The 57,671-nt window shown below is 72.5% G+C and carries 51 protein-coding genes (2 of these 51 cut by a window edge); 15 read left to right on the forward strand and 36 right to left on the reverse strand.

Features of this window, described 5'->3' with window-relative positions:
• A protein-coding gene (locus ACIQE0_RS19505) for a succinate dehydrogenase/fumarate reductase iron-sulfur subunit (RefSeq protein ID WP_366331780.1) crosses the window boundary here: on the forward strand, window positions 1-284 show its end. It extends 460 nt beyond the left edge of the window; the window shows 284 of its 744 coding nt (coding positions 461-744); its start codon lies beyond the left edge, outside the window; the stop codon is at window positions 282-284.
• Between the two features lie 82 nt (window positions 285-366).
• Here the strand turns inward: ACIQE0_RS19505 and hisF are convergent, their stop codons facing one another.
• Genes hisF through hisD form a run of 8 tightly spaced genes read right to left on the reverse strand, consistent with a single transcriptional unit; the run spans window position 367 to window position 6,202 of the window.
• Complete coding sequence (hisF, locus tag ACIQE0_RS19510; RefSeq protein WP_366331779.1) at window positions 367-1,122, reverse strand: imidazole glycerol phosphate synthase subunit HisF; 756 nt, start codon at window positions 1,120-1,122, stop codon at window positions 367-369.
• A 7-nt stretch (window positions 1,123-1,129) separates the two neighbouring features.
• Window positions 1,130-1,540: a Rid family hydrolase gene (locus ACIQE0_RS19515; RefSeq protein WP_366331778.1), complete on the reverse strand. Its 411-nt coding sequence runs from the start codon at window positions 1,538-1,540 to the stop codon at window positions 1,130-1,132.
• 38 nt (window positions 1,541-1,578) lie between these two features.
• On the reverse strand, window positions 1,579-2,301 hold the full coding sequence (gene priA / locus ACIQE0_RS19520; RefSeq protein ID WP_366331777.1) for a bifunctional 1-(5-phosphoribosyl)-5-((5-phosphoribosylamino)methylideneamino)imidazole-4-carboxamide isomerase/phosphoribosylanthranilate isomerase PriA: 723 nt from the start codon (window positions 2,299-2,301) through the stop codon (window positions 1,579-1,581).
• A gap of 5 nt (window positions 2,302-2,306) precedes the next feature.
• Window positions 2,307-2,960, reverse strand: coding sequence for an imidazole glycerol phosphate synthase subunit HisH (gene hisH / locus ACIQE0_RS19525; protein WP_384098903.1), 654 nt, complete (start codon window positions 2,958-2,960; stop codon window positions 2,307-2,309).
• Window positions 2,951-3,115 carry a hypothetical protein gene (locus ACIQE0_RS19530; protein ID WP_366331775.1) on the reverse strand — a complete coding sequence of 55 codons (165 nt, stop codon included), beginning with the start codon at window positions 3,113-3,115 and terminating at the stop codon, window positions 2,951-2,953. The genes hisH and ACIQE0_RS19530 overlap by 10 nt, the downstream gene beginning before the upstream one ends.
• Window positions 3,115-3,720 carry an imidazoleglycerol-phosphate dehydratase HisB gene (hisB, locus tag ACIQE0_RS19535; RefSeq protein WP_366331774.1) on the reverse strand — a complete coding sequence of 202 codons (606 nt, stop codon included), beginning with the start codon at window positions 3,718-3,720 and terminating at the stop codon, window positions 3,115-3,117. Before hisB ends, ACIQE0_RS19530 begins: the two co-directional genes overlap by 1 nt.
• Complete coding sequence (locus ACIQE0_RS19540; RefSeq protein WP_402333667.1) at window positions 3,717-4,841, reverse strand: histidinol-phosphate transaminase; 1,125 nt, start codon at window positions 4,839-4,841, stop codon at window positions 3,717-3,719. The genes hisB and ACIQE0_RS19540 overlap by 4 nt, the downstream gene beginning before the upstream one ends.
• A 35-nt stretch (window positions 4,842-4,876) precedes the next feature.
• Window positions 4,877-6,202 (reverse strand): histidinol dehydrogenase, encoded by a 1,326-nt coding sequence (gene hisD, locus ACIQE0_RS19545; RefSeq protein ID WP_402333670.1) that lies wholly within the window; start codon window positions 6,200-6,202, stop codon window positions 4,877-4,879.
• 385 nt (window positions 6,203-6,587) lie between these two features.
• Here hisD and ACIQE0_RS19550 point away from each other — a divergent pair, with 385 nt between their 5' ends.
• The 3 genes from ACIQE0_RS19550 (at window position 6,588) to ybaK (ending at window position 9,596) form a co-directional block, all read left to right on the forward strand.
• Window positions 6,588-8,189 (forward strand): oxidoreductase, encoded by a 1,602-nt coding sequence (locus ACIQE0_RS19550; RefSeq protein WP_366331772.1) that lies wholly within the window; start codon window positions 6,588-6,590, stop codon window positions 8,187-8,189.
• Window positions 8,190-8,271: 82 nt separating this feature from the next.
• Window positions 8,272-9,009, forward strand: coding sequence for an LON peptidase substrate-binding domain-containing protein (locus tag ACIQE0_RS19555; protein WP_402333674.1), 738 nt, complete (start codon window positions 8,272-8,274; stop codon window positions 9,007-9,009).
• A gap of 71 nt (window positions 9,010-9,080) precedes the next feature.
• Window positions 9,081-9,596, forward strand: a complete 516-nt coding sequence (ybaK, locus tag ACIQE0_RS19560) for a Cys-tRNA(Pro) deacylase (RefSeq protein WP_366331770.1) — start codon at window positions 9,081-9,083, stop codon at window positions 9,594-9,596.
• A gap of 273 nt (window positions 9,597-9,869) precedes the next feature.
• Here the strand turns inward: ybaK and ACIQE0_RS19565 are convergent, their stop codons facing one another.
• The 4 genes from ACIQE0_RS19565 to ACIQE0_RS19580 all read right to left on the reverse strand — a co-directional run bounded on the left by ACIQE0_RS19565 (window position 9,870) and on the right by ACIQE0_RS19580 (window position 13,896).
• Window positions 9,870-10,502: an ABC transporter permease gene (locus ACIQE0_RS19565; protein WP_402333678.1), complete on the reverse strand. Its 633-nt coding sequence runs from the start codon at window positions 10,500-10,502 to the stop codon at window positions 9,870-9,872.
• Window positions 10,503-10,567: 65 nt separating this feature from the next.
• Window positions 10,568-11,383, reverse strand: a complete 816-nt coding sequence (locus ACIQE0_RS19570; protein WP_402333681.1) for an ABC transporter permease — start codon at window positions 11,381-11,383, stop codon at window positions 10,568-10,570.
• A gap of 88 nt (window positions 11,384-11,471) precedes the next feature.
• Complete coding sequence (locus ACIQE0_RS19575) at window positions 11,472-12,461, reverse strand: ABC transporter ATP-binding protein (RefSeq protein ID WP_366331850.1); 990 nt, start codon at window positions 12,459-12,461, stop codon at window positions 11,472-11,474.
• A gap of 163 nt (window positions 12,462-12,624) precedes the next feature.
• Window positions 12,625-13,896 (reverse strand): NYN domain-containing protein, encoded by a 1,272-nt coding sequence (locus ACIQE0_RS19580; protein ID WP_402333684.1) that lies wholly within the window; start codon window positions 13,894-13,896, stop codon window positions 12,625-12,627.
• A 271-nt stretch (window positions 13,897-14,167) separates the two neighbouring features.
• Between ACIQE0_RS19580 and ACIQE0_RS19585 the strand changes: the two genes are divergently transcribed.
• Window positions 14,168-14,332 (forward strand): hypothetical protein, encoded by a 165-nt coding sequence (locus tag ACIQE0_RS19585; protein WP_366331767.1) that lies wholly within the window; start codon window positions 14,168-14,170, stop codon window positions 14,330-14,332.
• Between the two features lie 137 nt (window positions 14,333-14,469).
• On the opposite strand, the gene dnaE is transcribed toward ACIQE0_RS19585, so the two are convergent.
• Window positions 14,470-18,021, reverse strand: a complete 3,552-nt coding sequence (gene dnaE / locus ACIQE0_RS19590; protein ID WP_366331766.1) for a DNA polymerase III subunit alpha — start codon at window positions 18,019-18,021, stop codon at window positions 14,470-14,472.
• 395 nt (window positions 18,022-18,416) lie between these two features.
• On the opposite strand from dnaE, the gene ACIQE0_RS19595 reads away from it, so the two are divergent.
• The 4 genes from ACIQE0_RS19595 (at window position 18,417) to ACIQE0_RS19610 (ending at window position 21,830) form a co-directional block, all read left to right on the forward strand.
• The gene (locus ACIQE0_RS19595) at window positions 18,417-19,073 is read left to right on the forward strand and encodes a hypothetical protein (RefSeq protein WP_366331849.1); all 657 of its coding nucleotides are present in this window, start codon (window positions 18,417-18,419) and stop codon (window positions 19,071-19,073) included.
• 104 nt (window positions 19,074-19,177) lie between these two features.
• Entirely contained in the window at window positions 19,178-20,026 is an 849-nt protein-coding gene (locus tag ACIQE0_RS19600) for a thioredoxin domain-containing protein (RefSeq protein ID WP_402333687.1), read from the forward strand.
• Between the two features lie 122 nt (window positions 20,027-20,148).
• Window positions 20,149-20,856, forward strand: coding sequence for a hypothetical protein (locus ACIQE0_RS19605; protein ID WP_366331764.1), 708 nt, complete (start codon window positions 20,149-20,151; stop codon window positions 20,854-20,856).
• A gap of 59 nt (window positions 20,857-20,915) precedes the next feature.
• Window positions 20,916-21,830 (forward strand): thioredoxin domain-containing protein, encoded by a 915-nt coding sequence (locus tag ACIQE0_RS19610; protein WP_402333690.1) that lies wholly within the window; start codon window positions 20,916-20,918, stop codon window positions 21,828-21,830.
• Between the two features lie 57 nt (window positions 21,831-21,887).
• On the opposite strand, the gene ACIQE0_RS19615 is transcribed toward ACIQE0_RS19610, so the two are convergent.
• Window positions 21,888-22,505, reverse strand: coding sequence for a dienelactone hydrolase family protein (locus ACIQE0_RS19615; protein WP_402333693.1), 618 nt, complete (start codon window positions 22,503-22,505; stop codon window positions 21,888-21,890).
• 102 nt (window positions 22,506-22,607) lie between these two features.
• On the opposite strand from ACIQE0_RS19615, the gene ACIQE0_RS19620 reads away from it, so the two are divergent.
• Complete coding sequence (locus ACIQE0_RS19620) at window positions 22,608-23,705, forward strand: mechanosensitive ion channel domain-containing protein (RefSeq protein ID WP_366331848.1); 1,098 nt, start codon at window positions 22,608-22,610, stop codon at window positions 23,703-23,705.
• Between the two features lie 40 nt (window positions 23,706-23,745).
• Here ACIQE0_RS19620 and ACIQE0_RS19625 read toward each other — a convergent pair whose 3' ends face one another.
• From ACIQE0_RS19625 to ACIQE0_RS19640, 4 genes are all read right to left on the reverse strand, one after another.
• The gene (locus tag ACIQE0_RS19625; protein ID WP_402333696.1) at window positions 23,746-25,341 is read right to left on the reverse strand and encodes a Na+/H+ antiporter; all 1,596 of its coding nucleotides are present in this window, start codon (window positions 25,339-25,341) and stop codon (window positions 23,746-23,748) included.
• A gap of 126 nt (window positions 25,342-25,467) precedes the next feature.
• Window positions 25,468-26,409, reverse strand: coding sequence for an RluA family pseudouridine synthase (locus tag ACIQE0_RS19630; protein WP_402333699.1), 942 nt, complete (start codon window positions 26,407-26,409; stop codon window positions 25,468-25,470).
• Window positions 26,410-26,494: 85 nt separating this feature from the next.
• Window positions 26,495-27,097, reverse strand: coding sequence for a signal peptidase II (lspA, locus tag ACIQE0_RS19635; RefSeq protein ID WP_366331759.1), 603 nt, complete (start codon window positions 27,095-27,097; stop codon window positions 26,495-26,497).
• 124 nt (window positions 27,098-27,221) lie between these two features.
• On the reverse strand, window positions 27,222-28,025 hold the full coding sequence (locus tag ACIQE0_RS19640) for a TraR/DksA family transcriptional regulator (RefSeq protein ID WP_402333702.1): 804 nt from the start codon (window positions 28,023-28,025) through the stop codon (window positions 27,222-27,224).
• A gap of 654 nt (window positions 28,026-28,679) precedes the next feature.
• Here ACIQE0_RS19640 and ileS point away from each other — a divergent pair.
• Window positions 28,680-31,823, forward strand: coding sequence for an isoleucine--tRNA ligase (ileS, locus tag ACIQE0_RS19645; RefSeq protein WP_402333704.1), 3,144 nt, complete (start codon window positions 28,680-28,682; stop codon window positions 31,821-31,823).
• A 230-nt stretch (window positions 31,824-32,053) separates the two neighbouring features.
• Here ileS and ACIQE0_RS19650 read toward each other — a convergent pair whose 3' ends face one another.
• From ACIQE0_RS19650 to rsmH, 16 genes are all read right to left on the reverse strand, one after another.
• The gene (locus ACIQE0_RS19650) at window positions 32,054-33,154 is read right to left on the reverse strand and encodes a DivIVA domain-containing protein (RefSeq protein WP_366331756.1); all 1,101 of its coding nucleotides are present in this window, start codon (window positions 33,152-33,154) and stop codon (window positions 32,054-32,056) included.
• A gap of 49 nt (window positions 33,155-33,203) precedes the next feature.
• Window positions 33,204-33,497: a YggT family protein gene (locus ACIQE0_RS19655; RefSeq protein WP_039637383.1), complete on the reverse strand. Its 294-nt coding sequence runs from the start codon at window positions 33,495-33,497 to the stop codon at window positions 33,204-33,206.
• Between the two features lie 70 nt (window positions 33,498-33,567).
• Window positions 33,568-34,188, reverse strand: a complete 621-nt coding sequence (locus ACIQE0_RS19660; protein ID WP_366331755.1) for a cell division protein SepF — start codon at window positions 34,186-34,188, stop codon at window positions 33,568-33,570.
• A 124-nt stretch (window positions 34,189-34,312) separates the two neighbouring features.
• The gene (locus ACIQE0_RS19665) at window positions 34,313-35,047 is read right to left on the reverse strand and encodes a YggS family pyridoxal phosphate-dependent enzyme (protein WP_402333707.1); all 735 of its coding nucleotides are present in this window, start codon (window positions 35,045-35,047) and stop codon (window positions 34,313-34,315) included.
• Entirely contained in the window at window positions 35,044-35,796 is a 753-nt protein-coding gene (gene pgeF, locus ACIQE0_RS19670; protein ID WP_402333710.1) for a peptidoglycan editing factor PgeF, read from the reverse strand. Before pgeF ends, ACIQE0_RS19665 begins: the two co-directional genes overlap by 4 nt.
• Window positions 35,797-35,810: 14 nt before the next feature.
• Window positions 35,811-37,043: a cell division protein FtsZ gene (gene ftsZ, locus ACIQE0_RS19675; protein ID WP_366331752.1), complete on the reverse strand. Its 1,233-nt coding sequence runs from the start codon at window positions 37,041-37,043 to the stop codon at window positions 35,811-35,813.
• Between the two features lie 281 nt (window positions 37,044-37,324).
• On the reverse strand, window positions 37,325-38,140 hold the full coding sequence (locus ACIQE0_RS19680) for a cell division protein FtsQ/DivIB (protein WP_402333713.1): 816 nt from the start codon (window positions 38,138-38,140) through the stop codon (window positions 37,325-37,327).
• Between the two features lie 22 nt (window positions 38,141-38,162).
• The gene (gene murG, locus ACIQE0_RS19685; protein ID WP_366331750.1) at window positions 38,163-39,254 is read right to left on the reverse strand and encodes an undecaprenyldiphospho-muramoylpentapeptide beta-N-acetylglucosaminyltransferase; all 1,092 of its coding nucleotides are present in this window, start codon (window positions 39,252-39,254) and stop codon (window positions 38,163-38,165) included.
• A 6-nt stretch (window positions 39,255-39,260) separates the two neighbouring features.
• Window positions 39,261-40,613, reverse strand: a complete 1,353-nt coding sequence (gene ftsW / locus ACIQE0_RS19690; RefSeq protein ID WP_366331749.1) for a putative lipid II flippase FtsW — start codon at window positions 40,611-40,613, stop codon at window positions 39,261-39,263.
• A gap of 59 nt (window positions 40,614-40,672) precedes the next feature.
• Window positions 40,673-42,124, reverse strand: coding sequence for a UDP-N-acetylmuramoyl-L-alanine--D-glutamate ligase (gene murD, locus ACIQE0_RS19695; RefSeq protein WP_366331748.1), 1,452 nt, complete (start codon window positions 42,122-42,124; stop codon window positions 40,673-40,675).
• Window positions 42,121-43,185, reverse strand: a complete 1,065-nt coding sequence (gene mraY / locus ACIQE0_RS19700; RefSeq protein ID WP_351467362.1) for a phospho-N-acetylmuramoyl-pentapeptide-transferase — start codon at window positions 43,183-43,185, stop codon at window positions 42,121-42,123. Before mraY ends, murD begins: the two co-directional genes overlap by 4 nt.
• Before the next feature lie 5 nt (window positions 43,186-43,190).
• Window positions 43,191-44,681, reverse strand: a complete 1,491-nt coding sequence (murF, locus tag ACIQE0_RS19705) for a Mur ligase family protein (RefSeq protein WP_366331747.1) — start codon at window positions 44,679-44,681, stop codon at window positions 43,191-43,193.
• Between the two features lie 62 nt (window positions 44,682-44,743).
• Window positions 44,744-46,483 carry a UDP-N-acetylmuramoyl-L-alanyl-D-glutamate--2,6-diaminopimelate ligase gene (locus ACIQE0_RS19710; protein WP_402333719.1) on the reverse strand — a complete coding sequence of 580 codons (1,740 nt, stop codon included), beginning with the start codon at window positions 46,481-46,483 and terminating at the stop codon, window positions 44,744-44,746.
• 18 nt (window positions 46,484-46,501) lie between these two features.
• Complete coding sequence (locus ACIQE0_RS19715) at window positions 46,502-48,475, reverse strand: peptidoglycan D,D-transpeptidase FtsI family protein (RefSeq protein ID WP_402333722.1); 1,974 nt, start codon at window positions 48,473-48,475, stop codon at window positions 46,502-46,504.
• A gap of 114 nt (window positions 48,476-48,589) precedes the next feature.
• Window positions 48,590-49,255, reverse strand: coding sequence for a septum formation initiator family protein (locus tag ACIQE0_RS19720; RefSeq protein ID WP_402333725.1), 666 nt, complete (start codon window positions 49,253-49,255; stop codon window positions 48,590-48,592).
• Window positions 49,252-50,211, reverse strand: a complete 960-nt coding sequence (gene rsmH, locus ACIQE0_RS19725) for a 16S rRNA (cytosine(1402)-N(4))-methyltransferase RsmH (protein ID WP_366331743.1) — start codon at window positions 50,209-50,211, stop codon at window positions 49,252-49,254. Before rsmH ends, ACIQE0_RS19720 begins: the two co-directional genes overlap by 4 nt.
• Before the next feature lie 410 nt (window positions 50,212-50,621).
• Between rsmH and ACIQE0_RS19730 the strand changes: the two genes are divergently transcribed.
• The 4 genes from ACIQE0_RS19730 to ACIQE0_RS19745 all read left to right on the forward strand — a co-directional run bounded on the left by ACIQE0_RS19730 (window position 50,622) and on the right by ACIQE0_RS19745 (window position 56,236).
• Window positions 50,622-51,179 (forward strand): beta-class carbonic anhydrase, encoded by a 558-nt coding sequence (locus ACIQE0_RS19730; protein WP_384104853.1) that lies wholly within the window; start codon window positions 50,622-50,624, stop codon window positions 51,177-51,179.
• Between the two features lie 253 nt (window positions 51,180-51,432).
• Window positions 51,433-52,458 carry a MoxR family ATPase gene (locus ACIQE0_RS19735; RefSeq protein ID WP_366331741.1) on the forward strand — a complete coding sequence of 342 codons (1,026 nt, stop codon included), beginning with the start codon at window positions 51,433-51,435 and terminating at the stop codon, window positions 52,456-52,458.
• On the forward strand, window positions 52,458-53,822 hold the full coding sequence (locus tag ACIQE0_RS19740) for a DUF58 domain-containing protein (RefSeq protein WP_402333728.1): 1,365 nt from the start codon (window positions 52,458-52,460) through the stop codon (window positions 53,820-53,822). Before ACIQE0_RS19735 ends, ACIQE0_RS19740 begins: the two co-directional genes overlap by 1 nt.
• Window positions 53,819-56,236, forward strand: coding sequence for a transglutaminaseTgpA domain-containing protein (locus ACIQE0_RS19745; protein WP_402333731.1), 2,418 nt, complete (start codon window positions 53,819-53,821; stop codon window positions 56,234-56,236). Before ACIQE0_RS19740 ends, ACIQE0_RS19745 begins: the two co-directional genes overlap by 4 nt.
• A 301-nt stretch (window positions 56,237-56,537) precedes the next feature.
• Here ACIQE0_RS19745 and ACIQE0_RS19750 read toward each other — a convergent pair whose 3' ends face one another.
• Both ACIQE0_RS19750 and ACIQE0_RS19755 read right to left on the reverse strand, forming a co-directional pair.
• A complete protein-coding gene (locus ACIQE0_RS19750) occupies window positions 56,538-56,936 on the reverse strand; it encodes a DUF3040 domain-containing protein (RefSeq protein WP_402333734.1) in 399 nt (132 codons plus the stop codon).
• 461 nt (window positions 56,937-57,397) lie between these two features.
• On the reverse strand, window positions 57,398-57,671 hold the final stretch of the coding sequence (locus tag ACIQE0_RS19755; RefSeq protein WP_402333737.1) for a methyltransferase. Its footprint extends 482 nt past the window's final position; only the last 274 of its 756 coding nucleotides appear in the window; the start codon falls outside the window, past its right edge; it ends in the stop codon at window positions 57,398-57,400.

A 57,671-nucleotide genomic window follows, 5' to 3' on the forward strand; every position in this document is an offset into this window, starting at 1 on the left:
AGCACGCCGAGTGCATCGGCTGCGGCGCCTGCGTCGCGGCCTGCCCCAACGGCGCGGCGATGCTGTTCACTTCGGCGAAGGTCAACCACCTGGGCGTGCTGCCGCAGGGCGCCCCGGAGCGCGCGTCCCGGGTGCTGGACATGGTGGCCCAGATGGACGAGGAGGGCTTCGGCGGCTGCACCCTGGCCGGCGAGTGCGCCACCGCCTGCCCCAAGGGCATCCCGCTGTTCAGCATCACGCGGATGAACCGGGAGTTCGTCCGGGCGGCGCGCAAGCGGCGCTGAGCCGAGGGCCACTGGCACCCGACGGGGCCCCCTCCGCAGACCGCGGAGGGGGCCCCTGCCGTACGGGCGCGGGCCGCGCCGGTCACCGCACCGGGTGGCCGGCCTCCCGCAGCGCGTCCTTGACCTGGCCGATGCGCAGGTCGCCGAAGTGGAAGACGGAGGCGGCCAGCACCGCGTCGGCGCCGGCGGCCACCGCGGGCGCGAAGTCGGCGAGCTTGCCGGCGCCGCCGGAGGCGATGACCGGGACGCTCACGTGCTTGCGGACCGCCTCGATCATCTCGACGTCGTAGCCGTCCTTGGTGCCGTCGGCGTCCATGGAGTTGAGCAGGATCTCGCCGGCCCCCAACTCGGCGGCCCGGTGCGCCCATTCGACGGCGTCGACACCGGCCGAGCGGCGGCCGCCGTGCGTGGTGACCTCGAACGATCCGCTCGCGGTGCGGCGGGCGTCGACGGAGAGGACCAGCACCTGGCGGCCGAACCGCTCGGCGATCTCCTTGATCAGCTCCGGGCGGGCGAGCGCCGCGGTGTTGACCCCGACCTTGTCGGCACCGGCCCGCAGCAGCTTGTCGACGTCCTCGGCGGTGCGCACCCCGCCGCCGACGGTCAGCGGGATGAAGACCTGCTCGGCGGTGCGGCGCACCACGTCGTAGGTGGTCTCGCGGTTGCCGGAGGAGGCGGTGATGTCGAGGAAGGTCAGCTCGTCGGCGCCCTCCTCGCCGTAGACCTTCGCCATCTCGACCGGGTCCCCGGCGTCGCGGAGGTTCTGGAAGTTGACGCCCTTGACGACGCGGCCGCCTTCGACGTCCAGGCAGGGAATGACGCGGACCGCCAGGGTCATGTCGTCTTCAGCCCTCTCGCTCGGTGTTCCGGGACGGGTCCCGGAACGCTTCTAGTTCTACTTCCACCAGGACCCGGGAGTCGACGAAACCGGAGACCACGACCAGGGTCGCGGCGGGCGGGGCGGCTTCGAACAGTTCGCGGTGGGCGCGGGCGGCGGCGTCCGCGTCCCGCAGGTGGGTCAGGTACATCCGGGTGCGCACCACCTCGGCGGCGCCCAGCCCGAAGGGCTTCAGCGCCGCCAGCGCGTTCCCGAAGGCGACCTGGGTCTGGACGTAGGGATCACCCTCGCCCTGGAGGACGCCGCCGACCAGCGGCATGGTGCCGGCGACCAGGACCCGGTCACCGGCCGCCACCGCACGTGCGAAGCCAATGGTCTCTTCCCAGGGACTGTCGGTCCGTACGCGCTCGATGCTCATCACGCCGCCTCCCTATGGCCGGTTGCGGCACCCGCGGCCTACGAAACGGCCGCCAGCGCCTCTTCGAGGGTGAACGCCTTCGCGTAGAGCGCCTTGCCGACGATGGAGCCCTCCACACCCGCCGGCACCAGCGCGGCGATCGCCCGCAGGTCGTCGAGCGAGGAGACGCCGCCGGAGGCGACGACCGGGCGGTCGGTGGCCGCGCAGACGTTCTTGAGCAGTTCCAGGTTGGGGCCCTGGAGCGTGCCGTCCTTGTTGATGTCGGTGACGACGTAGCGGGCGCAGCCCTCGGAGTCCAGGCGGGCCAGCGTCTCGTAGAGGTCGCCGCCGTCGCGGGTCCAGCCGCGGCCGCGCAGGGTGGTGCCGCGGACGTCCAGGCCGACCGCGATCTTGTCGCCGTGCTCGGCGATGATCTTGGCGACCCACTCCGGGTCCTCCAGCGCGGCGGTGCCGATGTTGACCCGGGTGCAGCCGGTGGCCAGCGCGGCGGCCAGCGAGTCGTCGTCGCGGATGCCGCCGGACAGCTCGACCTTGATGTCCATGGAGCGGGCGACCTCGGCGATCTGCGCGCGGTTGTCGCCGGTGCCGAAGGCGGCGTCCAGGTCGACCAGGTGCAGCCACTCGGCGCCGGCCGTCTGCCAGGCCAGGGCGGCCTGCAACGGGTCGCCGTAGGAGGTCTCCGAGCCGGACTCGCCGTGCACCAGGCGGACGGCCTGGCCGTCGCGGACGTCGACGGCGGGCAGCAGTTCAAGCTTCTTCACAGCGTTCACAGCGTCTCGATCCAGTTGGTCAGGAGCTGGGCACCGGCATCGCCGGACTTCTCGGGGTGGAACTGGGTGGCCCACAGCGGACCGTTCTCGACCGCGGCGACGAACGGCTCGCCGTGCGTGGCCCAGGTGACCTTCGGCGGGGCGAGCGCGGCGTTGCCGAGCTCCAACTCCCAGTCGTGGACCGCGTAGGAGTGCACGAAGTAGTAGCGGGCGTCGGCGGGCAGCCCGGCGAACAGGCGCGAGCCGTCGGCGGCGCGGACGGTGTTCCAGCCCATGTGCGGGACCACCTCGGCCTTGAGCGGGCCGACCGTGCCGGGCCACTCGTCGAGGCCGTCGGTCTCCACACCGTGCTCGATACCGCGGCCGAAGAGGATCTGCATGCCGACGCAGATGCCCATCACCGGGCGGCCGCCGGACAGCCGGCGGCCGATGATCCAGTCGCCGCGGGCCTCCTTCAGGCCGCGCATGCACGCGGCGAACGCGCCGACGCCGGGCACCAGCAGCCCGTCCGCGTTCATCGCGGTGTCGTAGTCGCGGGTGATCTCCACGTCCGCGCCGACGTGCGCCAGCGCACGCTCGGCGGACCGGACGTTGCCGAAGCCGTAGTCGAAGACGACGACCTTCTTGGCCTGCGCGGTGCTCAACTCCACACCTCCAGGCGCATCACGCCGGCCACCAGGCACATCGCCGAGGCGATGGCGAGCAGGGTGATCACGGACTTGGGGAGCTTCTGCTTCCAGAACGAGTAGACGCCGCCGAGCAGGAACAGGCCGACGAGGATGAAGACCGTGGACAGACCGTTCATCACAGAGCACCCTTCGTGGACGGGAGGATGCCGGCGGCCCGCGGGTCGTGCTCGCTGGCGTAGCGCAGGGCCCGGGCCAGCGCCTTGAACTGGCACTCCACGATGTGGTGCGCGTTGCGCCCGTAGGGCACGTGGACGTGCAGCGCGATCTGGGCCTGGGCGACGAACGACTCCAGGATGTGCCGGGTCATCGTGGTGTCGTAGGTGCCGATCATCGGCGCCATGTTCTCCGGCTCGGTGTGCACCAGGTACGGGCGGCCGGAGAGGTCGACGGTCACCTGGGCCAGCGACTCGTCCAGCGGGACGGTGCAGTTGCCGAAGCGGTAGATGCCGACCTTGTCGCCGAGCGCCTGCCTGAAGGCGGCACCCAGCGCGAGGGCGGTGTCCTCGATGGTGTGGTGGGTGTCGATGTGCAGGTCGCCGTCGGTCTTGACCTTCAGGTCGAAGAGGCCGTGCCGGCCGAGCTGGTCGAGCATGTGGTCGTAGAAGCCGACGCCGGTCGAGACGTCGACCTGGCCGGTGCCGTCGAGATCGATCTCGACCAGCACCGTGGTCTCCTTGGTGGTGCGCTCCACGCGCCCCACGCGGGCGGTCGCCCCGCTCATCGCTTGTTCTCCTTCAGGCTGCGTTCTTTGAGCACCGCGCGCACCGCGTCGAGGAACGCGTCGTTCTCGGCCGGCGTGCCGGCGGTGACCCGCAGCCAGCCCGGTACGCCGTTGTCGCGGACCAGCACGCCGTGGTCGAGGATCGCCTGCCAGGTGGCGTGCGCGTCGTCGAAGAGGCCGAACTGGACGAAGTTGGCGTCCGAGGCGACGACCTGGCAGCCCAGCGCGCGCAGTTCGGTGACCAGGCGGTCCCGCTCGTCCTTGAGCTGCTCGACATACGCCAGGAGCGTGTCGGTGTGCTCCAGGGCTGCGAGCGCGGTGGCCTGGGTGACGGACGAGAGGTGGTACGGCAGCCGGACCAGCTGGACGGCGTCGACCACGGCCGGGTCGGCGGCGAGGTAGCCCAGCCGCAGGCCGGCGGCGCCGAACGCCTTGGACATGGTGCGGGAGAGCACCAGGTTGGGCCGGCCCTCGATCAGCGGCAGCAGCGAGGGGTGGTGGCTGAACTCGCCGTACGCCTCGTCGACCACCACCAGCGCCCCGGCGGTGCCGGCCCTGGCGGCCTGCGCCGCGTCGTGGAGCGCGAGGACGGTGTCGGCGTCGACGGCGGTGCCGGTGGGGTTGTTCGGCGAGCAGACGAAGACCACGTCGGGGCGGTGCTCGGCGATGGCCGCCGTGGCCGCCTCGACGTCGAGGCGGAAGTCGTCGCCCCGCGGGCCGGAGATCCAGCCGGTGCCGGTGCCGCGCGAGATCAGCGCGTGCATGGAGTACGACGGCTCGAAGCCGAGCGCGGTGCGGCCGGGGCCGCCGAAGGTCTGGAGCAGCTGCTGGATGATCTCGTTGGAGCCGTTGGCGGCCCAGACCTGGGCGGCGGTGACGTCATGGCCGGCGGTGCGGGTGAGGTAGCCGGCCAGCGCGGTGCGCAGCTCGACCGCGTCCCGGTCGGGGTAGCGGTTGAGGTGGCGGGCGGCCTCGGTGACCCGCTCGGCGATCCGCTGCACCAGCGGCTCGGGCAGCGGGTAGGGGTTCTCGTTGGTGTTCAGACGCACCGGGACGTCCAACTGCGGCGCGCCGTAAGGGGACTTGCCGCGCAGCTCGTCCCGAATGGGAAGCTCGTCCATACGGGACACAGGAGTGTTCTTGGTCACGTGCGTGCTCACTTGCTCTGGGGGACCGTCCAACCGAAGCGCGCCTCGATCGCCGCGCCGTGGGCCGGGAGGTCCTCGGCCTCGGCGAGCGTCACCACATGGTGGGCGACCTCGGCCAGCGCGTCCCGGGAGTAGTCCACGACGTGGATGCCGCGCAGGAACGACTGGACGGACAGACCGGAGGAGTGGCAGGCGCAGCCGCCGGTGGGCAGGACGTGGTTGGAACCGGCGCAGTAGTCGCCCAGGGAGACCGGGGCGTAGGGGCCGACGAAGATCGCGCCGGCGTTGCGCACCCGGGCGGCGACCGCGGCGGCGTCGGCGGTCTGGACCTCCAGGTGCTCGGCACCGTAGGCGTCCACCACCGTCAGGCCCTCGTCCAGACCGTCGACCAGGACGATCGCGGACTGCCGGCCGGACAGCGCCGGGACGATGCGGTCCTCGACGTGCCTGGTGGCCCCGATCTGCGCGGCCAGCTCCTTCTCGGTGCGGTCGGCCAGCTCCGCGGAGTCGGTGACCAGGACGGCGGCGGCCATCGGGTCGTGCTCGGCCTGGCTGATCAGGTCGGCGGCGACGTGCACCGGGTCGGCGGTCGCGTCGGCGAGGATCGCGATCTCGGTGGGACCGGCCTCGGAGTCGATGCCGATCCGGCCCCGCAGGAGGCGCTTGGCGGCGGCGACGTAGATGTTGCCGGGGCCGGTGACGAGGTCGACCGGGGCGCACTCGTCGGTGCCGTACGCGAACATCGCGATGGCCTGGGCGCCGCCGGCGGCGTAGACCTCGTCGACGCCGAGCAGGGCGCAGGCGGCCAGGATGGTGGGGTGCGGCAGCCCGCCGAAGTCGGCCTGCGGCGGGGAGGCGACGGCCAGCGAGCCGACGCCGGCCTCCTGGGCGGGGACGACGTTCATGACGACGGAGGACGGGTAGACCGACCGGCCGCCGGGGACGTAGAGGCCGACCCGCTCGACCGGGACCCAGCGCTCGGTGACCGTGCCGCCGGGCACGACCTTGGTGGTGACGTCGGTGCGGCGCTGCTCGCGGTGGACGGTCCGGGCGCGCCGGACGGACTCCTCCAGGGCGGCGCGGACCGCCGGGTCCAGCGCGTCGAGGGCCTCGGTGAGCGCCTTCGCCGGCACCCGGACCCGCTCGATCTCGACCCCGTCGAACCGCCGCGCGTACTCGATCAGCGCCGCGGTGCCGCGATGATGCACGTCCTCGCAGATGGGCCGCACCGTCTCCAGGGCGGCTTCCACGTCGAACTCGGCACGGGGCAGCAGGTCGCGCAGGGCGCCACCCTCGGGGAGGGCGTCGCCACGCAGATCGATTCGGGAGATCACTCCCCCAGTGTCTCAGACCCGCCGCCGGGCCCGAGCGGCCGTATCACTCAGTGATACGTACGGACGCGCGGGCCGGACGGCGGCCGGTCCGGTCGGCGAAGTTGACCGGACTTGGCCCTGACCACGCGTGTTCAACCGGTCACCGGGCGGGCAAGGGGTCGGTGCGGGCGTCATCGGGACGCCCGCGGGCGGATGCGAAGAGGGCCCGCCGGGATGCGCCCGAACAGGTAGCGCGGCCGGATGCCGGGCCGCCCGGGCACCGGTACCGGCCACCGAAGCCGCCACGGGCCGACACCGCGCACGGCGACCACCGGACGAACGACCACGACCACGACCGCGCAAGGCGGCCTGCCGCAAGGCACCACGAGAGCAAGGGGGAGCCACAGTGACCGGAGCCAGGGACGGCGATGCGCCCGCCGACCTGCGACTGACGTCCGCGGAGTGGAGCATGTGGCAGGCGTTCCGCAACGGCAGCGCCTGCGATCTGCACACCGGCGATGCGGCCCGGGACGACCCGCACGGGCAGCACCTGTGGGGCCCGGAGCGGCGGGTCCGGGCCCGGGTGGTGGCCCTGCTGCTGCTCGACGGGCCGCCGGCGCAGCCCGGCCGGGTGCCCGGGCTGAAGCTGACCGGTGCGTACATCACGGACACTCTCGACCTTGCGGGCGGCACGATCAAGCCATTCGTGGAGCTGCGGGACTGCCGCTTCGAGGCCGAGGTGCTGCTGCCGGAGAGCCGGTTCACCACGCTGCGGATGGTGAACTGCGCGATACCGCGGCTGGAGGCGGCCCGGCTCCAGACCGAGGGCGATCTGCACCTGCCGCACTGCGTGGTGCACTCCGGCATCCGGCTGACCGACGCGCACATAGGCACCGACCTGATGCTCAACCAGGTGGTGGTGCACAAGGACCGGCAGGGCCGCTCGATCATGGCCGACGGGCTGACCGTCGCCCAGGACCTCCAGGCCGAGATGCTGGAGTCCTACGGCGAGCTGTCGCTGCGCGGCGCCACCGTCGGGGTGTCGCTGAGCCTGCGCGGCAGCCATCTGAGCAATCCGTTCGGCCGCCGGGCGCTGAACGCCCCCCAGCTGACCGTCGAGCGCACCCTCTACCTCACCGCAGCGGGCCTGGCCAACTCCCCGTTCTCCAGCGGCGCCACGCCCCCGTACGGGATCACCCACACCCCGTCCCGCGGCACCCGGATGCAGCGCTTCGAGTGCGAGGGCGGGGTGCGGCTGGACGACGGGCGGTTCGGGGACGCGGTGGACTTCGAGCACGCCCGGTTCGTGATGGAGTCCGACCAGGAGCTGTCGCTGCGCCGCATCCAGACGCCGGAGCTGCGGTTCCTGGGCGAGCGCCCGCAGCGCGGCCGGGTCGTCCTCTCCGGCGCCCGGGTCGTCAACCTCGTCGACAAGTCGGCGAGTTGGCCGGGGCTGGGCGGGCTGATGATGGCCGGCTTCTCCTACGAGACGCTGATCCCGCGCGGCCACTTCCCGCTGGCGCTGCGGCTCCAGTGGGTGGCCGCGGCGACCCCGGAGTACGCACCCGAGCCGTACGAGATGCTGGCCTCCTCGCTGCGCGCCATGGGCGAGGACGCGGACGCCCGGGAGGTGCTGCTGGCCAAGCAGCGGCGGCGGCGCGAGACGCTGCCGGTGGCGGCGAAGGCGTGGGGGTTCCTCCAGGACTGGACGGTGGCCTACGGCTACCGCCCGGGGCGGGCCGCGGTGTGGATGGCGATCCTGTGGGCGATCGGCACCGCGTACTTCTCCTCGTACCCGCCGGGGGCGGTCAAGCACGACGAGGCGCCGCACTGGAACCCCTACCTCTACTCCCTGGACCTGCTGCTGCCGCTGGTGGACCTCCACCAGAGCGGCGCCTGGGCGCCGGCCGGCATCGCGCAGTGGCTCTCGGCGGCGATGATCATGGCCGGGTGGGTGCTGGCCACGACCATGGCGACCGGCGCGTCCCGGCTGCTCCAGCGGCAGTAGGGCCCGCCCCGGCGGGTCCGCACGGGCCCGCACCGGGTGCGGGTGGTGGCTCGCGCGCAGGCAGGCTCTAGGCTTACGGACTGTGTCCTCCCTGCGTCTGCCGCTGTTCCCGCTCAACTCGGTGCTCTTCCCGGGCCTGGTGCTGCCGCTGAACGTCTTCGAGGCGCGCTACCGCGCGATGATGCGCGATCTGCTGGACCGCCCCGAGGACGACCGCCGGTTCGCGGTGGTCGCCATCCGGGACGGCCGGGAGGTCGCCCCGACCGCGCCCGGCCTGCCGGACGCCACCGCGCCGACCGCCACCGGCCCGACCGCGGGCTTCGGCGACGACCCGATCCGGGCCTTCCACACGGTGGGCTGCATCGCCGACGCGGCGACCATCCGGGAGAAGTCGGCCGGCGGCTACGAGGTCCTGGCCACCGGCACCACCCGGGTCCGCCTGACGTCGGTGGACGCCTCCGGGCCGTATCTGACCGGTGAGCTGACGGCGCTGGAGGAGGACCAGGGCGAGGGCGCGGGCGCGCTGGCGTCCGGTGTGGTGCGGGCCTTTCGCACCTACCAGAAGCGGCTGGCGTGGGCGAACGAGCGGACCCTGGCCGGCGGCCAGGACCTGCCCGCCGACCCGTCGGTGCTGTCGTATCTGGTGGCCGCGGCGGCGGTGCTGGACGTGCCCGCCAAGCAGCGGCTGCTGGAGGTGCCGGACACCGCGGGCCGGCTGCGGGAGGAGCTGAAACTGCTGCGCCAGGAGTCGGCGGTGATCGGTAAGCTCCCGTCGCTGCCGGCCGTGGAGCTGACCCGGCAGCCGACCAGTCCCAACTGACCCACGGGCGTTCCGGGGGCACGGCGTTGTCCCGGACCGGCCGGCTCCGGGTGCGAACGAGGCGAGGCGCAGTGGCGAAGAAGGCGAAGCAGGGGAAGAAGGGCGGCCCGCAGTCCGGCGGCACGCCCGCGACGGTGGCGCTGACCGCGGCCGGCGTCCCGTTCACGGTGCACGCGTACGCACACGATCCGGCGGCCGCTTCGTACGGCGAGGAGGCCGCGCAGGCGCTGGGGGTCTCCCCCGAGCAGGTCTTCAAGACGCTGCTGGCGGACGTCGACGGCACCCTGACGGTGGCCGTGGTGCCGGTCTCCGGTTCGCTGGATCTCAAAGCGCTGGCCACGGCGGTGGGCGGCAAGCGGGCCGCGATGGCCGATCCGGCGGCGGCCGAGCGCAGCACCGGCTACGTGGTGGGCGGGATCTCGCCGTTGGGGCAGCGCAAGCGGCTGCGCACGGTGGTGGACGCCTCGGCCGAGGGCCGGCCCACGGTGTGCGTCTCGGCGGGACGGCGCGGTCTGGAGGTCGAGTTGGCCCCCGCCGACCTGGTCGCACTGACCGGCGCACGGGTCGCACCGATCGCGCGGGGCTGAGCCGCGCCGGCGCCGCCGGGTGCATCCGATGCCCCCGCCCGCGCCCCGGCGGCCCTTCCCGGCACGCTCCGTCCCCGATTGGGTCCTGTCATCACCCTCCCGTCGGCTGCCCGAGGGGCAGGCCGTCCGGCGCCGGACGGGAGGGCGACAGCAGGACCTGACCAGGGTGGAGGGATGCCATGTCGAAGCGGACCCGTAAAAGGAAGTGGCGCGTCCGGAAGCGCCGGGCCAATCACGGTCGCAAACCGGCCTGACGGCCGGCCGGCCAGGCGGTCAGCGCGCCGCCGGCGGCTCGTGGTGGTGCCCGGACCAGTCGGGCACCACCGGCCCGTCCAACTCCGGGTCGCGCGGCCCGAACAGCCCGGTCAGCGCGATCAGGGTGGCCATCGCGGCGGCCGGCCAGACCAGCAGCGCGCCCTTGGCCTGGAGCCGCAGCGGGCCGTCGAAGACGACGCCGGGGCCGACCTGCCTGGCGTGCGCGACCACGTCCGGGGTGGGCCCCAGCCACATACCGGTCAGCCAGGCCAGCACGGCGCCCAGCAGCCCGCCGACGGCCAGCGCGACCACCAGCGGGACGCCGCCGCGCCGCCGGAAGAGGAAGACCGCGGCCGCGGAGACCAGGCCGAAGCCGAGCCCCAGCAGGAAGAAGGTGCCGTCGGCGCCGATCGCCTCCTCGCCCTCGGTGTTCTTCAGATAGACGTTGTGGGTGTCGGCGATCAGCGGGACGCGCGGGGCCAGCCAGGCCCACAGCAGGCCCAGCAGCACCCCGCTCACCGCGACGACCAGGGCGATCAGGGCGCCCTCGCGCAGTTCGCGGGCGAGTTCGGGGCCGTCGCCGGGGTCGGCGCCGGCACCGTGCGGCTCGTCGGGCGGTTGGTTCTCGTGGGGCGTCTGCGGTGCGGTCACCCCGTCATCGTGCCAGGCCGGCGCCGCGGCGCAGGCAGCAGGACGCCCCTGGGCGGTGTCGCCGCTCACCGCACCGCCGCCCGGCGGTACGCCCAGGTCGCCAGGGCCAGCGAGAGCACCCCGACGACCGCGCAGACGCCCAGGTCGGCGCCGACCGCCAGCCAGTCGGGGTGCGGCGTGAAGGTGCGCGCCAGCGCCTCCACACCGTAGGTCGAGGGCAGCAGATCGCGGGCGTAGCCGATGAGTTCGGGCATCCGCCCGGCCGGCAGCACCCCCAGCAGCAGCGCCGCCGACATGCCCAACTGGCCGCCGAGGGTGGCGAGTTCCTGGCGCGGGGCGAGCAGCCCCAGGGCCGCGCCGAGCCCGGACAGCGCCGCCCCGGAGAGCGGGATCACGGCGATCAGCACCCACAGGTGGGCCATCGGCAGATGGAAGAGCAGGCAGCCGGTGACCGCGGTGACCACCGCGCCCGGCACGGTGAAGGAGGCGTACGCGCCGGCCGCGCCGAGCACCACGGCGGCCGGCGGCACCGGCAGCGTCGCGTAGTGGTCGAGGCCGCCGCCGGCCCGCAGCTGGCCGAAGTACTGGGCCAGCAGGTTCAGCGCGACGAAGGCGACGACCAGCACCGCGGAGCCGGAGACCACCGACCGGGCCGGTTCGCCGCCGCTGACCACCCCGCGCAGCAGGATCATGATCCCGACGGACTGGAAGGTGGCCACGAACAGCAGCGGTATCCGGGCGACCCGGGCCCGGGAGAGCTGGGCGCGGTAGACGGCGCCGAGCGCGGGCAGCAGCCGGGCCCGGGGCGCGAGCGGCGCGGCCCCGCCGTCCGCCTCCGGTGCTCCGGTACCGGTCACCGCCTCCGCGGAAACCACGCTCACGCCCTCGCCCACCTTTCCTCGTCACACCGCAGGACCGTCCCGGGGCGTGCACTCCGCCCGCGGTCCGTGGCGCGCCGTTCGTGTTCCCTCATGCCTTCACCAGTCCCTCGGCGCGGCCGCCCAGGGAGACGTAGACGTCCTCCAGGCTGGGCGTGGCCAGGGTGAAGTCGTCCAGCGCCGCGAAGGCGGGCCCGGCGGTGACCGCGGTGACCGCGGAGCGGGCCCGGTCGGCGGGGAGCCGCAGGGTCCAGCGGCGGCCGGACGCATGGGCGTCCGCGGCCAGCGCGGCGACCTCGGGGACGTCGAGCGGGGGCCGGTCCCGCCAGACCAGCTCCAGCCGGACCTCCTCCCCCACCAGTTCCTTCAGCCGGCCGGGCGTGTCGCAGGCGATCACCCGGCCCTGGTCGATCACCGCGACCCGGTCGAGCACGCTCTCGGCCTCCAGCACGTTGTGGGTGACCAGGACGACGGTGGCGCCCCGCTCGGCGCGGCGGCGGTCCACCGCGGCCCACACGGCGCGCCGGGCGACCGGGTCCATACCGGTGGTCGGCTCGTCCAGCACCAGCAGCGGGCGCTCGCCGATCAGCACGGTGGCGAAGCAGGCCAGCCGCCGCTGGCCGCCGGAGAGCTTCTTCAGCGCCCGGCCGGCGAGCGGGCCCAGGCCCAGCTCGTCGAGGACCGCGTCCCGTTCGGCGCGGGCGGTACGGGTGTCCAGGCCGCGCAGCCGGCCGGTGGTCTCCACGGCGAGGGCGACGGTCAGCTCGTCCAGCGCGGTCGACTCCTGGCCGAGGTAGCCGAGCAGTCGGGCGGCCCGCTCCGGGTGGCGCACCAGATCGTGGCCGAGGACGGTGATCCGGCCGGAGTCCGGCCGGAGCAGTCCGGTCAGCTGGCGGACCAGGGTGGACTTGCCGGCGCCGTTGGGGCCGAGCAGTCCGAAGATCTCGCCGCGCCGGACGTCGAGGTCGATGCCGTCGCTGGCGCGTACGGCGGGAACCCGGTCCGCCCCGCGCCGCCCGCGCACCGCGGGATAGGTCTTGACCAGGTCCCTTACGACACACACCGGCGCGCCGTGGTCCACCTGTTTTGCGCCCGTCTTCACGAGCTATGAGGGTACGCGGCCCCCGCGCGGCCGCCGGTCCCGGGGCTCCGCGGGGCGGGGCGCGCACAGCCGGCGCACAGTTTCCGGCGGGGCGGCCGGCGCCCCGGCGGGGCCGAACGGCCCGGCCCGGCGCCCCGGCCCGTCAGTCCCCGACCGGGGCGTGTTCGGCCGCGGTGCGCAGGTCGACCTCGCGCCAGAAGCCGGCCCGGATGGCGTACCGGTCGTGCTCGTCGATCTGGTCGTCCTTGTGGGCGAGCAGGCCGAAGCGGGCGGCGTAGCGCAGCAGTTCCCCGTCGATGCGGTGCGGGATGCGGGGGTACTCCGTCGACAGCTGCTGGAGGTGGGCGGTGTCGGAGAGCCGCTCGGTCCAGCGGCGGGCGAAGACCTGGCCGACCTCGAAGGGGTCGCCGCTGACCGCGGTGATGTCCTCCTCGCGGTCGGCCCAGCGCTGCTCGGCGCTGGTGAGCTGGGCGAGGGTGGGCAGCGAGGCGGTCTCGGCGGGCTCTCCGAGCGGGCCGCCGCGCTCGATCCAGCCCTTGTCGGAGGACCAGCGGAGGGTGGCGGCGGGCTGGGCGCCGTTCTGCGCGGGGCCCGGGGCGGCGGCCGGGCGGCCGAGGCCGGCGAGGTCCTTGGGGGTGGGGACGCCGCGGGAGCCGCCGGAACCGGACTCGCCGGACGCCTCGCCGCGGTCGCCGCCCGCCGCCGCGCGGGCGGTGCCGTTGGTGCCGGCGCGGCCGTCGGAGTCCGACCCCGAGGCGGATGCGGCGGCGGCCGCGGCGGCCACCGCGGACTCCGGCAGCGGGGCGGAGAGGATCGCGGCGATCTCGGGGCGCGGGGCGGGTGGCGGGGCGCAGGGGCCGCCCAGTTCCTTCGCCCGCACCGCGCGGGTGATCCAGGTCCGGTCCAGCACCCGCCGCTCGTCGGCCTCGGCGACCAGGTCCTCGGACTGGTTGTAGTCGCCGTCGGCGGCCTGGACGGCCCAGAGGTGGACCGCGACGCCGTGCTCCTTGGCGGACATCAGACCGGGCAGCAGATCGCCGTCGCCGGTGACCAGCACGATGTCGGAGCAGGCGCGGTTGCGGGCGAGTTCGGTCAGTTCGGCGTGCATGGCGGCGTCCACGCCCTTCTGCGCCCAGCGGCCGTCGCTGCGGGTCAGGGCGCCCAGCCGCACGGTGACCCGGGGCATCACCCGCAGCCGGCGGTGCTCGGGCTGCGGGACGCGGTCGGGGGCGCCGTCGAACCAGTAGATGCGCAGCAGCGGCCGCTCGGTGTCGGCCTCGGCGCGCTGGCGCAGGCCCTGGATCAGGGCGGCGTGGTCGACGGTGATCCGGGAACGGGCGGGTTCTCCGGCGAGCAGGCTGGCGGCGGCACCGAGCAGATACCCGGCGTCCACCAGGACGACGCAGCGGTCCACGATCCACCCTCTTCCCTAGAGGTGCTTCAAGTCCGGTCGCCCCCCGGCTCGGCCCGTGGCACGAGTGCGCTTCGGCTTCCTTCGAGTCTGCCCGACCGGACGAGGGTTAACTGCACCAACTCGATCTTCGGCGTGGCGGATTAGGGACCGGCCGCCCGTACGGCACATAACTGCCGTTTTCACTCACGGTAATTGCCCGAAATGCAGTGATGTGCCTGACATGTAAGGCTGATTTCGGCCGATCCACAGATCCCCCTCAGGAGGCCCGATCATGGCCAAGAACAAGAAGGACCGGAAGCAGCCGAAGGCGAGCCAGGCCGAGCGCGGCCAGCAGCAGTCCGAGAAGTCGACGATCGAGGCGATCTCGCACTCGCAGTCCCAGGGCACCCCCTCGGATGTCGCGCGCAAGCACCAGCGCCGCTTCGGCCACAACTGACGTCCCGGCCCGGCCGCCGCGCGGGACCCCAACGCCTGTGTGCCGCCGATGACTTGAGGGGCGCGCCCGGATCGCCTGGGCGCGCCCCTCGTGGTGCTCCGGCGCCGGGACGGCGGCGACCGCCCCGGCGCCGCCGCTCAGCCGGCCAGGCAGGACGGGCCGAGCAGCACCTTCAGATCGCCGAACAGCGACGAGTCCGGGGTGACCCGGTGGCGGTCCAAGCGGAGCACCGTCGTCTTCCGGGTGCCCTGGAGCTTGATGCGGACCTCGGTCGAGCCGCGGTGGCTGCTGAGCACCTCACCGAGCTTCTCGACCATCGGCGGGGTGACCTTCAGCGCCGGGATGGTGATCGTCACCGGGGCGTCGGCGCCGGCCTCCGAGAGGTCGGGGACCATCAGCTCCATGGCGACCAGCCGCGGCACGTCCTCCCGCTTGTCCAGCCGGCCCTTGACGAACACCACGGCGTCCTCGACGAGTTGGGTGGACACCAGCTGATACGTCGCCGGGAAGAACATGCAGTCGATGGAGCCGGCCAGGTCCTCGACGGTGGCGATGGCCCAGGCGTTGCCCTGCTTGGTCATCTTCCGCTGGAGGCCGGAGATGATGCCGCCGATGGTGACGATCGAGCCGTCCGAGTAGTCACCGCCGGTCAGTTGGGCGATGGCGGCGTCCGCCTTGTCGCTGAGCACGTGCTCCAGCCCGAAGAGCGGGTGGTCGGAGACGTAGAGACCGAGCATCTCCCGCTCCTGGGCGAGCAGATAGGTCTTGTCCCACTCCTCCTCGGAGAACTCCACGTCCAGTCCGAAGCCGGGGCCGTCGTCGGAGGTGTCGTCGCCCATCCCGCCGAAGAGGTCGAACTGGCCCTCGGCCTCCTTGCGCTTGACCTGGACGACGTTGTCGATCATCGGCTCGTAGTGCGCGGTCAGGCCCTTGCGGGTGTGGCCCATCTCGTCGAAGGCGCCGGCCTTGATCAGCGATTCGGTGGTGCGCTTGTTGCAGACCACCGCGTCGACCTTGTCGAGGTAGTCGGGGAAGGAGGCGTACTTTCCCTTGGCCTTGCGGCAGCGGATGATCGAGTCGACGACGTTCTGGCCGACGTTCCGGACGGCGGTGAGGCCGAAGAGGATGACGTCGTCGCCCTGGGCCGCGAAGTTGGCCACGGACTCGTTGACGTTCGGCGGGAGCACCTTGATGCCCATCCGGCGGCACTCGTTCAGATAGACCGCGGACTTGTCCTTGTCGTCGCGCACGGACGTCAGCAGCGCGGACATGTACTCGGCCGGGTAGTTGGCCTTCAGATAGGCGGTCCAGTAGGTGACCAGGCCGTACGCGGAGGAGTGGGCCTTGTTGAAGGCGTAGCCGGCGAACGGGACCAGGACGTCCCACAGGGCCTGGATGGCCTCGTCGGAGTAGTCGTTCTTCTTCGCGCCGGCCTGGAAGATGGTGAAGTTCTTGGCCAGTTCCTCGGGCTTCTTCTTGCCCATCACGCGGCGCAGGATGTCGGCCTCGCCGAGCGAGTAGCCGGCGATGATCTGGGCGGCCTTCTGCACCTGCTCCTGATAGACGATCAGGCCGTAGGTCAGACCCAGGGTCTCCTTGAGCGGCTCCTCCAGCTCCGGGTGGATCGGGGTGATCTCCTGGCGGCCGTTCTTCCGCTCGGCGTAGTTGATGTGCGAGTTCATGCCCATCGGGCCTGGCCGGTACAGCGCCGAGACGGCGGAAATGTCCTCGAAGTTGTCGGGCTGCATCTGGCGCAGCAGCGAGCGCATCGGGCCGCCGTCGAACTGGAAGACGCCGAGGGTGTCACCGCGGCAGAGGAGTTCGAAGGTCTTGGGGTCGTCGAGCGGGACGGAGAGCAGCTCCAGGTCGATGCCCTTGTTGGCCTTCACCATCTTGAGGGCGTCGTCCATGATGGTGAGGTTGCGCAGGCCCAGGAAGTCCATCTTCAGCAGGCCGAGCGACTCGCACTGCGGGTAGTCCCACTGCGTGATGGTGACACCGTCGGTGTGCCGCACCCAGACCGGGGCGTGGTCGATGATCGGCTCGCTGGACATGATCACGCCGGCCGCGTGCACGCCCATCTGCCGGACCAGGCCCTCCACGCCCCTGGCGGTGTCGATGACCTTCTTGACGTCCGGCTCGTTCTCGTACATCCCCCGGATCTCGCCGGCTTCGTTGTACCGCGGGTGCGAGGGGTTGGTGATGCCGTCGAGGTCGATGCCCTTGCCGAGGACGTCGGCGGGCATCGCCTTGGTCAGGCGGTCGCCCATGGCGTACGGGTAACCCAGCACGCGGGCGGAGTCCTTGATGGCGTTCTTCGCCTTGATCTTGCCGTAGGTGCCGATCATGGCCACCTTGTCGGCGCCGTACTTCTCGGTGACGTACCTGATCACCTCGACGCGCCTGCGCTCGTCGAAGTCGATGTCGACATCGGGCATGGAGACGCGCTCGGGGTTGAGGAACCGCTCGAAGATCAGGCCGTGCTCGATCGGGTCGAGGTCGGTGATGCCCATGGCGTAGGCGACGATCGAACCGGCCGCGGAGCCACGGCCGGGGCCCACCGCGATGCCGTTGTTCTTCGCCCACATGATGAAGTCGGCGACCACGAGGAAGTAGCCCGGGAACCCCATCTGGAGGATGACGTCCATCTCGTACTCGGCCTGCTTCTGCCGGTCCTCGGGGACGCCGCCCGGGTACCGGCGCTCCATGCCCCGCCGGACCTCGTTCTGGAACCAGGTGACCTCGGTGAAGCCCTCGGGGATGTCGAACTTCGGCATCAGGTCGCGCTTCTCGAACATGCCGGTGGTGTCGACCTGCTCGGCGACCAGGAGGGTGTTGCGGCAGCCCTCCTGCCAGGCGTCCGAGGAGTCGATGGCGTACATCTCGTCGGTGGTCTTGAGGTAGTAGCCGGTGCCGTCGAACCGGAAGCGGTCCGGGTCGGAGAGGTTCTTGCCGGTCTGGATGCACAGCAGCGCGTCGTGCGCGGTCGCCTCGTGGGCGTAGGTGTAGTGCGAGTCGTTGGTGACCAGCGGGGGGATGCCGAGCTTCTTGCCGATCTCCAGCAGACCGTCGCGGACCCGGCGCTCGATCTCGATGCCGTGGTCCATCAGCTCCAGGAAGTACCGGCCCTTGCCGAAGATGTCCTGGTACTCGGAGGCCGCCTTCAGCGCCTCGTCGAACTGTCCCAGGCGCAGCCGGGTCTGGAGCTCACCGGAGGGGCAGCCGGTGGAGGCGATCAGGCCCTCGGACCACTGGGAGAGGGTCTCCTTGTCCATCCGGGGCCACTTCTGGAGCCAGCCCTCCTTGTAGGCGTCGGAGGAGAGGCGGAAGAGGTTGTGCAGACCGGTGCTGTTCGCCGCCCAGATCGTCTTGTGGGTGTAACCACCCGAACCGGAGACGTCATCGCGCTTCTGGTGCGGCTGACCCCACTGGATCTTGCGCTTGTTGCGCCGCGACTCCGGTGCGACGTACGCCTCGATGCCGATGATCGGCGTGACCCCGGCCTTCTGCGCGGAGTGGAAGAAGTCGTAGGCGCCGTGGAGGTTGCCGTGATCGGACATGGCAATGTGCGTCATCCCCATGTCCTTGCATGCCTTGAACATGTCCGAGAGGCGCGCGGCACCGTCCAGCAGCGAGTACTGGGTGTGGACATGCAGGTGCGTGAAGGGGGGCCTGGACGAGGGGGCCACGGCGCTGAACCTCCGGGAACGGCAGTTGTCAGGGGCGTTGGATGAGGGCGGAGTCAGAGGTCGGGAGGGATGGTTCCGACGGTGTTGAAGTCTACGTCCCAGCGCCGACACCCCCCGCCCGGCGAGGCATCGCGCGGGGCCCCGGGACGGTGCGGCCGGCGGGCGCCCGCACCGCCCGCCCGGCCGTTTCCGGCCGGACTCCGCTCCGCATCCCGGCCCCCTGGGAGACACTCTGCGTCGCCGGCCCGGCACGCTCCGGTGCGCCCCTCATCCGCGCCCGCGCCGGCCCCCGTTCTCCGTGGCGCTCCCCCGGGACGGACGGCGGCGGTGCGGTACCGCTTCCCTCGCGCCCCCTTAGTGCCCCTTTAGCGCCGCCCATGGCACACTCGCTGGCGATGGACATCTCGGCGGCACACCTACGGGCACTACGCGCGGCGCTCTTCGCGGCGCTGTGCGTGACGCTGTCCTCGGCGTCCCATGTGCTGCTCTCCCGTATGCCGCTGCCGCCGGTCACCGTCGCCGTGACCGGTGCCGCGGTGTTCGCGCTCGCCTATGCCCTGGCCGGCCGCGAGCGCGGCTTCTGGCGGATCGCCGGGCTGCTGCTCCCCCTGGAGCTCGCCGCCGACGCGGTCTTCAGCATCGGCCAGCACACCTGCTACGGCGCGGACGGCGCCCCGGCCGGAGGGCTGCACTCGCTGAGCGCGGCGCTGCTCTGCGGCGGCGGCCCGGTCGGCGGCCCGCTGGCGAAGCTGGCCCAGGAGGGCGGCGCGCCGGCTTCCGCCTGGCTGCTGCTGCTCGCCGGCCATGTGGTCGTCGGGCTGCTGGCGGCCGGCTGGCTGCGCCGCGGCGAGGCCGCCGTGGTGCGGCTGGTGGGCGCGGTGGCCGGCTTCGCGTTCCGTCCGCTGCTGATCGCGGCCGCGGTCCTGGGCCGGGCCGCCGCACCGCGCCGCGCGGTGCCCGCCCCCGAGGGCACCGGGCCGACCGCCCGCTCCCTCCCCCTGCTCGTGCACTCCGTGGTGCGCCGCGGGCCGCCGTGCGCGCTCGCCGCCTGAGGCCCCCTCCCGGCCCGGCGGTCCGGCGTACGCCCACCGGCGCGTACGCCCCCAGCGCGCATCCCGTCCCCATGGACCACCTCATCCCACGGAGCTGAGCAGACATGAGCAACCGCAACAACCAGGCCAACAAGCAGGCAGCCCGCGAGCGGCTGCGCGCCGAGCGCGAGCGGCAGGCGAAGAAGGACCGCACCCGCCGGCAGTTGATCGTCGCCGGCGCGGTGGTCGCGGTGCTGGCGGTGGCCGGCGGCATCGGCCTGGCGGTCGCCAACTCCGGCGGCGACAGCGGCAGCGCCGGCTCGGGCGCCGACGTCTGGGCGAAGGCCGCGAAGGCCAAGCCGGTCCCGCCCGCCCACACCAGCGGCCCCAACGGCACCACCGTCGTCGTCGGCAAGGCCGACGCCAAGAACTCCCTGGAGCTCTTCGAGGACCCGCGCTGCCCCGGGTGCGCGGCCTTCGAGGAGACCGTCGGCGCGACCGTCGAGAAGGACATCAGCGACGGCAAGTACAAGGCGACGTACCACATCGGCACCTTCCTGGACAAAAACCTCCAGGGCACCGGCTCCAAGAACGCGCTGAGCGCCCTGGGCGCCGCGCTGAACGTCTCCCCCGACGCGTTCCTGAAGTACAAGTACGCGCTGTACTCCAAGGAGTTCCACCCGGAGGAGACCGGCCCCGACAAGTTCGCCGACGACTCCTACCTCATCAAGGTCGCCGACACCATCCCGGCGCTGAAGGGCAACGCCGCCTTCCAGAAGGCCGTCAAGGACGGCACCTACGACGCCTGGGCGATGGCGATGTCCAAGGAGTTCGACTCGCACACGGACGTCCGCAGCACCCCGACGGTGAAGCTCAACGGCACCGCCCTGGGCACCCAGACCGCGCAGGGCCCGGTGGCGCCCTCCTCGGTGGCGGACTTCAAGTCCCAGGTGGAGCAGCACCTCAAGAAGTGACCCCGTAGGTCCTGACGCCGGGCCGCACCCCGGCACCGGCATCGGCCGGCGTGCCCCGCGCACGCCGGCCGATGCCAAATCTTGACCCGGATTTCCGCGCTGCCCATGGCAGACTCCCGGCCATGCAGGGGAGGGGAGTCCGTCCGGCGGCCCGGCGTGGGGCCTCGTCCGGCGACCGGCTGAGGGTGGCACGGGCGGCGCTGTTCACCGCGCTGTGCGTCCCGCTGTCCGCGACCTCCCACGTCCTGCTCTCCCGCCATGCGCTCCCGCCGGCCACGCTCGCCGCGGTGTGCGCCGCGGTCTTCACCGTGGCCTGCGCCCACTCCGGCCGCGAGCGCGGCTATGGGCGGACCGCCGCACTGCTGGTCCCCGTGGAACTGGCCGCCGACACCGTCTTCACCACCGGCCAGCAGGCCTGTTACGGGCGGGCCGGCGGCCCGGTCGCCGGCCCGCTGCACACGGTCGGCGTGGATCTGCTGTGCCGCAGCTCCGCATGGGGCGTCGGCCCGGTGGCACCGGCCGGCCTCCCGCACGGCCTGCCCGCGCCCCGCCCGGCCGCCGCCTGGCTGCTGCTCGCCGCGCATCTCGCCGTCGGCCTGCTCGCGGCCGGCTGGCTGCACCGCGGCCAGAGCGCGCTCGGCACGCTGCTGCGCGCGGCCGCCGCGGAGGCCGTCCGGCCGCTGCGGACCGCGGCCGCGGTGGCCCGCGCCGGCACCGCCCGGCCGCACCGCCGCCCGCGCCCGCCCCGCCCGCCGGCGCCGGCGGGCCCGCTCCCCCTCCTCGCGCACTGCGTACGGCGCCGCGGCCCTCCGTCCCCGGTCGCCGTCTGACCTCGTACCACCCGTACACCCCTCACGTCAGCGCAGCACCGAAGGAACGGACACCCCCCATGAGCAACCGGAACAACCAGGCGAGCAAGCAGGCCGCGCGCGAGCGGCTCCGCGCCGAGCGCGAGCGCGAGAAGAAGAAGGAGCGGCTGCGCCGCCAACTCATCGTGGCGGTCTCGGTCGTGGGCGTCCTGGCGGTCGCCGGCGGCATCGGCTTCGCCGTGATGAAGGCGAACGAGCCGACCGGCTGGGAGGCCGCCAAGGAGGCCAAGCTGGTCGCCCCGGCGCACACCCAGGGCAAGAACGGCACCGAGATCCTGATAGGCGACAAGAACGCCAAGGAGACCCTGGAGGTCTTCGAGGACGTCCGCTGCCCGGCCTGCGCGGCCTTCGAGCAGAGCGCCGGCGAGGAGCTGCTCAAGGACCTCCACGACGGCCGGTTCAAGGTCCGCTACACCATCTACACCTTCATCGACGGCATGGGCGGCGGCGAGGGCTCCAAGAAGGCGCTGAACGCCCTGGGCGCGGCGCTGAACGTCAGCCCCGAGGCGTTCTTGAAGTACAAGTCGGCGCTGTACTCGGCCAAGTACCACCCCGACGAGCGCGACGACCTCTACGCCAAGGACGCCGAGCTGCTCAAGGTGGCCGGCGACGTACCCGAGTTGAAGGGCAACACGGCGTTCGAGAAGGCGGTCAAGAACGGCACCTACGACCGCTGGGTGATGGAGATGACCGACCTGTTCGGCCGCAAGGGCGTGCGCGGCACCCCCACCTTCATGCACGGCGACAAGAAGCTGACGATGGCGGAGATCCCGCAGCAGCAGATGACGCAGGAGCAGTACAACCAGCTGGCGCGGGCCAACTTCCGCAAGATGGTCGACGCGGAGTTCGGTCCGGCGAAGGGCGGGGACGCCGGCAAGGACGGCGGCGGACAGGGCATCGCCAAGGGCGAGAAGGACCCGACCGGCGGCCACTGACGGCCGTGGCCGGGCGGGCGGTTCCGGACTGCCGGGAACCGCCCGCCCGGCCGTCGTTCAGTCCCGCTCCGGCAGGTCCGCCAGGAACGCCAGCGCCACCTTCCAGGCACTCTGGGCCGCCTCCGCGTCGTGGTCCGGCAGGTCGGGGTCGGTGAAGAGGTGGCCGGCACCGGGGTAGCGGAACACCTCCACGTCCGCGCCGGCCCGGCGCATCCGCAGGTACCAGGCGGTCAGCCAGTCGTGCGGCTCGTACGGGTCGGGGTCGGCGATGTGCAGCTGCACCGGCAGGTCGTCGGCGCTCGCGCCGTCGGCGATGTCGGAGGTGCCGTGCAGCAGGAGCAGCCCGCGGGCCTTCTCGTCGCCGAGGGCGAGGTTCTGCGCGACCGCCGCGCCGAAGGAGAACCCGGCGTAGATCAGCCCGCGGTCGGCGTACGGGGCGACCGCCGCGACGGCGCGCCGCAGCAGCTCGTCCTTGCCGATCTCCTCCTTGATGACCATGCCGTCCTCGGCCGAGTCGGCGGTCCGGCCGCCGAACAGGTCCGGGACGATCACCTCATGGCCCGCGGCCCGCAACCGGTCCGCGCCGGCGTGCACCGCGGGGCGCATCCCGTACACCGAATGAAACAGCACGATGGTGGAGGAACCGCTGGTCGCGGGCTCGGCAGAGGCGGGCACAGACATCACTTCCCTGGGGTTGGATCGCTCTCCCCCCATCGTGCCAGCTACCGTCGTCGGGACCGGCAGGAGCACACCGCACCGAGGAGGAGACCCGTGTCCCTGGAGGCCGTGCTGCGCCCGATCACCGTCGTCGGCGGTTCGATCGTGGTCACGTTCGTCCTGGTCTGGCTGATCGACCGGACCCTGCTGCGGATCGACACCCGGAACCCGCAGACCCCCCTGTGGGGCCTGCTGCGGCGCTGCCGGATACCGCTGCAACTGACGCTCGCCACAGCCCTGTTGCTCGGCTCGTACCGCCAGACCCGGATCCCCGCGGTGCTGGCGCACGCGGTGGGCATCGGGCAGGTCCTGACGCTGGTGCTGATAGCCGCCACCGCCTGGCTGCTGGTGCGGGCCGCGGCGGCGATCGTGCAGTCGTCCTACACCCGCTACGCGGCGGGTGCCCGGGACGCGGCGCGGGTGCGGCGGGTGCGGACCCAGGTGACGCTGATCCAGCGGGTGGTCACCGCGGTGGTGATCGTCGTCGCGGCGGCCTCGATGCTGCTGACGTTCCCGCAGATGCGGGCGGTGGGCACGTCCGTGCTGGCATCGGCCGGGCTGGTCGGCATCGTCGCCGGTATCGCCGCCCAGTCCACCCTCGGCAACCTCTTCGCCGGGCTCCAGATCGCGTTCGGCGACATGGTGCGCATCGGGGACACCGTGGTCGTGGACGGCCAGTGGGGCACGGTCGAGGAGATCACCCTGACGTTCCTGAGCGTGCGGACCTGGGACGAGCGCCGGATCACCATGCCGGTGTCGTACTTCACCAGCAAGCCGTTCGAGAACTGGTCGCGCGGCGGCGTCCAGATGACCGGCGCGGTCTTCTTCCACCTCGACCACTCCGCCCCGACGGAGAAGATGCGCGAGCACCTGCACGAGCTGCTCCAGGAGTGCCCGGAGTGGGACGGCCGGTCCTGGAGCCTGGTGGTCACCGACACCACCCCGTCCACCATCGTGGTGCGCGCCCTGGTCACCGCCCGGGACGCGGACGCGCTGTGGACGGTGCGCTGCCAGGTCCGCGAGCGGATGATCGAGTGGCTGCGGACCGAGCACGCCTACGCGCTGCCGCGGATCGCCACCGCGCCCGCGGCGTCCGCCGAGCGGCTCGTCCGCCAACCCGGCCCGGTGGACGGCCCGGACGGCGTCCGGGACCGCTGACCGCCCCGCGGACCCGGCTCCCCGCCCGGACCCGCCGGCCCTACGGGGTCGCCCGCAGGCTCCGCACGTCCAGGTGGCGCAGCACCCGGTCGACGACCTCCGGGTCGGTGCCCGCCTCGCTGCGCGCCGCCAGCACCTCGTGCCGGGCGGCCGAGTACATCTCGTTCTGGATCCGCTGGACCTTCTGCATCCGGGAGATGCGCTTCTCGAACAGCTCGCGCCGCTCGTCGTCGACGATGTCCGGGTTGATCCGGGCGCCGATGTCGTAGGCCCGGCGGGCGAGTTGGTCGGCGACCTCGTCGGACACCTCCTCGACCTCCAGGATCTCCTTCAGCCGCCGCTTGGACGCCTTGATCACCCGCAGCGCCAGCTCCCGCTCCATCGCGTCCGCGGCGTCGGTGTCGGCCCGCACCCGCAGCTTGCGCACCAGCAGGGGCAGCGTCAGCCCCTGGATGATCAGGGTGGACAGCACCACCGCGAAGGCGATGAAGAGGATCTCGTCCCGGGCCGGGAAGTCGGCGCCGGAGTCCACCGTGGTCGGGATGGCCAGGGCCAGCGCCACCGAGGCCACCCCGCGCATCCCCGACCACCACATGATGACCGTCTCGCGCCAGTTCATCGGGATGTCCTCGTCGATGTCACGGCGCTTGTGCATCCGCTTGGCGAGCCAGGCGGCGGGCAGCAGCCAGACCAGGCGCACCGCGACGACCACCGCGACCACCGCAGCGCCGGCGCCGAGCATGGACGTCCAGTGGCCGTCGGCGGCGCTGACGATGTTGTGCAGTTCCAGGCCGATCAGCCCGAAGGCGACGCCGGTGACGAGGGTGTCGACGACTTCCCAGAAGGTGTAGCCGGCCAGCCGGCCCATCACGTCGTCCGCGTCGACCGCGTACTCGGCCAGGAACAGGCCGCAGGTCAGCACCGCCAGCACGCCCGAGCCCTTGAACTCCTCGGCCAGCACGTACGCCACGAACGGCACCAGCAGCGTCATCCCGATCTGGAGCGTGGGATCGCCCAGCCGCCCCATCAGCTGGTTGGCCACCCAGCCGAGCACCAGGCCGACCGCCACCGCGACGACGGCGGAGAGCACCAGCGAGCCCACCGCGCCGGGCGCCGAGAAGGTGCCGCTGATCACCGCGGCGAGCGCGACGTGGTACAGCACGATCGCGGTGACGTCGTTGAACAGCCCCTCGCCCTCCAGGATGGAGACCATGCGGCGGGGCAGTCCGAGCTTGCCGGCCACCGCGGTGGCGGCGACCGGGTCGGGCGGGGCGACCAGCGCGCCCAGCACCACCGCGGCGGCCAGCGGCATGCCCGGCACCACCGCCTGGGCGACCGCCGCGACGGCCGCCGTGGTGGCGAACACCAGCAGCACCGCGAGCAGGAAGATCGGCCGCATGTTGGCGGTGAACTGCCGCCAGGAGGTGCGTTGGACCGCCGCGTAGAGCAGCGGCGGCAGCACGATCGGCAGGATGTACTCGGGCGGCACCTGGACGTTGGGGACGAACGGCAGCAGCGCCAGCACCGCACCGGCGAGCGTCATCAGCACCGGCGAGGGCAGGCCCAGCCGATCGCCGAGCGGAACCATCACCACCGCTCCGAGCAGCAGGACGAACAGCAGGGCCAACTGATCCACGGTGGCTACGCTCCGGGGCGGTCGATTTCGATCATTTTCCGCCCCAAGCCTGCCATGAAGTGGCTGAATGCCTACCGCGGCTGGGTAATTTGCCCCATTTACCCCGAACTGCCCCCAGCGGCCCGGTTAGTAGCTCTCCTCCCGGACGGTGTCCAGCGCATGCTGGAGGTCCGCCGGGTATGTGCTCTCGAACTCGACCCAGCGCCCGTCCGAGGGGTGCTCGAAGCCCAGCCGGACCGCGTGCAGCCACTGCCGGGCGATGCCCAGCCGCTTGGCGAGCGTGGGGTCCGCGCCGTACGTCATGTCGCCCACGCAGGGGTGCCGGTGCGCCGACATGTGCACCCGGATCTGGTGCGTCCGCCCGGTCTCCAGCTTGATGTCCAGCAGGCTGGCGGCCCGGAACGCCTCGATCAGGTCGTAGTGCGTCACCGAGGCCTTGCCGTCGGCGGTGACCGCCCACTTGTAGTCGTGGTTCGGGTGCCGCCCGATGGGGGCGTCGATGGTGCCGCTCATCGGGTCGGGGTGGCCCTGCACCAGCGCGTGGTAGCGCTTGTCCGGCACCCGCTCCTTGAACTGCCGCTTCAGCGACGTGTACGCCCGCTCCGACTTGGCGACCACCATCAGCCCGGAGGTGCCGACGTCGAGGCGGTGCACGATGCCCTGCCGCTCGGCCGCCCCGGAGGTGGAGATCCGGTAGCCGGCCGCGGCCAGCCCGCCGATCACGGTGGTGCCGCTCCAGCCGGGGCTGGGGTGCGCGGCGACCCCGACGGGCTTGCTGATCACCACGACGTCCTCGTCGTCGTGCACGATCTCCATGCCCTCGACGGGCTCGGCCACGATCTCCACCGGCGCCGCGGCCGGCGGCATCTCGACCTCCAGCCAGGCACCCCCGTGGACCCGCTCGGACTTCATCACCTCGGAGCCGTCGACCCGGACCTTGCCGGCCGACGCCAACTCGGCCGCCTTCGTACGGGAGAAGCCGAACATGCGGGCCAGCGCGGCGTCCACGCGCTCGCCTTCCAGGCCGTCCGGTACGGGCAGGGTGCGGATCTCGGGAATGGTGCTCACCCCACGAGTATGGCAGTCCCGCGGTACTGCCCTGCCCGGCGGAGGACCCACGGCCGAAGGACCGGGGTCCGGGCCGCTCGGTGCTTCAGTCCTTGTGGACGGTCCCGTCCGGGTCCAGCCCCCGGAAGGACAGCAGCACGATCAGCACGCCGCCGCAGACGATCGCGGAGTCGGCGAGGTTGAAGACCGCGAAGTGGGCCGGGGCGATGAAGTCCACCACCGCGCCCTGGAAGACGCCCGGCGTACGGAAGATCCGGTCGGTGAGGTTGCCGAACGCGCCGCCCAGCAGCAGCCCCAGCGCGATCGCCCAGGGCAGGCTGTACAGCTTGCGCGCGATCCGGAAGATCACCACGATCACCACCGCCGCGATGATGGTCAGGAAGACCGTCAGCGCCTGCCCGAACCCGAAGGCGGCCCCGCGGTTGCGGATCACGTTGAACTGGAGCAGCGTCCCGATGATCTCGACCGGCGCATGGTGCTCCAGCTTGGCGACCACCGCGAGTTTGCTGCCCAGGTCGAGCAGGTAGACGAAGGCGGCCACCAGCAGCAGCGCGGCGATCCGCCGCGGCCCCCGCCCGGCGGACGCTCCGTCCTCCGCCGGCCGTCCCCCTTCGGATCCCGCCACGGGGTCCGCCCCGGAACCCGGCTCGGATTCCGGCGTACCGGTGATGCGTTCCGCCTCTGCCACGTGTACGTCCCTTAAGCCCGTCGAGTCCACCGCCGGGCCCGCCCGGCTGCCCACGAGAGTACGACACCCGCGCGCGGGCGCGGGGCCGTCGGGTACCGGGCCGTCACAGGTCGCTACGAGGACGTCAGCGCCGCTCCTGCTTCTGCTTGCACTCCACGCAGAGCGTGGCCCGCGGGAACGCCTGCATCCGCGCCTTCCCGATCGGCTTGCCGCAGTTCTCGCACAGCCCGTACGTACCCGCGTCGAGCTGGCCGAGGGCGCGCTCGGTCTGGTGCAGCATCTCGCGTGCGTTGGAGGCCAGCGCCAGCTCGTGCTCGCGGGTGATGTTCTTGGTGCCGGTGTCCGCCTCGTCGTCGCCGGCGCCGTCGCCGGAGTCCCGCATCAGCCCCGCGATGGCGTCCTCGGCGGCGACGATCTCCGCCTGGAGCCGGCCCACCTCCGCCATCAGGTCGGTCCGCGCCGCGGCCACCTCCTCGGGCGTCCAGGGCGCCTCCCCCGGCCGGACCGCGAGCTCACCGGGCTCCGCGGCCAGCCGGACCGGGGACCCAGAGCCGGCGCCGCGCCGCGCGGCCAGCGCCTTCTTCTTCTCCGGCCCCTCCGCCGGCACCGCCTCGACTCCCGCCGCGGCCGCCTTCTCCACCGCCGGCTCCTTGGCCGCGGCCTTGTCCACGGTCTTCGCGGTCTTCTTCGCGACGGCCTTCCTGGCGGTCTTCTTCACGGCCGTCTTCTTGGCCGCGGCCTTGGCCGGCGCCGCCTTCCTGGCCGGCGCCTTCTTCGCGGCCGCCTTCTTCCCGGCGGCCTCCTCCGGCTTCTTCGGCGCCACCGGGTGCCCGGCTGCCTCCTCATGGGCGGACTGCTTCGCGACGTCCTCGTCAGCGGGCCCGGCGGACGTCGTGGTCTTCTCCGCGGCGGTCTTCTTCGCCACCATGGCCGCGACCCCTTCGCATATGAGATCTTGTGCGCGAATCGTGACGGGAACGATAAATCTCCGCACGGCACGCGGCAACGGGACGCACCGCCCGGCCACCCCGCCGCCAGGCCCGTACGTCTCGCCTGCCTCCGTTGTGCCCTGCTTCCCGCGTCGCAATCCACCCGGAATGCCCGGGTCTGACGGTGTCGCCATTCGGGTCAGCCGGGAGGCGGTGGGCCCCGGCCCGCGGCTGCCGCGCCGGCGGCCCGAAATCCGGTCGGCCGCTGACGGCGCGGCCCCGTACACTGTGGGGGCACCCCCTGCTCTGGGGGCACCTCCCGGCCGACGGCCCGGGGAGAAGCCGAGAGCTCGGGGAGCAGCGAAAGGCGTTGATGGGACCAGTAGCGTCAGACGCAGCCTGAAGCGACCCGGGGACGGTGCGAGCCCGGGGGCGTGCCTGACGTGAAGATCAGCCCGGAGCCGCCGGAAGAAAGCTCTGCACAGTGGGCTCCGCCCACGGACCGCGGGTCCGGCAGAGTCAGTAGAACCGGCAGCGCGACCCCAATGAGGGGGCGGTGCGCGACGGCGCCGCCAAGGAGGGTGGTACCGCGGGAGTCCAAGGCTCTCGTCCCTCCGGACGGAGAACGCACCAGGTGTCCGCCGGAGGAACCGATGAGTCCCACGCCCCAGTACCGCCCGGTACCAGCCCAGGTAGACCTGCCCGCCCTCGAGCACGCGGTGCTCGACTTCTGGCAGGAGCGGAAGGTCTTCGCCCGCACCCTCCAGCAGTCCGAGGGCCGCCCCGAGTGGGTCTTCTACGAGGGCCCCCCGACCGCCAACGGCATGCCCGGCGCCCACCACATCGAGGCCCGCGTCTTCAAGGACGTCTTCCCCCGGTTCCGCACGATGCAGGGCTACCACGTCGACCGCAAGGCCGGCTGGGACTGCCACGGCCTCCCGGTCGAGCTGGCCGTGGAGAAGGAGCTGGGCTTCAACGGCAAGAAGGACATCGAGGCGTACGGCATCGCCGAGTTCAACGCCAAGTGCCGCGAGTCGGTGACCCGGCACACCGACGCCTTCGCCGAGCTGACCACGCGGATGGGCTACTGGACCGACCTGGACGCCCCGTACCGCACCATGGACCCCGACTACATCGAGTCGGTCTGGTGGTCGCTGAAGGAGATCTTCACCAAGGGCCTGCTGGTCCAGGACCACCGCGTCGCCCCCTGGTGCCCGCGCTGCGGCACCGGCCTGTCGGACCACGAGCTGGCCCAGGGCTACGAGACGGTCGTCGACCCCTCGGTCTTCGTCCGCCTCCCGCTGACCTCCGGCCCGCTGGCCGGCCGCGCCGCCCTCCTGGTGTGGACGACCACCCCTTGGACCCTGGTCTCCAACACCGCGGTCGCCGCCCACCCCGACGTCACCTACGTCGTCGCCACCGACGGCACCGAGCAGCTGGTGGTCGCCGAGCCGCTGCTGGAGAAGGCCCTGGGCGAGGGCTGGACGGCCACCGGCGAGACCTTCACCGGCCGCGAGATGGAGCGCTGGGCCTACCAGCGCCCCTTCGAGCTCCTCGACCTCGAAGGCGCCAACTTCGTCGTCAACGCCGAGTACGTCACCACCGACGACGGCACCGGTCTCGTCCACCAGGCCCCCGCCTTCGGTGAGGACGACCTCAAGACCTGCCGCGGCTACGGCCTCCCGGTGGTCAACCCGGTCCGCCCGGACGGCACCTTCGAGGAGCAACTCCCGCTCGTCGGCGGCCAGTTCTTCAAGAAGGCCGACGAGGCCCTGGTCGCCGACCTGGACGCCCGCGGCCTGCTCTTCCGCCACCTCGCCTACGAGCACAGCTACCCGCACTGCTGGCGCTGCCACACCGCGCTGCTCTACTACGCCCAGCCGTCCTGGTACATCCGCACCACCGCGGTCAAGGACGCCCTCCTGCGGGAGAACGAGAACACCAACTGGTTCCCGGAGTCGGTCAAGTACGGCCGGTTCGGCGACTGGCTGGCCAACAACATCGACTGGGCACTGTCCCGCAACCGCTACTGGGGCACCCCGCTGCCCATCTGGCGCTGCGAGGAGGGCCACCTCACCTGTGTCGGCTCGCTCACCGAGCTGACCGAGCTGACCGGCACCGACCAGTCCGGCCTGGACCCGCACCGCCCGTTCATCGACGCGGTCACCTTCGCCTGCACCCACGAGGGCTGCACGCTGACCGCGACCCGCGTCCCCGAGGTCATCGACGCCTGGTACGACTCCGGCTCGATGCCGTTCGCGCAGTGGGGCTACCCGTACCGCAACAAGGAGCTCTTCGAGAAGCGGTTCCCGGCGCAGTTCATCTCCGAGGCGATCGACCAGACCCGCGGCTGGTTCTACACGCTGATGGCCGTCGGCACGCTCGTCTTCGACAAGTCCTCGTACGAGAACGTGGTCTGCCTGGGCCACATCCTCGCCGAGGACGGCCGGAAGATGTCCAAGCACCTGGGCAACATCCTCCAGCCGATCCCGCTGATGGACCAGCACGGCGCCGACGCGGTCCGCTGGTTCATGGCCGCCGGCGGCTCCCCCTGGTCGGCCCGCCGGGTCGGCCACAACACCATCCAGGAAGTCGTCCGCAAGACCCTGCTGACGTACTGGAACACCGTCGCCTTCCAGGCCCTCTACGCCCGCACCGCCGACTGGGCGCCGTCCGCGGCCGATCCGGCCCCGGCCGACCGCCCGCTGCTGGACCGCTGGCTGCTCGGCGAGGTGAACACCCTCGTCGACGAGGTGACCACCGCCCTGGAGGGCTTCGACACCCAGCGCGCCGGCAAGCTGCTCTCCGCGTTCGTCGACGACCTCTCCAACTGGTACGTCCGCCGCTCCCGCCGCCGCTTCTGGCAGGGCGACGCGTCCGCGCTGCGCACCCTCCACGACGTCATCGAGACGGTGACGCGCCTGATGGCCCCGCTCGTCCCGTTCATCACCGAGCGGGTCTGGCAGGACCTGGTCGTCCCGGTCGCCCCGGACGCCCCGGACTCGGTCCACCTCTCCACCTGGCCGGTGGCCGACCGGGAGCTGATCGACCCCGCGCTCTCCACGCAGATGCAACTGGTGCGCCGGCTCGTCGAGTTGGGCCGCGCCACCCGCGCCGAGTCCGGGGTGAAGACCCGCCAGCCGCTGTCCCGCGCGCTGGTCGGCGCCCACGGCTTCGCGGACCTCTCCGAGGACCTGCGCGCCCAGATCGCCGAGGAGCTCAACGTCAGCTCGCTGGCCTCGCTCTCCGAAGTCGGCGGCTCCCTGGTGGACACCACCGCCAAGGCCAACTTCCGTGCCCTGGGCAAGCGGTTCGGCAAGGGCGTCCAGGCGGTCGCCAAGGCGATCGCCGCCGCGGACGCCGCCGCCCTCTCGCTCGCGCTGCGCAACGGCACGGCGAGCGTCGAGGTGGACGGCGAGACCGTCGGCCTCACCCCCGAAGAGGTCATCATCACCGAAACCCCGCGCGAGGGCTGGTCGGTGGCCTCCGACGCGGGCGCGACGGTCGCCCTCGACCTGGAGATCACTCCGGAGCTGCGCCGCGCCGGCCTCGCCCGCGACGCGATCCGGCTGATCCAGGAGGCCCGCAAGAACAGCGGCCTGGACGTCGCCGACCGGATCGCGCTGCGCTGGACGGCCGCCGACGACGAGGTCCGCACGGCCCTGACCGACCACGCCGCACTGATCTCCGACGAGGTGCTGGCCACCGACTTCGCCACCGGCGAGCCGGACGCGTCGTACGGCCCGGCCTTCACCGACGAGGCACTGGCCCTGACCTTCCACCTCCGCAAGGCATAACGGAGCACGGAAGCACGACAGAGCACCACCGGGCCCCGGCGCACTGCGCGCCGGGGCCCGCGCCCTTCTCCGCCCCCTGCGTACCACCGCCGCGCCCCCTGCACGGACGACGGCACGGACACCCCCACACACCAGGGACCATCGCGAACAGGGCCGGGCCCCGAGGGAGTTCCCTCGGGGCCCGGCCCTGATTGCCGACTCTGTGCGCCGTTCCCGGCGTCAGATGTCGTTCAGTTGTCGTCCTCGTCGATGAGGAAGCCCCGCATCGGCGACGGCGTCTGCTGCATCGGCGACGGGCCCTGCGGCCGCACCGGCGCCATCGGCTGGGTCATCGCCGGCGACATCTGCTGCTGGCCGCCGTAGGACGGACCACCGCTGGACGGGCTGCTCATGGAGTGGTTGCCGCCCATGGACGGACCGCCACCCATGGTGTGGTTGCCCCCCATGGTGCCCGCACCGGCCGAGGCCATCGACGGGGACGGCGGCAGCGAAGGAGCGGCCGGGGTCCGCGGCGGGGCCAGCGAGTCGTCGGCCTGGTTCTCCAGCTGACGCAGCTGGCTCTCCAGGTACGACTTCAGACGGGTGCGGTACTCGCGCTCGAAGCCGCGCAGGTCCTCGACCTTGCGCTCCAGCGTCGCGCGGGCCGACTCCAGCGAGCCCATCGCCACGCGGTGCTTCTCCTGCGCGTCCCGCTCCAGCGCGTCGGCCTTGGCGCGGGCGTCCCGCTCCAGGCCCTCGGCACGGCTGCGCGCCTCGCCGACGATCTTGTTGGCCTCGGAACGGGCCTCCGCGATCGCCTGGTCGGCGGTCTGCTGTGCCAACGACAGCACGCGGGCCGCGCTGTCACCACCGGGGCCACCCTGCGGCTGGGCCGGCTGCGGCAGTTGCTGTCCGGGGCCGCCCATCGGACCGCCCAGCGGGCCGCCCTGGCCCATCGGGCCGGGACCGTGCGGGCCCTGCGGACCGTGGCCACCGGGACCGGGAGGCAGCTGCGGTGCACCACCGGGCAGTTGGGGCGGGCCACCCATCCCCTGCTGCTGCGGCGGGACCGGCTGCGGACCGGATATGGCGGCGGGCACCGGTGCCCCCGGCCGCTGCGGCTGCTCCTGCTGCGGGTCGGGCCCCTTGCGCAGGCCCTGCTGCTGGTTCTGCGCGGCGGCACGAGTGGCGGCGGCCAGCTTGGCGCGCAGGTCCTCGTTCTCCCGCAGCAGGCGGGTCAGTTCGGCCTCGACCTCGTCGAGGAAGGCATCGACCTCGTCCTCGTCATAGCCTTCTCGAAGGCGGACGGTCGTGAACTGCTTGTTCCGCACGTCCTCGGGGGTCAACGGCATCTCTACTTCACCTCAACGTAGTCGTCGGCAATCGGCAAGACCGTATCGTTCACACCAACAACACCGACCTCACGACGGTGATCAGGATGTAGACGATGATCATCAATACGAAGAAGGACAGGTCGAGCGCCACGCCCCCGAGACGCAGCGGCGGAATGACCCGCCGCAGAAGCTTGAGTGGCGGATCGGTGACAGTGTAGGTGGCCTCAAGAATCACCACCATCGCCTTGCCTGGTTGCCATGAGCGGGCGAACTGGAAGACATAGTCCATCACCAGCCGGAAGATCAGCAGGATCAGAAAGCAGTACAGCGCGATGTAGATCACCTGACCAGCGACACTCATCTCGCGCGTCCCTCTCCCCTTGGTTCCTGCGTTATGACCTTACGGCCTTGGTGTGCCCAATTGGTGCGTCTCAGCTCTGGTTGAAGAACCCGCCCTCTGCGATACGGGCCTTGTCCTCCGCCGTGACATCGACGTTAGCAGGCGACAACAGGAACACCTTCTGCGTCACCCGCTCAATGCTGCCGTGCAGTCCGAAGACCAGACCGGCCGCAAAGTCGACAAGTCGCTTCGCGTCCGTGTCGTCCATCTCCGTGAGGTTCATGATCACCGGAGTGCCCTCACGGAAGTGTTCCCCGATGGTACGGGCTTCGTTGTAGGTCCGGGGGTGCAGCGTGGTGATGCGGTAAGGCTCCCGATCGGACACAACTTTGGGCATGATCACCGGCGCGTTCTTCTCCAGGTTCGGACGTTCGGGTGTGATGGATGCCACGGGGGCGATACGGGCGGGTCGTCCGCTTTCCGTGGCGAGCGGGGCAGGTTCGCGCGGCGCGGGAGGCGTTGCGGCACGGACCGGCTCCTCCCGCTCCGGGCGTGTCTCGGGCTGCACTTGGTGCTGTTGACGCCGCCCTCGATCGTGCTCCGGGTCAAGCTCGGGCTCGAACTCGTCGTCGGGGTCGAACCCCCGGCCGTCGTACCCATCGTCCTCCACGAGGCCGAGGTAGACCGCCATCTTGCGCATCGCGCCGGCCATTCTCTGCGTCCTCCGCTCTGTGGTGGATCGGCTCCGTCACCGGGGGCCTTGGATCCACTCGGCCTGCCCCGACTCCTGCGGGAATGACCATATTTTGTGCTGTGGTCCGACTTGCTTGGCGACGTTACCCGAGCCGTGGTCGGTCTCCGAGTACCGCGGTGCCGATGCGCACATGTGTCGCCCCGGCGGCCACTGCGTCTTCGAGGTCCGCGCTCATTCCTGCCGACACCATGGTGGCAGCAGGATGGTTCGAGCGCAGGTCGGATGAGATTTCCATGAGCCGCTCGAACGCGGCGCGTTGACGTCCGGCGTACCGTCCGGACAACGGAGCGACCGTCATCACGCCGTCCAGACGCAGACCTTGGGAACCGGCGATCACCTCGGCGATTTCGGCGACGCCCTCCGGCGCCACCCCACCGCGGTCCCCGGTCATCCGCCCGTCCGGTCCTGACTCGACGTCAAGCGCCACCTGGATCAGACATCCCAGTTCACGCCCGGAACGCACCGCCTCCTTGGCGAGCGCGGTGACCAGTCGCGGCCGGTCGACCGACTGGACGACGCCGGCGTAACGGGCCACCGAGCGTACCTTGTTGGTCTGCAATTGACCGACGAAGTGCCACGTCAGTGGCAAATCAGCACATTCGGCAGCTTTCGGCGCCGCTTCCTGATCGCGGTTCTCCGCGACCTGACGCACCCCCAACTCCGCGAGCAACCGGACGTCGCTCGCGGGGTAGGTCTTGGTGACGACGATCAGCGAGACCTCCTCGCGTGCCCGGCCGGCCTTGGCACAGGCGGCGGAGATACGATCCTCCACCCGCGCCAGGTTGTCGGCCAGTTGCGTTCTGCGGTCGTCGGTCACAGCGCAGCCTCTCCGGGGGCGTCCCCGAGCCATACGTAGCTCGCCAGCCGCCCGGTGGTGCGGTCGCGGCGGTACGAGAAGTGGTCCGCCGACTCCCGGGTGCACAGCTGCGATTGCGTACGCAACTGCACGCCGGCCGCGGCGAGTTGGGCGCACACCCCGGCGGAGACATCCACCGACGGCGTGTCCCAGGAGGTGGTCGCCCAGGCCTGCGGCACCACCGCGGCGACCTCCGCGCGCATCGTCTCGGGCACCTCGTAACAGCGCCCGCAGACCGACGGTCCGGTGTACGCGTGGATACGGGGCGGCTCCGCGCCCCGTTCGACCATGGCGGCGACGACCGCCGGAACGACCCCGGCGACCAGACCCGGCCGGCCGGCGTGCGCGGCGCCCACGACCCCGGCGACCGGGTCGGCGAGCAGGACCGGGGTGCAGTCGGCGGTCAGGACGGCCAGCGCGAGACCCCGACGGGCGGTCACCACCGCGTCCACGGACGGGATGTCGCCCTCGGTCCAGGGTCCGTCGACCACCGCCACGTCCCGGCCGTGGACCTGGTTCATCCAGACCACGTCGGCCGGGTCCAGGCCCAGCACCTGCGCGGCGCGTGCGCGGTTGGCGAGAACGGCGGCGGGGTCGTCGCCGACCGCGCCACCCAGATTGAGCTGCTCATACGGAGCGGCGCTCACCCCGCCCCACCTGTCGGTGAAGGCGAAGTGCGCGCCGCTCACGTGGTGCTGTTGCCCTATCACGTCGGTGCTTTACGTCACTTCAGGAAGTCGGGAACGTCCAGCTCCTCGGCCGCGGAGTCCGAGTACGGACGGGCCGGGGGAACCGACGGGCCGGCCGGCGGGGTGGAGATCTCGCCCAGCGACGAGGAGTCGGACGACGCCGGGGCCTCGTCGCGGACCGGCGGGACCGCGCCGAGACCGCCGAACGACGGTGCGGTGCGCGGCGGGTCGGCCGGCGGCACGGTCGGGCGGACCGGTGCGGGCTCCTCGCGCTTGGGGGCCGGCATGCTGGCCTGCTGCGCGTCGCGGCGGGCCGGCGGCTGACCGCCGTCGAAGCCCGCGGCGATGACGGTGACCCGGACCTCGTCGCCGAGCGCGTCGTCGATGACCGCACCGAAGATGATGTTGGCCTCGGGGTGCGCGGCCTCGCTGACCAGTTGGGCAGCCTCGTTGATCTCGAAGAGACCGAGGTCGGAACCGCCGGAGATGGAGAGCAGCACACCGCGGGCGCCGTCGATGGAGGCCTCCAGCAGCGGCGAGGAGATCGCCATCTCCGCCGCGGCCACCGCGCGGTCGTCGCCGCGCGCCGAGCCGATGCCCATCAGCGCCGATCCGGCCTCGGACATCACGGACTTGACGTCGGCGAAGTCGAGATTGATCAGGCCCGGGGTGGTGATCAGGTCGGTGATGCCCTGGACACCCGACAGCAGCACCTGGTCCGCGGACTTGAACGCGTCGAGCACGCTCACCTGGCGGTCCGAGATGGACAGCAGACGGTCGTTGGGGATCACGATGAGGGTGTCGACCTCTTCGCGAAGGCTCGCGATGCCGTCCTCGGCCTGGTTGGCGCGGCGGCGACCCTCGAAGGTGAACGGCCGGGTGACCACACCGATCGTCAGGGCACCCAGCGAACGGGCGATGTTGGCGACGACCGGGGCGCCACCGGTGCCGGTGCCGCCGCCCTCGCCGGCCGTCACGAAGACCATGTCGGCCCCCTTGAGGACCTCCTCGATCTCCTCGCGATGGTCCTCGGCCGCCTTGCGGCCCACGTCCGGGTTGGCGCCGGCGCCGAGTCCGCGCGTCATCTCGCGGCCGACGTCGAGCTTGACGTCGGCGTCGCTCATCAGCAACGCCTGCGCATCGGTGTTGATCGCGATGAACTCGACGCCCTTGAGCCCGACCTCGATCATCCGGTTGATGGCGTTCACGCCACCGCCGCCGATCCCGACGACCTTGATGACTGCGAGGTAGTTCTGCGGTGCTGCCACGTCGAAGGCCTCTCGCCTCGATTTACGTGTCGTCGCCGCACATTGCGTGTGGACGCCGACTGATGCCGAAAGGGTGGTCCGCTCTGCCGACCCGAACCCTAAGCCTGAAGTTTAGGGTTACTGTGTCTGTGTTCCTGGTCCCACGGTCCCTTTGGAACGAGACACTAAGTCGACAAGGCGCGCGCGTTCAACGAACACGCCGAACCTCCCGTTTTTCTTTTCACCCTATGTGATCACCCATAGTCGTAGCCATCCAGGGTGCTGGCCTGCGGCGCGGTACGTCAACTCCCGGACACCGCGGGCGCACTGGGGACCGAGACGTCGACGTGGCGCGCATCACGCGCGGCCTTCAGCAGCGCGGCCAGCACCTTCGCCTTCTCGGCACCCTGTTCCCGACTGCCCCACATCACCGTGCGGCCGTCTGCGAGTTCGAGAGTGATGGAGTCGTACGAGCGCACACGGAGGGCGCGGACGTCCTTGCGGACGACGGCCGGAAGGTCCTGCGCGACGGCCACCGAGGCGCGCAGCAAACGGCTGGTTCCGAAACGTTCCCGACTCGGAGAGTCGGAACCGGTCATTTTCAGAAGCGGCACCCCCTTGGGGGCGCGGGCCACCGTGGCGAACCGGACGCCTTCGCCGTCCACTTCGGCGAACTTTCCGTTCGTTTGCAGCAGCAGCTCCGGCGTCCTCTCGGTCACTTCCAGAGCGAGGGTGTGCGGCCAGGAGCGGGTGACGACAACGCTTTTGAGGCGTGGGAGCCGGGCGAGCAGCCGGTGTTCCATCGCGTCGGTGTCCACGGAGGCGAGCGGCGCGGCCATCGGGGCGGACGCGGCGGCGACCACGGCCTGGGGCGTGAGCACATCGGTTCCGGTGGCCCGCACGCTCTCCAGCCGGAGCCAGTCCGAGCCGTAGAACGCCCAGATCCCGAACCCGCCGAGCAGCACGGCCAGCACCGCGATGATGATCACACCGCGCCGGCCCGGCCGGCGCAGTCGCGGCAGCGGCATTCCGAGGCGCCGGCCGCCGGACGGCGGCGAAGAGCGTGGGCCGGACGGTGACTTCTTCGCGCCGCGCCTGGCGGTGGTCGGTCCGGCCACGCTCTCCGCCTTCTCTCGTCCGCTACTTGCGGCGCTGCTCGATCGCGTCGTGGACCATGCCGACCAGCAGCTCATCGGCGTCCCGGCGGCCGAACTCGGAGGCGGCGCGGGACATCTCGTACAGCCGGTGCGGATCACCCAGCACCGGGAGCACGTTGTTCTGCACCCAGTCCGGGGTCAGCTGGGCGTCGTCGACCAGCAGGCCGCCGCCGGCGTTGACCAGCGGCTGGGCGTTGAGCCGCTGTTCGCCGTTGCCGATCGGCAGCGGGACGAAGGCGGCCGGCAGCCCGACGGCGGACAGCTCGGCGACGGTCATCGCGCCCGCGCGGCAGAGCATCATGTCGGCCGCGGCGTACGCGAGATCCATCCGGTCCACGTACGGTACCGGGATATACGGGGGCATTCCCGGCATGTTGTCGACGTGCGGCAGTTCGTTCTTCGGGCCGACCGCGTGCAGCACCTGGATGCCGGAGCGCTGGAGCGCCGGCACGGCGGCCTGGACGACCTCGTTCAGCCGGCGGGCACCCTGGGAACCGCCGGACACCAGCAGCGTCGGCAGGTTGGGGTCGAGGCCGAACGCGGCGCGCGCCTCGGGGCGGACCGCGGCCCGGTCCAGGGTGGCGATCGTGCGGCGCAGCGGGATGCCCACGTATCGGGCGCCGCGCAGCTTGCTGTCCGGGGTGCTCACGGCGACGTAGGTCGCGTACCGCGAGCCGATCTTGTTGGCCAGGCCGGGGCGGGCGTTGGCCTCATGGACGACGATCGGCACCCCGAGCCGCTTGGCGGCGAGGTAGCCGGGCAGCGCCACGTAGCCGCCGAAGCCGACGACGCAGTCCGCCTTGGTGCGCTCCAGGATCTGCTCGGCGGCCTTGATCGTGCCGCGCAACCGCCCGGGGACGGTGATCAGTTCGGGGGTGGGCTTACGGGGCAGCGGTACCGCCGGGATGAGGCCGAGCTCATAGCCGCGCTCGGGGACCAGCCGGGTCTCCAGACCCCGCTCCGTACCGAGTGCCGTGATCCCCACGGTCGGGTCCTGCCTGCGCAGGGCGTCCGCGAGGGCGAGCGCGGGCTCGATGTGGCCGGCGGTCCCCCCACCGGCGAGTACGACATGCACCGAAATTCACCGCTCTCCGGACGGCCGTCCCATGACGCGCCGTCTCATCGTCTTCCATCTCACCCCGGCCGGTTTCCTGCCGGATGCCGGCCTCCGCGCCAGCCGAGCCGTCAACGCCGCTCGCGCGGCGGGCTCGTCTCGCGCGAAGGCGATCAGCAGCCCGACGGCGAACATCGTCGGCAGCAGGGCGGAGCCCCCGTAGGAGAACAGCGGGAGCGGGACACCGGCGATCGGCAACAGGCCGAGCACCGCACCGATGTTGATCACGGCCTGGGCCATGATCCAGGTGGTCACGCCACCCGCTGCGTACCGTACGAAGGGATCCTCCGTGCGTCCGGCCACGCGGATACCCGCATAGCCTAGAGCCGCGAAGAGGGCGAGCACCGACAGCGTCCCCGCCAGTCCCAGCTCCTCCCCGGTGATGGCGAAGATGAAGTCGGTATGCGGTTCGGGGAGTTCTCCCCATTTTTCCATACTCGCCCCGAGCCCGGAACCGAAGAGTCCGCCGGAGGCCAGCGCGTAGATGCCGTGCACGGCCTGCCAGCACTGGTCCCCCGGGCCCGGATCGGTCGCGCCGATGCAGGCCAGCCGGGACATCCGGTGGGCGCTGGTCTTGATCAGCAGCGCGCTGAGCAGCGTGGCCGCGCCCAGCACCCCCGCGAACAGCCGGGTCGGGGCGCCGGCCAGCCACAGCAGGCCGAAGAGGATCGCGGTCAGGATGACCGTGGTGCCCATGTCGCCGCCGAGCATGATCAGCCCCAGCAGGAGAAATGTCACCGGCGTCAGCGGAACCAGCAGCTGCTTCCACTGCGTCAGTTGCTTCTTCTCCTCTTTGCGGGCGAGCAGGTCGGCGGCCCACAGGACGAGCGCGAGTTTGCCGAACTCGCTCGGTTGCACCTGGAAAGGGCCGCCCAGACTGAGCCAGTTCTGGTTGCCGTTGACCGAGACCCCGATGCCCGGGACGGCCACCAGGCACAGCAGGAAGACCGAGCCGGCGAGCAGCGGATAGGCCAGCGTCCGGTGCCGCCGTACCGGCAGCCGGGAGGCGAGCAGCAGCAGCGTGCCGCCGATGGCGGCCGCCAGCAGCTGCTTGCGGAAGAAGTAGGAGGGGGCCAGTCCGGACTGGAGGGCCTTGATCTGGGAGGCCGAGTAGACCATCACCAGTCCCAGGACGATGATCAGCAGGCTGCCGCCCAGGATGAGGTAGTAGGCCGTCAACGGACGGTCCCAGGCCCGCTTGGCCCGGAGGTAGAGACCGCGCGGGCCGGCCGGGGTCCGGCCGGCCCGCGGCGGGCGCGCCTTCGTGGAGGGCCGGCGGGCCGGCCGCGGCCGCGCCGGCTTCGCCGATCGGGCGGTCATCCTCGTCCCCTCCACAGGTGCGCTCGCCGCCGGTACCGACGGCAGCGGGGAGAAACGGGCTAGTGACCCGCGGCGGCCAGTTCGCCCACCGCGTCGGCGAACGCCTCGCCCCGCTTGTTGTAGTTGACGAACATGTCCATCGAGGCGCAGGCCGGGGCCAGCAGCACGGTGTCGCCGGGCTCGGCGAGGCGGGCCGCCTCCCGGACCGCCTCGGACATCGCCCCAGTGTCGGTCCGGTCAAGGTCGACAACCGGGACATCGGGGGCGTGTCGGCCGAGCGCTTCGCGGATCAGCGCCCGGTCGGCGCCGATCAGGACGACCGCGCGCAGCCGCCCGGCGGCGGTGCGCACCAGCTCGTCGAAGGTGGCGCCCTTCGCCAGGCCGCCGGCGATCCACACGAGGTGCTCGTACGCCGCCAACGACGCCTCGGCGGCATGGGTGTTGGTGGCCTTGGAGTCGTCGACGTAGGCGACGCCGGCGACGTCCGCGACGTGCTGGATGCGGTGTGCGTCCGGGCGGAAGGCCCGCAGTCCCTCGCGCACCGCGGCGGCCGGGACGCCGAAGGCGCGGGCCAGTGCCGCGGCGGCCAGCGCGTTGGCGACGTTGTGCGGTGCGGCGGGCACCACGTCGGAGACCTCGGCGAGTTCCTGCGCCTGCCGGTGCCGGTCCGCCACGAAGGCGCGGTCGACGAGGATGCCGTCGACGACGCCGAGTTGGGAGGGGCCGGGGGTGCCGAGGGTGAAGCCGATCGCCCGGCAGCCCTCCTCGACGTCGGCCGCGCGGACCAGGTCCTCCGTCGCCGGGTCGGCGGCGTTGTAGACGCAGGCGACGGTGTTGCCCTCGTAGATCCGGCCCTTGTCGGCGGCGTACGCCTCCATCGAGCCGTGCCAGTCCAGGTGGTCCGGGGCGAGGTTGAGCACGGCCGCGGAGTGCGCCCGCACCGACGGTGCCCAGTGCAGCTGGTAGCTGGAGAGCTCGACGGCGAGGACGTCGTAGGAGCTCTCCTCGTCGCGGCCCTCGCCGAGCACCACGTCGACCAGCGGGACACCGATGTTGCCGACCGCGGCGGTGCGCAGACCGGCCGCGGTCAGGATCGAGGCCAGCATCCGGACGGTGGTGGTCTTGCCGTTGGTGCCGGTGACCGCCAGCCACGGCGCGGCGTCGGGGCCGCGCAGCCGCCAGGCCAGTTCGACATCGCCCCACACCGGGACGCCGACCTTCTCGGCCGCCAGGAAGAGCGGGCTGGTGGGCTTCCACCCGGGGGAGGTCACCACCACCTCGGTGCCCTCGGGAAGGGTCTCCCCGTCACCGAGCCGGACGGTGACCCCGAGCTTCTCCAGCTCGGCCGCCTGGGCCCGTTCGCGGGCGCCGTCGCTGCCGTTGACGACGGTGACGCGGGCGCCGAGGCCGGCCAGGGCGCGGGCGGCGGGAACGCCGCTCACACCGAGGCCGGCCACGGTGACGTGCCGGCCGGCGAAGTCGTCGGGGACCTGAGGGTCGTACCCGGTCACTTCGCCGCCTGCCAACCGCCGTAGAAGATGCCCAGACCGACGATCACGCACATGCCCTGGATGATCCAGAAGCGGACCACCACAAGGACTTCGGACCACCCCTTGAGTTCGAAGTGGTGCTGTAGTGGCGCCATCCGGAAGACCCGCTTGCCGGTCATCCGGAACGAACCGACCTGGATGACCACGGACATGGTGATCAGGACGAACAGACCGCCGAGGACGGCCAGCAGCAGCTCGGTGCGGGAGCAGATCGCCAGACCGGCGAGCGCGCCGCCCAGGGCCAGCGAACCGGTGTCGCCCATGAAGATCTTGGCGGGCGAGGTGTTCCACCACAGGAAGCCGAAGCAGGCACCCATCAGGGCGGAGGCGACCACGGCCAGGTCGAGCGGGTCGCGCACCTCGTAGCAGCCGGGTCCGGCGGTGATCTGGTTGGCGCAGGACTCCTGGTACTGCCAGATGCCGATGAAGGTGTACGCGCCGAAGACCATCACCGAGGCGCCGGTGGCCAGACCGTCGAGGCCGTCGGTGAGGTTCACGCCGTTGGACATCGCCAGGATCATGAACAGCGCCCAGATGACGAAGAGCACCGGGCCGATCTGCCAGCCGAAGTCCTGGGTGAAGGAGAGCCGGTCGGAGGCCGGGGTCGCGCCCCGCAGGTCGGCGAACTGGAGCGAGAGCACCGCGAAGGCGATGCCGACGATCAGCTGGCCGGCCATCTTCGCCTTGGCCCGCAGACCCAGCGACCGCTGCTTGACGATCTTGATGTAGTCGTCGAGGAAGCCGACCAGGCCCATGCCCGCGAAGAGGAAGAGCACCAGGATGCCCGAGAACGTCGGGTCGCTGGAGGTGATCACCTTCGTCAGGGCGTAGGCGATGATCGTGGCCAGGATGAAGGAGATGCCGCCCATGGTGGGCGTGCCCTTCTTGCTGCCGTGGGTGCGCGGGCCGTCATCGCGGATGAACTGCCCATAGCCCTTCTTGGCCAGCAGCTTGATCAGCAGCGGAGTACCGATCAGGGTCAGGAAGAGCCCGATCATTCCGGAGAAGAGGATCTGCTTCATGGAGTTCATCGGGACGCGGCCCCGCCCTCAACGCCGGAACCGCCCTCGCCGTCCAGCAATGCCGCGGCGACCCGCTCCAGGCCCACCGACCTGGACGCCTTCACCAGCACGACGTCTCCCGGTCGCAGCTCCCTGCGCAACAGGTCGACCGCCGCCTGCGCGTCGGACACGTGCACCGACTCCTCACCCCACGAACCCTCGTTCTTGGCGCCCATGTCGAGCCAGGCCGCTTCCCTGCCGCCGACCGCCACGAGCTTGCTGACGTTGAGCCGGACGACCAACCGCCCGACCGCGTCGTGTTCAGCGAGTGACTCCTCGCCCAGCTCGGCCATCTCACCGAGCACCGCCCACGTCCGGCCCCCCTGCGCCTTGGCGGCGGTGCCCATGGCGACCAGCGCACGCAGCGCCGCTCGCATGGACTCGGGGTTCGCGTTGTAGGCGTCGTTGACGACCGTCACGCCGTCCGCGCGCTCGGTGACCTCCATCCGCCAGCGGGAGAGCGTGCCGGCTTCGGAGAGCGCAGTCGCGATCTCGTCTACGGGCATGCCCATCTCATGGGCGACGGCGGCCGCGGCGAGCGCGTTCGACACGTGGTGCTCACCGTACAGCCGCATGGACACGTCGCTGCACCCGGAGGGTGTGTGAAGCGTGAAGGCGGGCTGCCCCAGGTCGCTCAGCCGGACGTTCTCGGCGCGGACCGCGGCGTCCTCGGACTCGCCGAAGAGGACCGTACGGGCCCTCGTACGGGACGCCATGGCGCGGACGTACGGGTCGTCGGCGTTGAGCACCGCGATCCCCCCCGCCCGTCGCCCGCCGCCGCCCTCCAGCGGAAGCCCTTCGGGCCCTTCTTCGTCGGCCGCGGGCAGCGACTCGACGAGCTCGCCCTTGGCCTGGGCGATCTGCTCGCGGCCGCCGAACTCGCCGAGGTGCGCGGTGCCGACGTTGAGGACCACGCCGATGCGGGGCGGGGTGAGCTCGGCGAGGTAGCGGATGTGGCCGATGCCGCGGGCGCCCATCTCCAGGACGAGATGGCGGGTGGTGGCGTCGGCGCGCAGCGCGGTGAGCGGCAGCCCGATCTCGTTGTTGAGGTTGCCTTCCGGCCACACCGTGGGGCCGTGCCGCTGGAGCAGCTGGGCGATCAGGTCCTTGGTGCTGGTCTTGCCGGCCGAGCCGGTCAGACCGACGACGGTGGTACCCAAGCGCTCCACGACGGCGCGGGCAAGTGCGCCGAGAGCTGCGACGACGTCATCGACGACGATCGCGGGGACGCCGACCGGGCGGGCCGCGAGGACCGCCACCGCACCGGCCTCGACGGCGCCGGCGGCGAAGTCGTGGCCGTCGAAGCGGTCACCGGCGAACGCAACGAACAAGCCACCGGGACGGACTGCTCGGGAGTCCGAGACGACCGGCCCGGTGACCTCGCGGTCCGGGTCCGGTATGTCGTGCTGCTGCCCGCCGACGATGCGTCCGATCTCGGCGAGGGACAGGGAGATCACAGGTCACCCCCGAAGCCGTGCAGGAGGTGCCAACAAGAGGATTGTGCGCGCATGGCGGTGTGTCATCCCTGGTGGTTCGGCTGCTGTGACTGCTGCGACTTCTGCGACTGCTCGATGGCCTCGCGCAGCACCTGACGGTCGTCGAAGGGGCGTACCACTCCGGCGATGTCCTGACCCAGTTCGTGGCCCTTGCCCGCGACGATCACGGTGTCGCCGGGCTCCGCGCGGGCGACGACGGCGGCGATGGCGGCGGCCCGGTCCTCTTCGACAAGGACGGTGCCGCGCTCGTGGACGGGCACCTCGGCGGCGCCCGCGAGCATGGTGGCGAGGATCGCGAGCGGGTCCTCGGAGCGGGGGTTGTCGGAGGTCAGCACGGCGGTGTCGGCGAGCCGGGCCACCGCGGCGCCCATCGGCATCCGCTTCTGCCGGTCACGGTCGCCGCCGCAGCCGAGGACGGCGTGCAGCCTGCCGGTGGTGACCTTGCGCAGGGCGCGCAGAACCGATTCGACGGCGTCCGTCTTGTGCGCGTAGTCCACGACGGCCAGATACGGCTGGCCGGCGTCCACGCGCTCCAGGCGGCCGGGGACCCCGGGGATCCCGGCGACGCCGTCGGCCGCGATCTGCGGGTCGACGCCGGCGACGGCCAGGGCCGTGATGGCGGCGAGCGCGTTGGAGACGTTGAACGGGCCGGCGATCGGGGAGGCGGCGCGCAGCGTCACGCCTCCGGGGCCGTGCACGGTGAAGGTCGAGCCGAGCGCGCCGAGTTCGACGTCGGCGGCGCGCCAGTCCGCGTCCGGGTGGCCCTCGGCGGAGAAGGTGGTGACCGGGACCTCGGACTCGCCGGCGGCCAGCCGGCGGCCGTACGCGTCGTCGAGGTTGACCACGCCGGCCTTGCTGCGCGCCTTCGTGAACAGCTGGGCCTTGGCCTGGAAGTAGTCCTCCATGCCGGAGTGGAACTCCATGTGCTCCGGGCTGAGGTTGTTGAAGACCGCGACGTCGAAGACGCAGCCGTCGACCCGGCCGAGCACCAGCGCGTGGCTGGAGACCTCCATGGCGACCGAGCCCACACCGCGCTCGCGCATCACCGCGAACAGCGCCTGGAGGTCGGTGGCCTCGGGGGTGGTCCGCTCGGACTTCAGCCGCTCGTCGCCGATCCGGGACTCGACGGTGCCGATCAGGCCCGTCAGCGCCCCGTCGCCGCCCTTGGTGGCCGCGGCGCGCAGACCGCCCTCGATGAGGTACGCGGTGGTGGTCTTGCCGGAGGTGCCGGTGATGCCGATCTGGAGGAGGTCCTCGCCCGGCGCCCCGTAGATCGAGACGGCCAGGGCGCCCATCCGTGCGCGCGGGTCGTCGACGGCCAGGACCGGCAGACCGGTCGCGGCGGCGCGTTCGGCGCCCGTCGGGTCGGTCAGGATCGCGGCGGCGCCGAGGTCGGCGGCCTGCGCGACGAAGTCGGCGCCGTGCAGACGGGCGCCGGGCAGTGCGGCGTAGACGTCGCCGGGGCGGACCGCGCGGGAGTCGTGGGTGATGCCGGTGACCTGGACCGCCTCACCGCCGTCCGGGACCGGGATCGCGAGCTGCTCGGCGAGGTCGGTCAGGGGGGTGGGACGGACCTCCTCAGGGCGCGGCGCGCCCGGATATCTGCCGGGGCCGCCCTTCTCCGCTTGCTGGGGTTTCGGGGACTGATCAGCTTGTGACACGGCGGTGAGCGTACCGGGCAGGACGGGCTCGGGGCGAAGTGAGGGCTTCGCCGGGCCGCTGTCGCCGGGCAGGTGCGGGCCGTCGGGGGTGATGGTCGTCACGGCGGTGTTGCCTCGATTTCATTCGCCTGGCTGGAACGTGACCGGCAGCCTCGGCGGCTGCGCACCGGTCGGGGGAACCTGGAGCGTCTTCAGTGCGAACGCCATGACCTGCTGGAATACCGGGCCGCAGACCTGGCCGCCGAAGTAGCTGCCCCGGGTGGGGTTCTGCACGGCGCAGTAGACGGTGATGCGGGGCTTGTCGGCGGGCGCGAAGCCGGCGAAGGAGGCGGTGTAGCCGTGGTAGCGGCCGGTCTTCGGGTCCACCCGGTTGGAGGTGCCGGTCTTGCCGCCGACGCGGTACCCGTCGATCTTCGCCCTGGCTCCGGTGCCCTCCTGGTCGTTCACCACCGATTCCAGCATGGTGGCCAGGGTGGCGGCGGTCTTCTTGCTCACCACGCGGTTGCGGGCGGGCTCGGGGGCCGGGGTGTAGTGGCCGTCCGGTCCGGTGGTGCCGCGGACGAGGCTCGGGGCGATCCGCTCGCCGCCGTTGGCGATCGTGGAGTAGACGGAGGCGGCCTGGACGGCGTTGAGGGACAGGCCCTGGCCGAACGGGATGGTGTACTGCTGCGAGGTGTTCCAGTCCTGCGGCTTGGCCAGGATGCCGTCGGTCTCGCCGGGGAAGTCGAGCCCGGTGGGCCGGCCGATGCCGAATTTCCGCAGGTAGGAGTAGAGGACCTGGTTGGCCTGCGGCTGGGTGGTGCCCAGTTGGCCGGTGGCCAGGATGGTGCCGATGTTGCTGGACTTGGCGAGCACGCCGTTGAGCGTGAGGTGCCAGGTGTCGTGGTCGATGTCGTCCGCGAAGAGCCGGTCGCCGCGGTGCAGCCGGTTGGGCACGGTGACCCGGGTGTACGGGGTCGCGGCGCCCTCCTCCAGGACGGCCGCCATCGACATCAGCTTGCTGGTGGAGCCCGGTTCGAAGGCATCGCTGAGGGCCGGATTGCCCAGGGAGTGGGGGCTGGCCTTGGACAGGTCGTTGGGGTCGAAGCCGGGCGCGTTGGCGAGCGCCAGGATCTGGCCGGTGCGGGTGTCCTGGACGACGACGTAGCCGCGGTCCGCCCCGGATGTGTCGACCTGTGTGCTGATGGCCCGTTGGGCGGCCCACTGGATGTCGCGGTCGAGGGTCAGCTGGACGTCGGTGCCGGGGACGGCGGGGTGCTCCTGGGCGTCGGCGGTGGGCACCCGGCGGCCGCCGGACTGGGCGTAGACCAGCTTGCCGTCCTTGCCGGCCAGCTCCTTGTTGAGCCGGGCCTCCAGGCCGCCGGCCCCCTTGCCCTCGCTGTTCATGAAGCCGAGGACGCCGGCGGCGAGGTCGCCGCCCGGGTAGACGCGCTTGCTGTGCTTGTCGGCGAAGATCCCGACCAGGACGTTGGGGCGGGGGGCGCTCTTCGGGGCGGCGGCCGCCTTGGCGTCCAGCTCCTTGCGGAGGTCCTTGATCTTCTTCCAGACCTGGGGGGTGCGCTGGCGGGCGAGCAGGACGTAGCGGGATTTCGGCCGGTCGAGATCGGCGGCGAGAGTCTCCCGGGGCACCCCGAGGATCGGCGCGAGCAGCGCGGCGGCCCGCTGCGGGGCGTCGTCGATCTTGACCTTGTCGGGCGCCAGCAGGCTCGGGTCGGCGGTGATGTCGTACGCGTCCACGGTGGTGGCCAGGGCCACTCCGTTGCGGTCGGTGATCGCACCGCGCTCGGCGGCCAGTTTGACCGGGACGTAGCGGTTCTCGTTGGCCTTGGCGGCATAGGCCGCGGCGTCCACGCCCTGCACCTGCACCAGCCGGACGGCGAAGGTCAGCATCACCAGCGTCAGCGCCAGCGCGACCAGGCGCAGCCGGGGCCGCGGGCTGACCGACCGCAGCGGGCCGCCGGCCGAGCGGGGGCGGCCCGATCCGGCGGACCGGCGGGCCGCGGGCGTCCGGGGCGCGGCGGAGCGGCGGGCGGGCGGGCGGCCGCCGGACCGGGCGGGGCGCGGCACGCGGCGGGGGTCCCGGGGCGGGGTCATGCCGCGGTCTCCCGGACGTGCACGGGGCGGGCGGGGCACCGCGCGGTGCCGGGCGGACGGCCGGCCGGGGCGGTGGAACCGCGGCCGCGGAGCGCGGGGTGAGGCGTCACGGGATCACCTGCCGGAGGCCGACGGAGCGGACCCGCCCGCCCCGGGCACGCCGACGGGGGCCGGCGCGACGGGCGATGCGGGCGTACGGACGGAGGCGGGCAGCGCGGGGCTCGCCGGTGGGGCCGGGAACGACGGGACCCCCGCGGCACCAGGGGCGAGCGGGCCGGCCGGCATCGGCAGGGCCTGCGGCGTGGCCACCGGGACCGCGGCCACCGGGGCACCCCCCTGGGCCGTCGGCCGCGTGCCCTCCGGGCCGAGCGGCGACGGCCCGGCGGACGCGGACAGTACGGCGCCCGTGGACGAGACCGGGCCCGGCACACCGCGGACGGTGCCGTCCGGCAGCAGGAACGCCGGGTTGCCACCGGGCACCATGCCCAGCTTCCGGGCCCGCCGCGCCAGTGCGTCCGGCGCGGAGTAGGCGTCCACCTCCTGCTGGAGTGCCTGCTGCTCGTCCGTCAGCTCACCGGTCTTCCGCTCCAGCTTGCTCAGCTCGAACGACCCTTGGTTGAGCGCTGAGTTGAGCAGCAGCAGCCCGATCAGCCCGGTGCCCAGCAGCACCACGACCAGCAGCACGAACGGCGTCCGCGCGGCGGTGCCGGTGCGGGGAGCGGAGGGCAGCAGCGCGGCCAGCCGCCATCTGCCGCCCGTCCGGCCCCCCTGCCGGGTCACGCGATGTCCTCGCGGATGCGCTCGGCGCCGCGCAGCCGGGCGGGGGCCGCGCGCCGGTTCTCGGCGACCTCCTCCTCCGTGGGCAGTTCGGCGCCGCGGGTCAGCAGCTTGAGCCGGGGCTGGTAGCGCTCGGGGACCACCGGCAGGCCGGGGGGCGCGGTGTTGCTGGCGCCGGCCGCGAAGACCTGCTTGACCAGCCGGTCCTCCAGCGAGTGGTACGCCAGGACGGCGATCCGGCCGCCCACCGCGAGCGCCTTCACGGCGGCCGGGACGGCCCGCTCGACGCACGCCAGCTCGCCGTTGACCTCGATGCGCAGCGCCTGGAAGGTGCGCTTGGCCGGATTGCCACCGGTGCGCTTGGCGGCCTGCGGCAGCGCGTCGCGGATCAGCTCGACCAGCCGGGCGCTGTTGGTGAACGGCTCCTTCTCCCGCTCCCGGACCACCGCCGCGACGATCCGCTTGGCCTGCTTCTCCTCCCCGTAGGTGCGCAGGATCCGCACCAGCTCACCGGGCGCGTAGGTGTTGAGGACCTCGGCGGCGCTGATGCCGGTCGTCTGGTCCATCCGCATGTCGAGCGGGGCGTCCTGGGCGTAGGCGAAACCGCGGTCGGCCTCGTCGAGCTGCATGGAGGAGACGCCGAGGTCGAACAGGACGGCCTGGACCTTGGGCAGTCCGAGCCGGTCGAGGACCTCGGGGAGTTCGTCGTAGACCGCGTGCACCAGGGTGGCGCGCTCCCCGTAAGGCGCCAGCCGCTCCCCGGCGAGGCGGAGCGCCGACGGGTCGCGGTCCAGCGCGACCAGCCGGGCCTGCGGGAACGTGGCGAGCAGCGCCTCGCTGTGCCCGCCGAGGCCGAGGGTGCAGTCGACGACGACCGCACCGGGCTCGGCGAGCGCGGGAGCGAGCATGTCCAGACACCGCTGGAGCATGACGGGTACGTGGCGAGTATTGCTGCTCATGCGCCTTCCGATGGTGGGCGGCAGGTGGGTCCCCGGCCGTTGGCTGGGGGATGCCGCACGTACCGCTTGGTCCCCGCCCGCTCTGAAGGGGAAGTGGCCCTCCGGCGACGGGGAAGTGACGTCGGATGACCGGTGGAGCGGGAGGAGGCCGAACCGTACGTACGGTCACGCACGCGAGGGATCCGGGATCCAAGGAGAGCGTCACGCCTCCCACTTCGCGCCACTTTAGTCCACCTGCCCTCCCGGTCAATCAACTGGTTCCGCGCGTCCCCCGCACGGTGCGCCCGGAGTTTTCCTCCCGCTGTCGATGGGGACGCCCAACCTGTGGACTACCTCACAAGGTGTGACGTTGCCCCCTCCGCCTACCTGCCAGAGGGGCTGATCAAGCCATGAACGATTACCGTGAATCCATGCCCATACCTGCGTCGCAGCCGCTCCCCCCGTCCGCCGACAGCACCTCCGCCGCCACCGCCACGGTGACCGACCGCCTCATCGAGGCGAACCGGCACTACGCCGGCGCCTTCACCGACCCCGGGATGGACGCCCGGCCGGTGCTCAAGGTCGCCGTCGTGGCCTGCATGGACGCCCGCATCGACCTGCATGCCGCGCTGGGCCTGGAGCTCGGTGACTGCCACACCATCCGCAACGCCGGCGGTGTGGTGACGGACGACATCATCCGTTCCCTGACGATCAGCCAGCGGGCACTCGGTACCCGGTCGGTCGTCCTGATCCACCACACCGACTGCGGTCTGCTCAGCCTGACCGAGGACTTCCGGCACGAGCTGGCGGCCGAGGTCGGCCAGCGGCCCACCTGGGCGGTCGAGGCGTTCAAGGACCTCGACGAGGACATCCGGCAGTCCATGCAGCGGGTGCGCACCTCGCCCTTCCTGCTGCACACCGACGACGTCCGCGGCTTCGTGTTCGATGTGACGACGGGGCTGCTGCGCGAGATCGATCCGCAGGACTGACCTGCGCCGGGACCCGCCGCGACCGGCGGCGGGTCCCGTACTTGACTTGTTTTCGCGCCCGTTTCGCCAGGACTGCCCGGTTGGCCGGGATCGCACGGTGCGAGTTATCCACAGGCCATGACGCGAGGCCGCGCGGGCGGCAAGAATGCGGAGGTGACATCGCGCCGGGCGCCGCCGGGCGGGATGTCGTGCGGGGAGGGCCGGGTCCGTCAAGGGGGCGTCGGCCACCCGGGGACGGGCCGAGGAGAGCCGAGTGACGACGTATGACGAGCGAGCGGGCCTTGCCGATCTGACCACCACCGCCGGGCGGGTGCACCGGTCGGTGGAGGGCGTGATCGAGGGCAAGCCGGAGGTCGTACGGCTCGCGCTGACCGTCCTCCTGGCCGAGGGGCACCTGCTCATCGAGGACGTGCCCGGCGTCGGCAAGACGATGCTCGCCAAGGCGCTGGCCAAGTCCATCGACTGCTCGGTCCGGCGCATCCAGTTCACCCCCGACCTGCTGCCGTCGGACATCACCGGCGTCAGCGTCTACGACCAGCAGCGCCAGGACTTCGAGTTCAAGCCCGGCGCGATCTTCGCCCAGATCGTGATCGGCGACGAGATCAACCGCGCCTCCCCCAAGACCCAGTCGGCGTTGCTGGAGTCCATGGAGGAGCGCCAGGTCACCATGGACGGGCAGACCTACACCCTGCCCAGCCCCTTCATGGTCGTCGCGACGCAGAACCCGGTCGAGATGGAGGGCACCTACCCGCTCCCCGAGGCCCAGCGGGACCGCTTCATGGCCCGGGTGTCGATCGGCTACCCCAGCCCGGCGGCCGAGTTGCAGATGCTCGACGTGCACGGCGGCGCCTCCCCGTTGGACGCCCTGCGCCCGGTGGCGCACGCCCACGAGATCGTGAAGCTGACCGAGGCGGTGCGCGCCGTCCATGTCGCCGAGGGCGTGCGGCGGTACGCCGTCGACCTCGTGTCGGCCACCCGCAGCCATCCCGATCTGCGGCTCGGCGCCTCCCCCCGGGCGACGCTGCATCTGCTGCGCGCCGCGAAGGCCGCGGCGGCCCTGTCCGGGCGGGAGTTCGCGCTGCCGGACGATGTGCAGTCGCTGGCGGTGGCGGTGCTCGCGCACCGCCTGCTGCCCACCGCCCAGGCCCAGTTGAACCGCCGCACGGCCGAGCAGGTGGTGCTGGAGATCGTCCAGCGCACCCCGGTTCCGGACGCGTCCGCCCCGCAGTGGCGGCAGCCGGCCCGCGGCCAGCAGCCGCCCGGCGCACGGGGGGTGTGATGGCCGGCGGGGGGAGCACGACGCCGGAGCAGGGCCAACTGCGCGCGGCCTTCGGGGGGATGACGACGCGCGGCCGGTCGTTCCTGGCGGCCGGGGTGGCCGCCGCGGCCTGCGCGTACCTCCTGGGGCAGGCGGAGCTGCTGCGGGTCGGACTGCTGCTGGCCGCGCTGCCGCTGGTGTGCGTCCTGGTGCTGCACCGCACCCGCTACCGCGTCGCGGGCAGCCGCACGCTCACGCCCGCCCGGGTGCCGGCGGCGGCCGAGTCCCGGGTCCGGCTCCGGGTGGAGAACGTCTCCCGGCTGCCGACCGGCGTCCTGATGCTCCAGGACCGCGTCCCCTACGTCCTCGGGCCCCGGCCGCGCTTCGTCCTGGACCGGATCGAGCCCGGCGGCAGCCGTGAGGTCTCCTACCGCGTCCGGTCCGACCTGCGCGGCCGCTATCCGCTGGGGCCGCTGCAACTGCGCCTGACCGACCCGTTCGGCATGTGCGAGCTGACCCGCTCGTTCACCGCCTTCGACACGCTCACGGTGGTGCCCCGCGTCGAGCCGCTGCCCCCGGTCCGGCTGGCCGGCGAGGCCGCCGGGTACGGCGACGGCGGCCACCGCACGCTCGCGCTGGCCGGCGAGGACGACATCATTCCGCGCGGCTACCGCCACGGCGACGATCTGCGCCGGGTGCACTGGCGCTCCACCGCACGGCACGGCGAGCTGATGGTCCGCCGCGAGGAGCAGCCGCAGAAGGCGCGCTGCACGATCCTGCTGGACACCCGGGCCGCCGCCCACGACGGTTCCGGGCCCGACTCGGCCTTCGAATGGGCGGTGGCCGGCGCCGCCTCGATCGCGCTGCACCTGCTGGAGCGCGGCTTCTCGGTGCGGCTGCTGACCGACACCGGCAGCACGGTGCCCGGCCCGGAGGGCGGCGAATCCGCCGATACCGCGGGCCTGTTGCTGGACAGCCTGGCCGCCGTGGAGCACTCCGCCGAGGAGAGCCTGGCCGCGGCGTACGGCGTGCTGTGCGACGGCGCGGAAGGGCTGCTGATCGCCTTCTTCGGCGAGCTGGACGAGCAGCAGGCCGCACTGGCCGGCCGGATCCGCCGGCGCAGCGCCACCGCGGTCGCCTTCGTCCTGGACGGCGACGCCTGGTCCCGGGGGCCCGGCGGGATCCGCCTCTCCCGCGGTCGGCCGCAGACGGCCGAGCGGCTGCGGATGCTGCGCGAGGCGGGCTGGACGGCACTGCCGGTGGCGCCGGGGGCCGCGCTGGCCGATCTGTGGCGGGCGGCGGGCCAGCCGGGGACGGCACCGGCCGGGTCCGTCCCCGGGCAGAGTGGAGCCGGCGCTTCCGGACGATGTGAGGCGGGCGCATGAGCGGGCGGGCGCGGCTGGCGCTGGGATCGATGGCGGCGACGCTGTGCGCCGGATGCGCGCTGCTGCCGCTGGTGGATCCGATCACCTGGCTGTTCCAGGCGGCGTTCTTGCTGGCGATGGTGACGGCGGTGGGCGCGCTGGCCCGGCGGGTCCCGCTGGCCCGGCCGCTGACGGTGGCCGTGCAGGCGCTGGCGACCGTACTGCTGCTGACCGTGGTGTTCGCCCGCGATCACGCGATAGCCGGGCTGCTGCCGGGGCCGGACACCGTCACCACCCTGGCCGGCCTGGCGCAGGACGGGGTGCGGGACGTCGGCCGGTACGCCATCCCGGCCCCGGTCACCCCCGGCATCCGGCTGCTGCTGGTCTCCGGGGTGCTGCTGATCGGCCTGATCGTGGACGCGCTGGCGGTCACCTACCGCAGCGCGGCGCCGGCCGGACTGCCGCTGCTCGCCCTGTATTCGGTGGCGGCCGGGCTCTCCCAGGGCGGCGCGGGCTGGCTGTCGTTCCTGGTGGCGGCCGCCGGCTACCTCCTGCTCCTGCTGGCCGAGGGCCGCGACCGGCTCTCCCAGTGGGGCCGGGTGTTCGGCGGCCCACCGGCGAGCGGTGGGGCAGAGGCCCGCGGCGGCCGGGTACGCATCCGTACGGGGCGCCGGATCGGCGTCCTGTCGCTGGGCATCGCGCTGCTGGTGCCCGCCGCGCTGCCGTCCCTGAGCGGCGGGCTGCTCGGCCCGGCCGCCGGCGGCACCGGGCCGGGCGGCGGAGGCGGCACCATCTCCGCGGTCAATCCGCTGGTCTCGCTCCAGGACAGCCTCAACCAACCGGAGAACCGCGAGGTCCTCAACTACCGCACGACCGCGGCCGACACCCGCGAGATGTATCTGCGGATCGTCGCCCTGGACCAGTTCGACGGCACGGCCTGGAAGCCCTCCGAGCGCACGGTCACCGACGTCCCCGCCGAGCTGCCCCGGCCGCCCGGCCTGAGCTCCGACGTGTCCGTCACTCGGATCAACACCTCCTTCTCCACCGCCCCTTGGTACGCGCAGAACTGGCTGCCGCTCCCCTATCCGGCGGACAAGGTCGACATCCCCGGCCGCTGGCGCTTCGAGCCCGAGGGCCGCACCCTGGTCGGCGACCGCGGGCAGAACACCCACGGCCTCCAATACCAGGTCGAAAGCCTCCAGGTCCGGCCCACCGCCCACCAGTTGGCCTCGGCCCCGCCGCCGCCCGCCGCGCTGCGGAGCGAGTACACCAAGGTGCCGGACTCCCTCCCGGCCATCGTCCGCACCACCGCCCGCCAGGTCACCCGCGGCGCCCGCACCGCGTACGACGAGGCCGTCAAGATCCAGGACTGGTTCGCCCTCTACGGCGGCTTCAGCTACAACACCGAGGTCCGGGCCGGCAGCGGCACCGAGGCGATAGCCCGTTTCCTGGCGGACAAGGAGGGCTTCTGCGTCCACTTCTCGTTCTCCATGGCGGCGATGGCCCGCACGCTGGGCATCCCGGCCCGGGTCGCGGTCGGCTTCACGCCGGGCACCCGGCAGCCCGACGGCACCACATCGGTGGGCCTGAAGGACGCGCACGCCTGGCCCGAGCTGTATTTTCAGGGCGTCGGCTGGACCCGCTTCGAGCCGACCCCGAGCCGCGGCACCGTCCCCGACTACGCCTATCCGGACGCGGCGCAGCCCACCGGCCCCGGCGGCCCGGACCGTGCACCGGCTCCGTCCACGATGCCCTCGGCCGGGCCGCCCACGGCCCCGTCGTGCGGCCCGGGCGAGCGACGGAAGGGCCCCGGCTGCGTGGCCGTCGCCTCGATACCGCCCGCCACCCCGCCGGGCGACGGCCCCGCGCCCTGGACGCTCGCGCTGGGTGCCCTCGCCGCGCTGCTGGTCGTGGCGCTGCCCGCGGTCCCGCTGCTGTGGCGGGCCCGGGTCCGCACCCGGCGGCTGGCGGGCGGCGGCCCGGGCGCCGACCCCACGGCGCACACCCTCGCCGTCTGGCAGGAACTCCTGGACACCGGCTGGGACCACGGCATCGTCCCGGACGAGTCGCTGACCCCGCGCACGGCGGCCGCCCGGATCATCCGCACCGGGAATCTGCCGCCGGAGGCCGCGGACGCCGCCCGGCGCATCGCCACGGCGGTCGAGCAGGCCCTCTACGCCCCGCAGCCGGCCCCGGCGGCCGGGCTCGCCGCGGACGTCCGGCAGGTGCACGCGGGCCTGCGGGACGGCGCGCCCCGCGCGCTGCGGCTGCGCGCCCGGTTCGCCCCGCGCTCCGCCGCCCGCCTCCGCTGGGCCGCCGCGGCCCGATGGTCGGCGCTCCGGCTGCGCTGCCGGCACAACCGCCCGGTGGCCGCGGCCCGACGCAGGGCGGCCGCCCTGCGTACGGCGAGCCGGCGACGCGGCGAGCGGGCGTAGGCAAACAGGCCGGCGGGGCTGGGCTCGGGGCTTCCGGCGCAGCCCCGAGCCCGGCCCCCACGCCTACGCGGTCCCCGCACCTGCCCGACCCATGCGCGGGCCGCGGGAGTGCACGGGGGAGTGCCGCGCACGCAAAAGGTGCGGCCCCCGATCTCTCGGGGGCCGCACCTCGAAACTCAGACGTGAAGCGGACCGACCTCACCTTGCAGCGGCAGCACCACGGGAATGCATCCCGCCAAGAGCGGCGTCGTCCCGGTCCGTTGCGGAGAACTTGGCCGATTCCGGGCGTGTGAGCCGGTGGTCAGTGACCCTGCTGCTCGTCGCGGCGGCGCTGCCAGCGGTCCTCGATGCGGTCCATCATCGAACGCCGCGACCTGGCCTGGCGGCGGGCCTGCGCTCCGCCCGGCCCCCGGGCGCCGTCGCCGGGCTTGGGAGCCTTGCGCCAGCCGGTGACGGCCAGCACGGCGCAGCCGAGCATGACGAGGAAGCCGACGACACTGACCCAGATCAGCTGGGCGACCATGCCGGCCATGAGCAGGGCGATACCCACCAGGAAGCCCACGACCGCTTGGTAGACCCGTCGCCGGGTGTACGTGCGCAGCCCGCTTCCCTCAAGCGCTGTCGCGAACTTGGGATCTTCGGCGTACAGCGCTCGCTCCATCTGCTCGAGCATGCGCTGCTCGTGCTCCGAGAGCGGCACGGAGTCCTCCTACTCGTCGGTCGCGGGGGAGCGACCGGGTGCGACCCTTTCAGGATAGGCAGGGAATCGCCCCCGTGAAACCCGCCCCTCTACGCCAATTCACCGTCCGTACCGCCGCGGCGGCCGATGGTGATGCTGGCTGCATTCCCCACCCGCCAGTCCGGCATGCCGGAACGTCGTACCCCGATCATACGGGGCGAAGCTGCTGTTCGGGTGGCCTGTGGTCGACCGCACGCGGTGCCCGCGGGCGCCGCCGGGGCCCGGTACGCGGTGCTTCCGGGCGCCGAACCGGGTCCCGCCCCGTGCCGCACCGCCCCGCGTGCGCAGGCACCGGGCGGAGGCAGGGAGCGGGACGACGGACCGGGGGCGCGGACCGGTCCGCGGCCGGGAGCGCGGGTGCGCTCCGACGGCCGCGGCGCGGTACGGCTCGGGAAGCCCGGTGCCGGCTGCGCGGTGCGCGGTCAGTCCCGTTCGGCGAGGACGTGCAGCTGGGTGGCGACGGAGTGGAAAGCGGGCTGCTCGGCCGCGGCGGCCTCCAGCTTCCGCAGGGCGTCGACGGCGCCGGGCTCGGTGTCGACCAGGACGCCGGGGACGAGGTCGGCGAAGACCCGCACGCCGTGGATCGAGCCGACCTGGAGGCCGGTGGCGGTGACCAGGTCGGTCAGCTGCTCGGCGGTGAACCGGCGGGGCATCGGGTCGCCCTCGCCCCAGCGGCCCGCGGGGTCAGTGAGGGCC

Source organism: Streptomyces sp. NPDC093097, from assembly GCF_044754325.1.
Lineage (GTDB): Bacteria > Actinomycetota > Actinomycetes > Streptomycetales > Streptomycetaceae > Streptomyces.

Coding starts and splice junctions, on each gene's coding strand:
- hisF (WP_366331779.1), bottom strand. CDS start 1,122: ATGACCCTGGCGGTCCGCGTCATTCCCTGCCTGGACGTCGAAGGCGGC.
- ACIQE0_RS19515 (WP_366331778.1), bottom strand. CDS start 1,540: ATGAGCATCGAGCGCGTACGGACCGACAGTCCCTGGGAAGAGACCATT.
- ACIQE0_RS19530 (WP_366331775.1), bottom strand. CDS start 3,115: ATGAACGGTCTGTCCACGGTCTTCATCCTCGTCGGCCTGTTCCTGCTC.
- hisB (WP_366331774.1), bottom strand. CDS start 3,720: ATGAGCGGGGCGACCGCCCGCGTGGGGCGCGTGGAGCGCACCACCAAG.
- ACIQE0_RS19540 (WP_402333667.1), bottom strand. CDS start 4,841: ATGGACGAGCTTCCCATTCGGGACGAGCTGCGCGGCAAGTCCCCTTAC.
- ACIQE0_RS19585 (WP_366331767.1), top strand. CDS start 14,168: ATGGCCAAGAACAAGAAGGACCGGAAGCAGCCGAAGGCGAGCCAGGCC.
- ACIQE0_RS19595 (WP_366331849.1), top strand. CDS start 18,417: ATGGACATCTCGGCGGCACACCTACGGGCACTACGCGCGGCGCTCTTC.
- ACIQE0_RS19600 (WP_402333687.1), top strand. CDS start 19,178: ATGAGCAACCGCAACAACCAGGCCAACAAGCAGGCAGCCCGCGAGCGG.
- ACIQE0_RS19605 (WP_366331764.1), top strand. CDS start 20,149: ATGCAGGGGAGGGGAGTCCGTCCGGCGGCCCGGCGTGGGGCCTCGTCC.
- ACIQE0_RS19610 (WP_402333690.1), top strand. CDS start 20,916: ATGAGCAACCGGAACAACCAGGCGAGCAAGCAGGCCGCGCGCGAGCGG.
- ACIQE0_RS19640 (WP_402333702.1), bottom strand. CDS start 28,025: ATGGTGGCGAAGAAGACCGCCGCGGAGAAGACCACGACGTCCGCCGGG.
- ileS (WP_402333704.1), top strand. CDS start 28,680: ATGAGTCCCACGCCCCAGTACCGCCCGGTACCAGCCCAGGTAGACCTG.
- ACIQE0_RS19650 (WP_366331756.1), bottom strand. CDS start 33,154: ATGCCGTTGACCCCCGAGGACGTGCGGAACAAGCAGTTCACGACCGTC.
- ACIQE0_RS19655 (WP_039637383.1), bottom strand. CDS start 33,497: ATGAGTGTCGCTGGTCAGGTGATCTACATCGCGCTGTACTGCTTTCTG.
- ACIQE0_RS19660 (WP_366331755.1), bottom strand. CDS start 34,188: ATGGCCGGCGCGATGCGCAAGATGGCGGTCTACCTCGGCCTCGTGGAG.
- ftsW (WP_366331749.1), bottom strand. CDS start 40,613: ATGACCGCCCGATCGGCGAAGCCGGCGCGGCCGCGGCCGGCCCGCCGG.
- mraY (WP_351467362.1), bottom strand. CDS start 43,185: ATGAAGCAGATCCTCTTCTCCGGAATGATCGGGCTCTTCCTGACCCTG.
- ACIQE0_RS19715 (WP_402333722.1), bottom strand. CDS start 48,475: ATGACCCCGCCCCGGGACCCCCGCCGCGTGCCGCGCCCCGCCCGGTCC.
- rsmH (WP_366331743.1), bottom strand. CDS start 50,211: ATGAGCAGCAATACTCGCCACGTACCCGTCATGCTCCAGCGGTGTCTG.
- ACIQE0_RS19730 (WP_384104853.1), top strand. CDS start 50,622: ATGCCCATACCTGCGTCGCAGCCGCTCCCCCCGTCCGCCGACAGCACC.
- ACIQE0_RS19740 (WP_402333728.1), top strand. CDS start 52,458: ATGGCCGGCGGGGGGAGCACGACGCCGGAGCAGGGCCAACTGCGCGCG.
- ACIQE0_RS19745 (WP_402333731.1), top strand. CDS start 53,819: ATGAGCGGGCGGGCGCGGCTGGCGCTGGGATCGATGGCGGCGACGCTG.